This is a genomic window from Sporosarcina sp. Y838, assembly GCF_056786515.1.
On sequence record NZ_JBXCJD010000015.1, the window covers coordinates 1 to 57,671 of the forward strand.

Below are 57,671 nucleotides of genomic sequence, written 5' to 3' on the forward strand. Positions count from 1 at the left end.
CTTTGCGTCATCAATCTTAATTGAACCGCCGTATACCGAACGGTACGTACGGTGGTGTGAGAGGTCGGGAGTTAATCACTCCCTCCTACTCGATTGTCTCGAATTCAACCGCTCATATATCCTTATCGACCGTCCATAACCCGTGTTCGACCGCCCATAACTCGCGCCTGCTCGTCCTTAACCGGCGGCTGACCGCCCACAACTTGTGTCCGATCGACTAGATAGTGTATCAGTCAGATGACTGTCATGAATTTCTTGTTGAAATATCACTGAATAGACCCATTTTTTCGCATGCGCCTAACACACTTTTTTAGGCTGATACATACTATTTGAATGAAGAGGTGGTGACGTTGAAGAGAGATAATAAAGCTGTCCGATACGATCCGTTTGAAATCGAGCAGCGTGAATGGAGACAAAGGCAAACGAAAGAACGGTTGAAACAGATGTTGACGATTGCATCTCCATTGTTCCTGCTACTCATGTGGGAATTCTTGTCGAGGACTGGAATGATTGATATCCGTTTCTTCCCCCCTCCATCCGCAATTGTAAGTACCTTTTTAGGGATGATTTCCAGTGGTGAAATGTTAGGTCATATCGGCGTTTCATTATATAGGATTTTCGCGGGATTTTTAATGGGCGTCATACCAGGTGTCATCATTGGATTACTAATGGGGCTCTATTCGCCAATCAGGCATTTTGTCTCGCCGATTGTGATGGCCCTGATGCCGATTCCTACACTTGCCTTGCTTCCAATAATTATTATTCTTTTCGGAATTGGTGATTTATCAAAAGTAATAACAATAGCGGGCAGTGTTTTTTTTCCTGTTGTCATCAATACAGCTGCAGGTGTTATTAATATCGACTCTATTTATTTAGATGTAGCAAAAAATTACGGGGCAGGAAAATTGAACTTCTTTACGAAAATTGCTTTACCGGGCGCGATGCCCGTCATGTTGGAAGGAATTCAGATGGGGCAGGCGATAGCGCTACTAACGATTGTGGCAGCTGAAATGATGGGGGCAACATCCGGAATAGGATATCTAATTTGGGTATCGTACAAAGCATTTTTACTACAAGAAATGTATGTAGGGCTCATTCTCATTTCCTTTTTTGGTTATCTGTTCTCTCTATTGCTCCGAGGAATTCAAAAAAAGATGTTACCGTGGAGGTGAGCAGGTGAGCAGAAGAGCAAAAATCGTGATTCAGAATCTGACGAAAGCATTTTACAAGAAACAAGGTAGCGTAACAGCACTGGATGACATTAATCTTACAATCAAAGATGGGGAATTTGTCTGCCTCGTTGGACCGAGTGGATGCGGAAAGTCAACGTTACTGCGCATATTGGCAGGGCTCGAGAAACCGAGTATCGGTGAATTTACAATTGCTACAGATGGAGAAGGCCGTCCGCTACAGTCGATGGTGTTCCAGGAAAAGGGTATTATTCCGTGGCTTACTGTCGAAAAGAATGTGGCATTCGGTCTAGAAATGCGTCATTTACCGAAAAAACTCATAAAAGAACGCACCGCTTATTATTTGAAAAAAACTGGTCTGGAAAAGTTTTCATCCCTATATCCAAAAGAATTGTCAGGTGGAATGAAACAAAGAGTAAGTATTGCGCGTGCATTTGCTAACGATCCAGAAATATTGTTGATGGATGAACCATTTGCTGCACTGGATGAACAAAACAAGTTTATCTTACAAGAAGAGTTGCTGTCCATTTGGTCAGAAACAGGAAAAACAATTTTATTCATTACCCATAGTATTGACGAAGCGTTGTTATTAAGCGATCGCATCTTATTAATGAGTTCGCAGCCGGGTAAAATTATTCAAGAAATCAGTGTCGATATGCCACGTCCTCGAAAAATAGAAGACATACGAGAAAACCCTGTAATGGCCGGACAATTCGTAGAAATATGGAAACACCTGCAAGAAGAAGTACAAAGGTCAAGACGAGAAGTTGAATAGAGAGGGAGAGGTTCGATGGCAAAGTGGATGAAAAGTGGATGGTTGCTATCGTTATTAGCGTTAGCGCTCCTCGTTGGTGCTTGTTCTCCGAAAGAGACAGTAAAACCGGTAGTAGATGAACAAAAGCCTGAAGATACAGTTGATGTTAATCCTTCCGGTGATTTATCACCACTCGAAAAAAGAGCAAAAGTTATTATTGCGGAAGACGGGGCAGCCTCGGGGGCAGGTTTCTACATTGCGAAAGAGCGAGGGTATTTTGAAGACTATAACATCGAAGTGGAGTTTGCACAGTTTGCAAACAGCGATGACATGCTACCAGCACTAGCGGCGGGCGAAGTGGATATTGCGGGCGGTGTATCGACCGCATCTTTCTTTAATGCGATTGCGCAAGGCATTGACGTAAAAATTATTGCAGATAAAGGGCATAACGTACCAGGGAAGTCGTATTTCACGCTCGTTATTGGTAACCATATGGTTGACGTAATTAAAGAGTATAAAGACTTAAAAGGAAAAAAAGTAGGGGTATCTTCTCGCAACTCGATTGATGGATACATTTACGAGGAAATGGTTAAGCACGCAGGTTTGACTCAAGATGATGTCGAGTTCGTACTCATGGCCGATTTCGGAACGATGCTCGGTGCGATTGACAGCGGAACCATCGATGCCGCTATTAATATAGAACCGCTTATCGCACAAGGTGTAGATAAAGGGTTCCACGTTCGGTTCGGAGATGCGACCGATTATGCACCTGAATCCCAAATTGCGATGGTGTTAGGTTCTCCTCAGTTCATGGCCGAGGAGGAAGATATTTCCTTGCGATTCATGTCGGCCTATTTGAAAGGGGTGCGCGATTATAACGATGCATTTATCAAAGGGGAAGGCAAAGAAGAGATAGTAGATATTATGACGAAGCATACAGCGTTAAAAGATGCCGCTTTATGGGATAAAGTAAATGTAACTGGACTCGATCCTGACGGTAAGATGTTCATAGACGATATAAAAAAACAATATGACGCATACAAAGCAAACGGTGCCATTCGTGGTGAAATTGATTTTGATAAAGCGATTGATACTTCAATAACAGAAAAAGCGGTAGAAACAATTGGAGTATATGAGCGCTAATCGGCTGTATCAAAGGCATGACAGAGTTTTTGGTAATAAAATATGCACCTCAAAGAAATTGCCCACACCTTAATTGGTGATGGGCAGTTTCTTTTTTGCTAATGCTGTTTGGAAACTATGTAATGCCATTCCTACAATAATAACAGCGATTCCAATGAGAGAAAGTGTGCCGGGGAGTGCGATACCGAGTATCAGCATTTCGCCAAGCATGACAAAAATGAGTTGGGTGGACTGTGTTGCTTCCACGGCAGCGAGTTTACCCTGATCACCCCGTACACGGTCGGTAGCCATGAAAAATAACGTAGTAGCGATAACGCCCGAGCTGACACCGACTATGAAAGACTGACCAAGTTGGCTCAAGGAAGGAGGCCCAACAGTCCATAATGCATAGATGGAAAAAATAATCCAAACGGGAATCGTCATAAGTGTCATACCGAGCACGCGCTGAAAAGTGTCAAGCCTGCCCCCTAAAAGCGCCATCATTTTCCGGTTGCCAAGTGGGTAAGCAAATGCTGCAATGATGACGGGAATGATACCAAGCAAAAGCGTACGTAACTCGACATTCTGCGCATGCGGTATTTGAATCAGAACGACTCCTGCAAAAATGACGAGTGTAATTCCTAGTGATAGTAGTGGGATTCTTTGTCTAATTTTCATTTCGCCGTCTTTCGTTTTCACAATCAATGTGAACAACGGGGCCAACAAGACGCCAGCCACAATTGTCAATTGCCATGTGCCAGCAAGAAGCCATCCTGGACTGTAAGCAGCCGCGTAGGTAAGGGGGGCGTAGAACAGAACGAAAGCCGTTACACTCCAGATGAAGAATGGGGCAGGTTTTCGGATAAATTCCTTCTTCACATCTCCAAGCCCTTTTCGGTAAGCCACGATAGCTATTAAAAACGGAACCATAAAGAAATACCGCAGGGAAGCACTCCAAAGCCAACTTCCGCCCTCTAATTCCATCGATCTGTTCAAAATGAAAGTCACTGCGAAAAAAACAGAAGAGAGGACACCAATCCACATTTCTTTCAAAGGTCATCCCCCTCTATTTATGCACGTTCTTCAAATAGTTTTACGGTCTCTATAATAACTTGCGTTGCTTTTTCCATGTTATCTACTGAAATATATTCGTATTTCCCATGGTAGTTTTCTCCGCCGGTGAAAATATTGGGTGTCGGCATACCCATATAGGACAATTGAGACCCGTCTGTCCCGCCTCTTACGGGTACGATATTTGGAGTTATGCTGAGATTCTTGAATGCATCAGAGATAATATCGACAATCTCCATGACGGGTTCAATTTTTTCGCCCATATTGAAGTATTGATCTTCAATTTCGAGTGAAATCACATCTTCTCCATATTCCTTCTTTAGCTTGTCAGCTGTTTCAATCATTAACCCTTTTCTCGCTTCGAATGTTTCGCGGTCGAAATAGCGAACAATATACGAAAGCGTTGTTTCTTCCGTAGATCCGTTGACTTGCATTAGGTGGATAAATCCTTTGTAGCCATCCGTCTTTTCTGGGATTTCATCTACAGGCATTGCTGCTTGGAATTGATTGGCCAGTAAAATGGAATTGACCATTTTATCTTTCGCAGAACCTGGATGAACACTAACTCCGCGGAAAGTAACTCTAGCACTTGCTGCATTAAAGCTTTCGTATTGTAGCTCCCCAAGCGGTCCACCATCCATTGTATATGCATACTTCGCACCAAACTTGTTGACATCGAATTTATGCGGACCGCGTCCGATTTCTTCGTCGGGCGTGAAGGCGATACGCAATTTTCCGTGCTTTAAGTCAGGGTTTTCCTTGAAATACTCCATCGCAGTAACAATTTCGGCAATACCAGCTTTATTGTCCGCGCCGAGAAGTGTTGTTCCGTCTGTAGTAATAAGTGTGTGGCCAACATAGTTTTTTAGTTCAGGGAAATTGTCTACGGCCATTATGGTACTGTCATTCAGTTGTATATCGTCGCCGTCGTAGTTATCTATACGTTTTGGGTTAACATTCTTCCCTGTATAATCGGTTGCAGTATCAACATGCGCAAGGAAACCAATAACTGGTACATCGCGATCCGTATTGGCAGGTAGTGTTGCAAATAAATAACCGTGATCGTCAAGCGTAATGTCTTCTAGCCCGATGTCTGCAAGTTCTTTTTGCAATTCATGCAGAAGGTCCCATTGGCCAGGTGTTGAAGGTGTGGAAGTACTGGCTGCATCAGATTGTGTATCAATTTTTGCATAGCGTACAAGACGTTCAAATAATTTTTCTTTCATATTAAAATAAACCTCCTAATAAAGTTCTGATTCATCTATCCTAACAGATTGCTACGGTTTACAGAATACTTTACAATCCGACTACCGATACTGGCGGCTATAAGGGTTTGTGCTGCGTAATACGTCATCATAACGAATGCATCTCGATAAGGGATTTCAAAAACAAACCGATCAATTGCAAGAACTGAATCTGAGAACATGAATAGCAAAGCACCAATAATCGCAAGTTTTAATCTTGTGCGGATGGCCATCCATCCCATCGTTATAATAATACCAATATAAGCAATAATAGCGATACCCAGAACTGTCTGTCCGTTAGAAAACTGTGAACCAGCTATCCATACGGCCATGCAGCTACCATATAGAAGGAGCGGAACTGCTGCCCAGAATGGCATTGACTTGTATGCAACGTGACGGAATGCAAAAATATAAAAAATATGTCCTATGAAAAATGTGATAAGGCCGGGTAAAAACCAATAGATGACACCATCGGCAATCATACAGACGATTAGCCCAGCGATAATGATCTGTTTATATTTACGGGAAAATAGTAGTCTTGCCGTTACTGCAAACAGAATAATGAGTACCATTGGAATGAGTTTCATGAGAATCTTTAGACTGATAGGGTTAGTGGGGATAAAGAAAATATAAATGATTCCCATTACAACAATTGCGGTAAGTAAAAGAATTCGAAACATCAGGATAACCCCCTTTTCTATTACTTTTCGGGAGGTGACCAGTAAAATCCTTCTTTAATTGTCTAGTTGAAGTGGGCAAATAATCATGTGCTTAATACACGGAACAGATTTATTGGGAATTGTAATTTATAGAGAGAGTTGCTCTTCCAAGTGTGCATAGAAAAAAGGCATCACTCTTCAAGCAGATGCCTTTTTAGTCTTTATAGAAATAAAACAATCAATGGGAGATTAGGTAAATCCCCATTGATTGTTAGGTATGCTTTATTAAACGATTGAGTAATTCTTATGTGAAACAACAGTTAAGTTTGAAGCGGCACCAATAAGTTCGGCGTCCTTCGATGTAATTTCAACGATAACGGAGTTCTCAAGTATTTTAAAAATAGTACCATTCACTTCGTGTTCATTACGGACAAACGAAATTTCTTCATCGATTCTGCGCGCTGCGACAAAATCCGATACTTCTTTTTCCCTACGTGGAAAAGCCATTCGAATTCCCCCTATTATCCATTCTCATCTTGCCATCTATTTAATGAGTGCTTTTGGGAAACCCAAAGCAAAAAGTAAAAGTAGATGAAGATGGAAAACAACTAACCGTAAACTATATTTCATGTGTTGTCTACTAATAGTATACCATATTTTAACGAAATTTGCATTAAAGTAGATTTGATGGTCAAAAAGAGGAGTACATTTGAACAATTTTAACGTTTTTCTTAATGAAATATTGTTTAGATACCTTCTTATATAAAAGCATGTCCAATAGTGCTGTAGTTTATGATTACCAAGTAACGAACTTTCATACATTTTAGGGATAGAATACATTTCGTTATAGGAAAATTAGACATGCAGCCTATAGTGCGTCTTTCTTCAATGAAGATAGTATCAAATAGCAATCACATTATAATCTCATTCCATACATCTCAAAAATACAACTCCAGCGCAAGTGCGACAAGGGGTAGCAGAAGCCCTGAGACTAGATGCGAAGCCCGCCAATCCAGGCTCATGGAGAAAGGCATCTCCATAGCGCCAGGCGGTCTACAATCCAGACTCCGAATTACAACCCACTTAATAATCAACACCCTCGGCGTAGGTGTGGCAAAGGCTCAGGGATTTTAGAAATAGACAAAAAACATCCAGTATTGCTTTTATTAAAAGCGATACTGGATGTTTTTTTGTTAGCGAAGCGTTCTTGAAGAGGCTTGTACAATACCTTTCTTCAAATCTCCTATACCATTTTTCTTTCTGACAAAAATGAAGTAAGAAGCAACGGTCAAACCAGCTATGAGTAACGTAAGTACAGCTTGTACTCGCAATGATTCAATGATAAGCATTGCGATAAATATTCCCGCGATGACGACGATGGTTGCGTACGTTAAGTAAGGGAACAGCCACATTCTAATTTGAAGTGCCTCTGGGTCTTCCTTTTCCAGTCGTCTTCGCATCTGTAAATGTGAGAATGCGATGACCAGGTAGACCAGAAGTGCCACAGCCCCGGACGAGTTTATAAGAAATAAAAATAACTTGTCGGGCGAGATATAGCTAAAGATGACCGCGATATATGAAAAGATTGTACTGAATAAGATGGCCCGGATAGGGACGCCACTTTTACTTAATTTTAAAAAGGCTTTTGGTGCATCGCCTTTCTGTGCCATCCCGAACAACATCCGGGAATTCGCATATAGCGCTGAATTTAAGCAAGATAGAACGGCGGTTAAGACAACGAAGTTCATAATCTGTGCCGCGGCAGGAATACTAACATAACCAAGAAAATAGGAGGTTCTCAGTTTCTCTATGATTTATTGTAAGATACAACATGAAATTGATTTAAATAGATAAGACCAGGCATATCTATTATGAATACTTCCCTATAAATGGATACCGAATAGGAACGCTTCCATGAAGAATTTAAGTGGGAGCTAACAATTAGGGAAAACGGGTATTTTCTATGAAACAATTTAGCATGTTCTCGAATTTACTTCAAAAGTATTTTACCGATGTATAGCTACAGGAACTAATCGGTATACCCAAGATAAAATATTTAATTATACTGAATGACAAATGCACGTAAAAAAATATCTATTATGTCAACTTGTATTTGGTGACAGTAGATTCTATGTAATAAAACTAGTATTATTACTTTGATAATCAATATGTCTAAAAATTAAGACTAATCACTCACAATGTGTCTAATTCAATGAAAGCGAATACACAATATAATATTTGTATTGGCAAAACTTATTGTCACTTTATTCTCGTCGTGAATTCTATGTAAAAAAAGACAGGAGGGGTTGTATGAGATATATTAAGTTGTTAATTTTAGTTCCTTTTATTGGTTTTCTGGGTTTTTTACCATGGGCAAATCGCATTGAGCCGTACGTTTTGGGACTCCCATTTTTATTGTTTTGGCTTGTTTTATGGATGGTGCTTTCTCCTTTGATACTAACCATCCTTTATAAGTTGGATCCAGATAATAAGGAAGGTGAGACAGAGTGAATATATCATTAATAATAATCAGTCTATTCCTTCTATTGGCCTTGTCGATGGGAATTTTATCAACAAGAGGGAAAGAGATGAGCATGGAGCAATGGACGGTAGGAGGACGTGGATTTGGTACTCTATTTATCTTCTTTTTGATTGCGGGAGAAGTCTATACGACTTTCACGTTTCTTGGTGGCAGTGGATGGACCTTCACAAGAGGGGCAGCCGTTTACTACGTGCCGGCTTATATCTTCCTTGCCTATGTATTATCTTATTGGCTAGTGCCTAAGATTTGGAAGTATAGTAAAGAAAATAACGTTATTACACAACCGGATTACTTTGCTTCTAAATATAAGAGTGTAGCTTTGGGAATCTTGGTTGCTATCGTAGGTTGCGTAGCGCTTATTCCATACATCGTTATACAGTTTAAAGGACTTGGTATCATTGTTTCTCAAGCGTCGTACGGTACCGTATCCCCAGTTCTCGCCAGTTGTATCGGAGCGGCTGTTGTCGCTGTTTATGTAATGGTCTCAGGTATTCATGGTTCTGCTTGGACGGCAATCTTGAAGGACTTCATGATTTTAATCGTCGTTATTTTTCTTGGTTTATACATCCCTTTTCACTATTTTGGTGGAATCAAGCCGATGTTCCAAGCGGTTGAGATGGTAAATCCTGAATTATTGACATTGTCAACTGCCGGGTTTAGTAATTCGTGGTTTACATCAACGGTCATTTTTAACGCCATTGGATTTTATATTCTTCCAACCTCGTTTGTAGTTATCTTATCTGCAAGCAGTGCGAAAAGTTTGCGGAAAAACGCAATCACTTTGCCTTTATATACAATACTACTGCTCTTCATATTCTTTGTCGGGTTTGCAGCCATTACCGTTATACCTGAACTTGGTGCAGCGCAAGGTGATCTTGCTCTTCTTACATTGGCGATCAAGACGTTTGACCCTTGGATAATTGGAATTATTGGAGCGGCTGGTCTATTAACCGCTTTAGTCCCATGTTCAGTCATGCTTATGGCAAGTTCAGCAGGTCTTACACAAAACTTATATAAAGTTTTCGTCCCTAAAGCTTCTGATAAACATTTGTTGGCTATTTCTAAAGTTTTCATTATCATAATTTCACTTGTCGCTTTATATTTCACAATAACGGGTGGGGAAGCGATGGCTATTTTGAATATTATGTCCTACAGTCTAATCGTTCAATTAGCTCCAGCACTGTTTCTTAGTCTTGGGAAAAACAACATGGTTACAAAAGAAGGAGCATTTGTCGGCATTGTGACAGGTGTAATCGTAGTTTTTATTATGACTCTGAAAGGAATTGGAATTGGAGATTTGCTACCACTGGCACCTCAATGGGTGCAAGATATAAATGGGGCATTTGTTGCTTTAATTTCGAACGTATTGTTGATGTTTGTAGTGAGTTTAGCTTCAAGGGTATTATCTTCAATAAAACAACCCAGAGTTGAAGACGTAAGATAACTATTGACTATTACTATTCGTAAATCGAAAGGAAGAGACGCGAAAATGCTAACGATAAACGCTGAAAGAATAAATGGGAGATTAAAAGAACTGTCTAAAATCGGAAAGATTGGTGAAACAGGTGTTTCAAGACTTGCTCACTCGGTGAAAGATAAAGAAGCTGTTTTAACAGTGAAAGGTTGGATGGAAGATATCGGCCTTGTGGCTAGAATTGATAACTTTGGAAACTTAATCGGACGATTGTCAGGTGAAAACCCGGATGCGCCCGTGCTCATTCTGGGATCACATATCGATTCTCAACCTTATGGTGGTAGGTTTGATGGTGTTCTAGGTGTTCTCGGAGCGCTTGAAGTGATTCAAACATTACAGGAGCAAAAGATTATGCCTTCTATTTCTATTGAAGTAGCAGCATTTTCAGACGAAGAAGGATGTAGATTTAACAAAGGGTTATTTGGCGTAAGAGGGATACTAGGCAAGTTAGAAGAAGGAGAATTAGATCGACAGGACAAAGATGGAGTCACGAGAAAGGAAGCGTTGATTGAATTCGGTTGTGACCCTGATAAGTTCAAGGAATCTGAATATAATCTTTCTAAAATTGCCGCGTTTTTAGAACTTCACATTGAACAAGGACCTGTTTTGGAGGCTAAAGGCGAGGCAGTTGGAATTGTTACTGGGATTTCTGGACCGTTATGGCTGACAGTTGAATTGACGGGTCTTGCGGGCCATGCGGGATCAGTGCCAATGCCAATGCGCCAAGATGCTCTCGTCGGGGCGGCAAAAGTAATTGTTAAACTGAATGAACTGACAAGTAAAATTCCGGGCGCACCGACTGTAGGCACGGTTGGAAGTTTAAAAGTGTTCCCAGATTCACGCAATATCATTCCAGAACTAGTAACATTTACTGTGGATTTACGAGACATTGATGAAACTAGGAGGGATGAGATTGAGGTCGAATTGCGTCAAGCAATTAGCCAAATTGCGACTGAACATGGCTTAACTTATAAAATCACTGAAGACACGAAGAGTGAACCTCGTTTTTCTAACGATAAAATCATGGAGATTATGAGAGCGGGAAGTAAGGAAATGGGAATAAATGCTCCTGAGCTTATGAGTGGACCATTTCACGACTCACTTGCAATGTCCTATGTTTGTGATTATGCAATGATTTTCGTTCGATCAAAAGATGGAATCAGTCATAACCCGAAAGAATATTCAGCACCGGAAGATATTGCGCTTGGAACTGAATTACTGTATAGAACAGTTGTGAAACTGGTAAGCGATGATAGTGTGGGGACGGAAAGTACCGAAGTACCTGAAATAGCCTCAACCTAATTCAAAAAAGTTATTTTGACGGGAGGATGTTTCCATGACTAAAAAGTATTTATTTATTAACGGTGAAGTATTAACGATCAACAATGAAAATCAGATTACTGAAGCAGTTGCAGTGCAAGGAAGGTATATTATTGCTGTAGGTTCAACAGATGAAATCTTAAAACTTCAAGACGAGGACAGTGAAGTTGTTAATTTGGATGGACGCACGCTTCTTCCAGGAATTATCGACTCTCATCTTCATATTACTATGTATGGAACAAATGAACTTTCTATCTCTTGCAAGGATGAATCCATAAAATCGATAGATGATCTTTTACAAAAGTTAAAAGAGCGGGCAGTTAATACTCCAGCTGGGGAATGGATAAGAGCTTGGGGTTATCACGATCAAAAAATAAAAGATCAACGATTCCCTTCTAAAGAAGAGTTGGACGCTGTGTCAACGGAGCATCCAATCATCGTAATTAGAGCTTGTTCGCACCTTTCCGCGGTAAATACTAACGCACTCAACTTAGCGGCGATTGATAAAAATACACCAAATCCAGAGGGGGGTGTCATTGAACGGAATGCAGAAGGAGAAGCAACAGGATTACTAATCGAAAACGCACATATGCAAATGTTTCAACTTGCCGCGTTTTCAGATAAAGAAATTGGGCAAGCACATGCGATTGCTTCAAATCATTTCGCGAAAGCTGGAATCACATCGATTCATGACGCTTCTGGATATGGTACGTCAAATCTGCGTGCCCTTCAACAAGACACATTAAAAGGGGTTATTAAACAAAGGGTATATGCTATGGGTGGTGCATTGAGCGAATCCGAAAACATCGTAAAAGCACTACTAAATTCTGGGTTTGTAACTGGTCTAGGGAATGATCGATTTAAAATTGGACCTGTGAAGGTTTTTCTAGATGGAAGTAGTAGCGGCCCAACAATTTGGACAAGAGAGCCATATACAAGCGATCCAACCAACTTTGGAGTTCATTATTTTGAACAGGAACAGTTAGAAGATTTATTTATTCCTGCACATGAACAAGGTTGGCAAATTACTGCCCATGCACAGGGCGATGCGGCAATTGATATGTTATTAACTTGTATTGAAAATGCAAACCGTAAGTTCCCACGTGAAGATGCACGTCATCGAATTGAACATGCGGGAGTGGCTGCTCCTGATTTAATTGAAAGGATGAAAGTTCAAGGGGTCATCCCGACCCCGAATCCCTCTTTTTTATATGAATATGGAGATGGCTATTGTGAAAATTATGGAAAAAGGGTCGAGCAAATGTATCCGCTTGCAAGTTATTTAAAAGCGGGAGTTCCTGCTGCAATAGCTTCCGACTGTCCGGTTACTGATTTTAGCCCTATGCGAGGAATTCATACCGCACTCACAAGACTTTCACAGACCGGAAGAGTAATTGGAGAAAAAGAGAAGATATCATTAATGGATGCAATTTGCATGTATACAATTAATGGCGCGTATGCTTCGTTTAGTGAAAAAGAAACAGGGTCAATTGAGCCTGGTAAACTAGCCGACTTAATCATCTTAGATCAATCGATAATGCGGTCGAGTATAGCGGGTATTCCATCTATCCAGGTAGAGTTTACGATGATTGACGGTGCAGTTGTATATGAAAAACTGTCGCAAAGTGTAAATTCATGATAGGGGAGTGAAGTCTTGAAAACGATTGAATTACATGGAACATCTTTTGATATTGGATTGGAGCACGGTGTGCAAGGGAAGAAAGAAGTTCATCGTAGTTTGGAAACGTATGAGCAACTTTTTTGGGGTTATGCTTCACTGTCATGGCAAGGTGCAAAAGAAAAAGCGCTTATGCACTTAAATGCAATTGAAGCATACCGTCCTGAATATATAGAGGAAATGGAAGGTATTGCACGAGGTGCTGGTGTGGATTTTGAAGATGTACTGACGCTTAATGCAAGAAGTGAAATAGCACTTACAAACTCCCCTGATGGGTGTACTTCATTGGCTATTACAGAGCCACGAAGTTCGAAAACATGGTTAGCACAAAATTGGGACTGGAAAGGAGAACAAACGGATTCTCTTCTGTTTTTAAAAATCAATCAGCAAAATAAACCTAACATTGAAATGGTTACTGAAGGCGGTATTATTGGAAAGGTTGGTTGCAATGATGCTGGTGTGGGTGTTTGTTTAAATGCGTTGCTAACTCGTACTTGGGAACCAAAAGTCCCGATTCACCTAGGATTACGAGCAATTTTAGATTCTAACACATTTGATGAGGCAGTGTCTTCAGTTAATCAAAATCAAATGGCTTCTCCCGCTCACTTTTTAATCGCCTCAAGAGAGAAAAAGATGATTAGCATCGAGGTGTCACCAATCTTTACCGGACAAATAAAACCGGAAAACGGGGTGCTTATACACACGAATCATATTTGTGAACCTGCTATGAAAAAAGTGGTTATTGATAAACCTCATGATGATTCCTATCAACGCCTTAAAGTAATCGATAAACTTATGAGTTCTCTAAATAGTAAAGTGGATGCTGAAGATATCTTTTCCTTATTAGCTGATCATGATAATTATCCTGATTCTATTTGTAGACATGTAAATACAAATCAGTTCCAACATGAAAGAATGGAAACAGTTTTTAGTATCGTTATGGATTTAACAAGCAACAAGACTTCCTTGGTTTTGGGAAATCCCTGTCTAAAGAAAAAGCAAGGCTTATAATTCAATAACCCGTTCAGTTGAGTGGTATAAAACTTTAAATAACGCCGTAAATATCAATACAAATAACACTAAATTAAAGTACGAATTAGCATTGCTTTTAGCATTGCTTTTTTTATATGTTTATCGAGATATTCCAGTAATAAAAGGAAACTAATAATTACTGTTGTATTATTATCAAAAGATGAATATTTAAAATTCAAAATATTATTAGTAAGCTTTTATTCAACTAACGACGCAGTTTAGTTGTACTAATTGTCTGAAATTTATGGTGATATAAATTGAGAATAGAGTGTTCATAGGGGGGCATGAAACAAACAATTGCTTAGGGTACTTATTTTCTAATCGTAGCCACAGTCACCTATTAAACCATTTTCAATCTGTTCCAAAGAGTAGGAAAAAATATAGAAAAAGACTGGTGATTTGTAAAAAAAGGGAAAATGAAGAACAAATGGACTTTAAAATGACCAAAACACCCATATAACTTTTTTGAAAGGTGGATTATTATGTATATACCTAAACATTTTAAAATCGATGATAAAGAAGTAATTTATGATTTTATAGAAAAATACGGATTTGCAACCCTATTTTCTCAGCATGAAGGAGAACCCTATGCTACTCATCTTCCACTGATGTTGAATGAGTCTAAAGATTCGTTATATGGTCATTTTGCACGTCCGAACGAACAATGGAAGGATGCTGAAAACCAACAAGTCCTTGCGGTTTTCCAAGGTCCCCACTGTTATATTTCACCTACTTGGTACGAAACAACTAAAGCAGTACCTACTTGGAATTATGTGTCTATCCATTTATATGGAAAGATGGAGATTGTCGAAGATAGAAAAGTAATATTCGATACTTTAAATGACTCGGTAAATAAATATGAAAGCCCTAATAGTCCATATAATATAAATGATGTTGAACCTAGTTTTATCGTAGGAATGAGTAAAGGAATTGTAACGTTCAGAATAAAAATCACAAAAATTGAAGCAAAAGCTAAATTAAGCCAAAACCACCCTGTGAAACGACAAGAATTAATTATTAAGCATCTAGAAAACACTTCTCAACAAGATAATATACAAGTAGCATCTCTTATGAAGAAAAATCTATAAAAATGCAAGTAAAAGTCATACCTTATTGAACTCCCTGAAAATAAAAAAACTCATATTATTGATAATAGCGCATAACAAAAAAACTCAGAAAAAGTTTTTTTAAAAAAAGACTGAGCCTTGAGAAGGATAATGTTGAATTGAAAGGTAAATCAAGAATCAGCTCGATTCTTCAGAGAATATAGGTAAGGTTGGTGCAGTTACCAGATTAGGATTAATCCCCCATAAGTACTACCCGTATTGGGTGCGACAGTCTGTGATGCACCGTGGTCGTTGGAGTCAGACTAACGGATGGGCTCTATGGCACCATAGTTCATCGACCTTCTTCGCCAGCCGTAATATCCAATACCTGTTCTGCACACATTTTCATCTTCTGTGGTGTAGCGCTGATTTTGCGCTACATGTAAGGCTAACGGGTGCTTGTACGGCCGAGCCTAGGTCATATCATATAGCGGGTGGGATTCCCGTCGAGAAAGAACTAGCTATTCACTCGCAGCGAGTCTTGGAGGGCTACTGGTAACATTAGCCTTTAAGCGTAGACAGTTAGGTGGCGGGCCGAAAGCCAAATGGTTGAAGGGATAGAGCTCCATAATGTTAGTAAATCGAGAGGGCTGATGCCTTAAACACAGCAGAAAGCAACATTTTATTCATCGTTAAAGGCAAGAAGGATAAAATCTCTCTGGAGTCAGAGACCTTGGGACGTCACACATTGATATGATACGGCAACTCGGGAGACCCTACCGCTCTTTTCTTCTTATAGAAGAGTATGGTGTACAAGCGATAATAAGCAAGGAGGCCAAATGTCGTTGTAGGGAGTCGGATAGCAGCGTAGTACCAATGAGGTTGGGTAATGCCGATGGAGGAAAGGTTGCTGCCAAGTTATCACCCTTACTAGGGACACATTTACTACACGCAGAGGTAGGGATAATAAATGGAAACAAAACTAGTAACGATAGCAGAATTGGCGAAATCTGAGCGAAGGAGATTAGCTATATTTTGTGAATGGTGACTAGGATGAGCCGTGTGCGTAAATAGCGCAAGCACGCTTCTGTGAGGGGGGAGGAACACAATCTACCGCAAGGTAGAAAGGTTCCCTTCTACTCGACTAGTTGAAGAAGGAAGAAGAAAAAGTTAATTATAGAAACAAAAACGCTGAATTATTTCTAGTGTTTTTTTGTTGAATAAATACAATATCCTCCATCTCTAATACCCTTCAATTTGATTACTGGATTAGCAACGGTTTTAACACGATATTTTCACCTTACAATAATTATTGTAGGTCGTGTAATTCGTGTGCCGATTTGGTTATTGAAATAGTTGTGCTTTGTGTTTAAACATTGATGCTTAGGCATTTTAAAGACCGCTAATTTATATGCGAATTGGCGGTCTATTTTTGTGCTTTATCTTGTGTTTTGTACCACTCAACTGAACGGCTTAATAATTCAACTAATGACTTTGTTTTTTTCTGAATAGCGAACCGGCATTACTGCAATGAGAAAAGTCGACTTGTTATTTTATTATTAGTGGGCTTTCAATATAATACAAACTCATTTTGGAAATAAAACCGGTTTTCTCGATTTGAGTAGAACCGGTTTTACTCTCTGTAGATTAGTGTGCTTTCACCAGTTGATAGGCCATGATAGCGACTTCAAGCGCAAGGCGATTCGATGGTGCCATAAAATCTTCTCCTAGCAGTGTTTCCAACTTATCAAGCCGGTGGTAAAGCGTTTGTCTAACGATAAACAGGCGGTCGGCGGTGTCTTTTTTTGAACCATTGCATTCAAGATAGACGCGGAGCGTTTCAAAAAGATTGCTATCCATTTTCTGATCGTAGTTGAATATTTCTGACAAGTAATCCTGGACGTATGATTCAAGGTGGTCACTATTTTTTAAGAGAAGGAGAAGTCTATAAATACCTAGTTTTTCATAGAAGTTTGTTTCCACTATCTTAGATTCGTGTAGCGCAAGGACTTTCTTAGCTTCATGAAAGCCCTTATTTATATCTGCAAAATCTTTGTAAACCATGCTTACTCCGAATGTACACTTGGTCCCATCAATGAAATTTGTGTCTTTCATTTCAACGAAAAATTGGATAACTTGCAAAAAACGAGGGAAAGAAGCCATTAACGATTACGACATACTCTCTAGCTATGACGGTATTCTCGTCCACGACAGTTGGGCAAGATACTTTTTATCAGACTATTCGTTTGATTACGCCCTATGCGGATCCCATCTTCTTCGGGAGTGTCAAGGGATCATTGACTATGACGGACATCAGTAGGCAGTTGAAATGCAGACGCGACTACAAGAAACATAGACCAAGAAGACTAGCAAAGTAAATATCCCAGTAGAAGCACCGGGAATTTCTGAATGGGAAATGCGATGTGATACTATTTTGAGCTTAGATGAAAAGGGGTGGTTTACACCGCCTGATACCAACGCTCACATCAAACATGGACGAAAGAGCAAGAGCAAAGCCGAGAATCTAGACGTACGTTTTCGGCTCCATAAAACCGCCATTTTGTGGTTTATTCAAGATGTCCGTGTGCCTTTTTTATAATAGTTTGACAGAACGAGTTATTCGAATGATGAAAGTGAAACAAAAAAATCTCAGGATCTTCCCGTTCAGTCGGAGGTGCCGAGCAATTTGCGCGAATTCACGGCTTCGTTTCTACTCTCCGAAAACAGAACCGTGAAATCTTTCCTCCCTCAAATCAGTCCAATTCGGACGATTTTCCTATTATTAGGGTCTACCTGAGTAGTTACCTTGAAATATAGTACTACTTTTTTGCGCTAAATGAGCGTCTAGGTTCCGGACGCCAGCCGTACACAGCATGTGAGTTATATAGGCATTGTCGCAGAACACGGTGAATTTACTGTCGCCACGAATGAAAGTGGGAATCTAAATATTGATGAACTTTATAACGTTTCAGAGTGGGTCTGACAAAGTGAACTACTTTCCTTAATATGTGGATTAATCCTGCCCGAAGCTCTCGCTTGAGACGATTGACAGTCACGCCGTCAAAAAAACAGTATGTGATAGCTATTTCCCTAAAAGTGGAGGCGAGCAGACCCCTGTTGGTTACCGTAAGTAGATGCATTCGTAGAACCAAAGTCATGAACAACGTATGGAAGTGATGAACAGGTATAACCGATAAACAGTAATCTACGGGGGGAATAGAAGATTATTGCAGTAAATTGTGTTGGTGTATGAATGATGGAAAGGTTCATGGCTTTCAGAAAAAAACAAAAAACATCCAGTATTGCTTTTATTAAAAAGCGATACTGGATGTTTTTTTCTTTGTTAGGGAAGTGTCCTTGAAGATGCCTGTACAATGCCTTTCTCCAATTCTCCTATACCATTTTTCTTTCTGACAAAAATGAAGTAAGAAGCAACGGTCAAACCAGCTATAAGTAACGTAAGTACAGCTTGTACTCGCAATGATTCAATGATAAGCATTGCAATAAATATTCCCGCAATAACGACGATGGTTGCGTACGTTAAGTAAGGGAACAGCCACATTCTAATTTGAAGCGCTTCTGGTTTTTCCTTTTCAAGTCGTCTTCGCATTTTTAAATGTGAGAATGCGATGACCAGATAGACGAGCAGTGCCACAGCTCCAGACGAGTTTATTAGAAATAAAAATAACTTGTCGGGCGAGATATAACTGAAGATGACCGCGATATATGAAAAGATTGTACTGAATAAGATTGCCCGGATAGGGACGCCACTTTTACTTAATATTAAAAAGGCTTTTGGTGCATCGCCTTTCTGTGCCATCCCGAACAACATTCGAGAATTCGCATATAGTGCTGAATTTAAACAAGATAGAACTGCGGTTAAGACAACAAAATTCATAATCTGTGCCGCGGCAGGAATACCTACATAATCGAGAACAGCGACAAACGGACTGACAAGTAAGTTTGTGGAATTCCAAGGCAATAATGTGACTACAATCGCTATAGAACCGATGTAGAATATGAGAATCCTCCAAATAACGCTATTTGTCGCAATCCGAACCGCTTTTGCAGGGTGGTCAGACTCACCGGCTGCAATCGTAACAATTTCGGTACCCATGAATGAAAAGATGACTACTGTAATGCCTATTAAGACAGAACCAAATCCAGTTGGCATGAATCCACCTGCACCTAAAAGATTCAATGTACCGGGAGCCTCAACGCCAGGATACCATCCGAAAATAACACAAAGACCGAGAACGAGGAACAAACCGATACTTACGACTTTAATAAGGGAAAACCAATATTCAAATTCTCCAAAGGATTTTACTGAAAAAAGATTTGTCAGTGTTAGCAAGATAGTTAAAATTAATGCCATTAACCAAAGTGGAAAATCAGGAATCCAGTATTGCATAATAGCTGCACCGGCAATTGCTTCAATTGCTATAACGACTACCCAGAAAAACCAATATAACCATCCAATTGTAAAGCCTGCCCACGGTCCGATTGATTCGGATGCATAGGTGGAAAAGGATCCGCTTGTGGGATGGGCGGCTGCCATCTCACCGAGCATTCGCATGACTAAGACGACAATTGTTCCTGCAAATGCGTAGGATAGAATCGCGCCCGGCCCTGAAGCGTTAATAACCGCACCACTTCCGATAAACAGTCCAGCTCCGATGACACCTGCAATTGAAATCATACTGATGTGCCGGATTTTCAAATCTGGATTTAACTTACCTTGTTGATGAGACATCTACATTCCCCTTTGTAAAAGTGATTATTCTCTGAAAAAATGTCCATACTCTCAGTTAATTTACCTTAATCTGTCTGGAATGATTTTGTCAATCATGTTCATTTAGAATGAATGGCAGACCTCCTTTTCTATGTAAACGATTACAATATAATAGACTGAATATTCTTTCGAGACGTAAAATAAATCATACAGAAGTGAATTCGGAAATAGATTAGACATTTTGTAAGTGAATAAGATATTAAAATACACGAATTGTTAAATGGGCGCATAGTTAAGCCATTTTAAACACATTAGAACCCAATCGCTGGGTAAGTTCTATTTTACATCTGTTTTAAATGGTTTGGTAAATGTCCTTAACTATGGAAATAAAGCTTCTTGTCGCATGAGATGCTTGATTTGTAAAACCTAAACCAATAATTCGGTAAGCCTCTTCTTCAAATGAGAGGGCAGTGATGCCATCTGACACATTTTTTAAGACAAGTTCGGGACGGATATTAATCCCGATATTCGCTTGTACTAAGGCGATAATTGAATGATCGTCTGAAATTTGATAGTTAATAATCGGATTGATATTGTATTTGCTGAAAAAAGTTGTAACCTCACTATTCGGTTGCTTAGAAATGTAGTAGGGGTATGAATAGACTCATTTATTCATTAGGTAAAAATAGTCCGTTCTATTAGTGAGCGAAACTGGCTTTACTATTGTTGTCCTTCACCAGTTGATAGGCCATGATAGCAACTTCAAGCGCAAGGCGATTCGATGGTGCCATAAAATCTTCTCCTAGAAGTGTTTCCAACTTATCAAGCCGGTGGTACAGCGTTTGTCTAACTATAAACAGGCGGTCGGCGGTATCTTTTTTTGATCCGTTGCATTCAAGATAGACGCGGAGCGTTTCAAAAAGTTTGCTATCCATCTTCTGATCGTAGTTGAATATTACTGACAAGTAATCCTGGACGTATGTTTCAAGGTGGTCACTATTTTTTAAGAGAAGGAGAAGTCTATAAATGCCTAGTTTTTCATAGAAGTTTGTTTCCGCTATCTTAGATTCGTGTAGCGCAAGAACTTTCTTAGCTTCTTGAAAGCCCTTATTTATATCTGCAAAATCTTTGTAAACCATGCTTACTCCGAATGTACACTTGGTCCCATCAATGAAATTAGTGTCTTTCATTTCAACGACATGTTGGATAACTTGTAAAAAACGAGAGGTCTCATTTTTTAGGTGATCGGCGGCGATGAATGAAGCGATGATTGCAACCTTGTTTTTGCTGGATGAAACCGCGGGGAAAAAACCCATTCTTTTAAAAAGGGATCGGATCATCATCGACCTTTGTAGTTTGATTTCTTCCCAGTCTTCTTCGCCGTGGTTTGTTTCCTGTACATCCATCTGTAGTATAAAGATTCTAAAATGCAAATTACGACTCGCAGAGGGTAAATAACTTTGCAAATTCTCCTGTTCAAAATCCCTGCCGTTCAATAAATTTCGGACGAATTCATCTTCGTTATGCTGTTTCCGTTCTTCAATCGTGCGGTTACGCAACAAAATTTGTGCAACGGCAAGCGCAGCACGGTCCAATAGTAGGAAGGTAAATTCATCTGAGGTTGGTTGTTTCACTTGTAGGCACAGATAGCCCCAGGTTTGTCCAAGTCCCTTGACTGGAATGAGCGCAAATGTTTGTTCATCAAGTGTGAAAAATCTCTGTTCGGTACTGGTCGATGTGGAATTTACTAGATAATCCCGAATGGCTGTGTCCAAATCTTTAATTTCAGATGGGTAATAATATGGTTTTCCATCATCGGTGATGAATAGGACACTCTGCTGGAAAAATTGGTGCAGCTCTTGCAGGATTTTTAAAATGCCGTTAGGCGTAAGGGATAGAGCATTGAATTTCCTGGACAGCGTATCGAGTTGTGAAAGCATCTGATAGTGTTGATTGATAATAAATGTATGGAGATCCTGAGTGATATCAACAAATTTTACTGTATTCTCAAATACGATGATTGGAAAAGAGTGCTTGTTTGCCAGTTTGATAAGCTCAGACGGAATTTCCTTGAGGTAAGTTCCCAGCTCTATACAAATACACGCGACGTCTTTTTCTATGAGCTTCTTTACATACTTAAGTTGGGTAGGTAAATCGAGCTGTAGGCCACCTCCTGTTGTAAGAATCATTTCACTACCGTTTATTAATGACTCGAATTCATTTGCTTCCAGTACATGCGACCATTTCACTTGTCGCTCCAATCCAGCTTCTCCAGCAACGACTTTCGCACATTTGAACGAATCACGGGATAGAATATCGCCGACTGTCAATTTCAATTCATTCATCTAAAAAATGCCCCCCATAACGTTAAAATAGTAAGCTTATGATTTTACAATGTGTATAGTGACAATAGTCCAAAAAGTTTGTAAAGTATAATATGAAGTCTAACGAAAATAAGATTAACTAGCAAGACAAATAGAATTGGAGGAATAAAAATGACAATCACAGCAGTAGAGAAGAAAACGCTTACAAATTTCATCAATGGACAATGGGTAAAATCAACGACAGATAAATATGAAGAGGTACCGAATCCGGCGACGGGAGAAATCCTTGCGGAAGTTCCCATATCTACGCTTGAAGATTTAAATCTAGCGGTAGAGGCAGCGAAAACAGCATTTGCAAAATGGAAAAAGGTTGCTGTGCCACAACGCTCAAGAATCTTATTTAAATATCAGCAATTGCTAATAGAGAACTGGGACGCACTTGCAAGAATTATTACGATTGAAAACGGAAAAAACTATGCTGAAGCTTATGGTGAAGTGCTGCGCGGCATTGAGTGTGTCGAGTTTGCGGCAGGTGCGCCTACATTAATGATGGGTTATCAGCTTCCTGATATTGCAACGAACGTTGAATCGGGCATGTACCGCTATCCGATTGGGGTCATTGGAGGGATTACACCATTCAACTTTCCGATGATGGTGCCGTGCTGGATGTTCCCACTAGCCATTGCGAGCGGGAATACGTTTATCCTTAAGCCATCTGAGCGGACGCCACTCCTGGCAAACCGTCTTGGGGAATTGCTGCATGAAGCAGGTCTGCCGGATGGTGTATTCAATATCGTACACGGCGCACATGACGTCGTGAACGGTATTCTAAATCACCCAGATATTCCGGCAGTATCGTTTGTAGGTTCACAGCCAGTTGCTGAATACGTCTACAAAACGGGAACGTCGAATGGCAAACGTGTTCAAGCGTTAGCGGGCGCGAAAAACCATACAATCGTCATGCCGGATGCGGATATGGATGCGACGGTAACCAATATTATTAATGCCGCGTTTGGATCCGCAGGGGAGAGATGCATGGCTTGTGCTGTGGTTGTTGCAGTCGGCGATGTTGCGGATGAATTAGTCGGAAGATTAGTAGATGAATCTAATAAAATGACAATTGGTAATGGCTTGGAAGAAGGGATATTCCTTGGGCCGGTCATTAGGGATTCACATAAAAACAAGACACTTGATTACATCGAGTCAGGCGTTGAAGAGGGCGCGAAACTGTTACGTGATGGCCGCGATGATAAGTCCACTTCTGAAGGCGGTTACTTCGTCGGACCGACGATTTTCGACAATGTGACAACAGAAATGAAAATTTGGAAAGAAGAGATTTTTGCTCCTGTATTGTCAGTTGTTCGAGTGGATACATTAGAGGAAGCGATCGAGCTTGCAAATAAGTCGGATTTTGCAAACGGAGCTTGTTTGTTCACAGACAGCGCGAAAGCGATTCGCCAGTTCAGAGAAGAAATCGATGCGGGGATGCTTGGCATTAACCTTGGCGTTCCAGCTCCAATGGCATTCTTCCCGTTCTCTGGTTACAAGAAGTCGTTTTACGGTGATCTTCACGCGAATGGCCGTGATGGAATCGAATTTTACACACGGAAGAAAATGTTGACAGCACGCCACTAATCGTAACGGGGTCGTTCAAAATAGGGGATAAATGCTGAGGTTCTGCTGATGTAGGCTTCAGCTATAAAAAGGGAGTGGGGCAATTGACAACAGCTAAAGAAACGACAAAGTCATTAGTTCAAAAAGACCGTGAAAATGTGTGGCATCACATTTCCGCTTATAATGAAAAAAATCCGCCGATGATCGTAGAAAGTGGAGAAGGAGCATGGATCACAGATCATAACGGTGATCGTTATCTAGATGGAATGTCCGGGCTTTGGGCCGTGAATGTTGGGTATGGGCGTGAGGAACTTGCACAAGCCGCATATGAACAGCTGAAAAAACTGGCGTATGTACCGATGACGCAAAGTCACGAACCGGCAATTTTACTTGCTGAAAAGTTAAGTGAAATGCTTGGCGGCGATTATAAGATTTTTTATTCCAATAGTGGTTCTGATGCGAATGAAGTAGCATTTAAACTTGCGCGTCAATATCACCAACAGAATGGAGAACCGTCCCGTTTCAAATTCATCTCCCGTTACCGGGCCTACCATGGAAGTTCGATGGGTGCAATGGCAGCAACAGGGCAGGCATTACGGAAATACAAGTATGAACCGCTTGCGCCAGGATTCTTACATGTGGCGCCGCCAGATAATTATCGCAGACCAGCGGGGCAATCTATCGAAGAATATAATATTCAACGCGCCCAGGAGTTTGAAGAGAAAATTATTTGGGAGCAGAAAGAGACGATTGCTGGGATTATTATGGAGCCACTTATTACAGGAGGCGGCATCTTAATTCCACACCCAATCTATCTTGAAAAAGTTCAAGAAATCTGTAACCGTCACGGAGTCTTGCTTATTGTTGACGAAGTGATTTGCGGATTCGGTCGGACTGGGAAAGCGTTTGGCCATCAGCACTTTAATTTGAAGCCAGATATTATTACGATGGCGAAAGGACTAACGAGTGCTTACCTGCCACTATCTGTAACTGCAATCAGAAAAGATATCTACGAAAAATTTGATACAGGCGAAGAAAACAGTCATTTCCGTCATGTGAATACATTTGGTGGAAATCCTGCTGCTTGTGCAGTCGCATTAAAGAACCTAGAAATTATGGAAAGAGAAAATCTTTTTGATCGATCCGCTGAACTTGGTGAGCGACTGCTAAAAGAGCTAGCTAGCTTGAAAGACCATCCATTCGTTGGCGATATTCGTGGCCTCGGCTTCCTTCTTGGAATTGAGCTTGTTGAAGACAAAGAGACGAAAGAGCCTGCATCCAATGCCCGTGTCGCGAAAATTATCGGGGATTGCAAGGCAAATGGGCTTATCATTGGTAGAAATGGCGATACCGTCGCAGGCTTTAATAATATCCTGGCGCTGAGCCCGCCGTTGTCTTGTACCGATGAAGATTTTGATTTCATTGTTGCAGTTATGAAGAAAGTATTTAAGGAAAACGAAGCTTGATATAAGTAAATCAATTACGCCTCGGCGTAATTGCGTCCAGATTTTGAATCGAGCTTGCTCGATTGACTCCTTTCAAAATCTGTGACATCCGCCGGAGGCTTTATCTTTGTTCAGCGGGCGTTTGGACACCCGCTGAACAGGAAAACAAAACCGTATTATTCTCCCACCTATATAGGTGAGAGTCTTCTGCTGAATAAAGATAAGTTGGACATATGAATATAGCGTAGGCGAGCTTTACTCCGATATTACTGGAGTTAAGGCTCGCTATTTTTTTGATGTTGATTATGCGAACCCTAGACTGTGTACTGATTAATCTAGCGTAGGAGTCTTAAATGGGGAGGTTTCCTCTAGTGCAGCAGTCAAATATGTTGATTGGAGTAGGTGTTGTAAGGGAACTACATTCAATTTTGGACAAAATGTATAGTCAATGTGGCTTTGATTTTACAAAACGTAAAGCAGAAGTCGAAATTTCTATTAATATACTGATAAGGAAAAGCGGAATTCAGTTTAGCAATTTTAAATGCTCGAAAGGAATCGTGTTATCAATTTTTAAAAACGAAAACAGGGGGTTAATTAAATTATGAACAAGCTAGATCGTGTTGTAGGCGAAAATAAATCGGTGGACAAGCTATATCATTTTATTGGCGGGGTGAAATCGGAAGGGGCATCTGAACGTTATGGACCTATTTATAACCCGTCCACAGGAGAAAAAACTGCTGACTGCCCTTACGCAACAGCGATAGATGTGAACCAAGCCGTAGAGGCCGCAGATAAAGCTTTTAACACATGGAGGAAAACCCCCGTTGCAAAAAAGGTAGAAGTACTGTTCAACTTCCGGACGTTACTAATAGATGCAACTGATGAACTTGCTAGAACGATTGGGCGTGAAAACGGTAAAACAATTTCGGATGCAAAAGGAGAAATTAGCCGTGCAATTGAAGCGGTCGATTTTGCAATTAATGCACCGCATCTATTAAAAGGCGAGCATTCAACTGATGTAGGCGGAAACATTAACTCCTTCTCCATTAAACAGCCGCTTGGCGTTGTCACATGTATTTCACCCTTCAATTTCCCGGTAATGGTACCGGTTGCGATGACAACAATGGCACTTGTATGCGGAAACTCTGTTGTATTAAAACCATCTGAGCGCGTACCAAATTCTGCACTGTTCATATCGGAGCTTTGGGAAAAGGCTGGGCTTCCTGCTGGGGTATGGAGTGTGGTGAATGGTGATAAGGAAGCGGTGGATGCGTTAATCACACATCCAAAAGTGATGGCAGTCAGTTTCGTCGGTTCCACAAAAGTGGCGGAATATATTTATGAGGAAGCCAGTCGACATCATAAACGGGTAGCCGCATTCGGTGGTGGGAAAAACCATATGATCATCATGCCTGATGCTGATATCGATTTTGCAGTTGACTCTTTCCTTGGGGCTGCGTATGGAGCGGCTTCTCAGCGTTGTATGGCCCTGTCTGTCGCGATGCCAGTTGGTAAAAAGACGGCCGACATATTTGTCGAGAAGTTAATAAAGAAAGTAGAAGAGTTGAGAGTGGGTTCGTATGACGATGAACAAGCCGACTTTGGGCCGGTCATCACACAACAATCCAAAGAAGCAGTACTCAAATCGATTGAAGACAGCTTACTAGAAGGAGCAAAACTCTGTGTAGATGGCCGTAATCCCGACACAGGCCTAAATAGCAATGGGTACTATTTAGGCGCGACTTTATTGGACAACGTTACACCGGATATGGAGGTTTATCGGCAGGAAGTGTTTGGACCGGCAAGGATAGTAGTTCGTGTAAACAATCTGGGTGAAGCGATTGATTTGGTAAACGGCCATGAATTTGGAAATGGAGTCACGATCTTTACGCAGAATGGTCCTGCAGCCCGCGAATTCACGGAGAAGGTCGAAGTCGGCATGGTAGGTGTCAATGTACCAATTCCGATTCCAGTAGGCTATCACAACTTTGGAGGCTGGAAGCGTTCAAAATTTGGTGAAAGTCATATGTTCGGACCGGATACTGTTCGTTTCTTCACGAAAATTAAAACGGTGTCAGAAAGATGGCCAGAAACTACAGATATCAAAAAAGGTGTTGCATTCGATTTTCCAAGTAATCGGAATTGATTTGTTACTACTATTGATGGAGAAAGAGGGATTAGAAAATGACAAAAGTGATAAAGGATACATCGTCATTAGTTGAAAAGGATCGTCAAAATATATGGCATCACATTTCCGCCTACAATGAAAAGAATCCTCCGATGATCGTTGAAAGCGGAAAAGGGGCTTGGATCACCGATCATAAAGGTAATCGTTACTTGGATGGAATGTCTGGACTCTGGTGTGTGAACGTCGGATACGGGCGTGAGGAACTCGCGAAAGCTGCGTATGAACAGATGAAAAAACTGGCCTATGCACCTATGACCCAAAGCCATGAACCTGCCATTGAGCTTGCTGAAAAGTTGAATGAAATGCTAGGCGGAGATTATGTATTTTTTTATTCGAATAGCGGATCTGATGCCAACGAAGTGGCATTCAAGCTTGCACGCCAATACCATCAACAAAATGGGGAACCGTCACGCTACAAATTCATCTCACGTTACCGGGCTTACCATGGTAGTTCTATGGGTGCGCTCTCAGCCACTGGTCAAGCTCTACGGAAATATAAATATGAACAGCTCGTTCCAGGGTTTCTGCATATTGCACCACCTGATAATTACCGCAGGCCGGCAAATCAATCAGTTGAAGAATATAACATACAACGTGCGCTAGAGTTTGAAGAAAAAGTTATTTGGGAGCAGAAAGAAACAATTGCCGGGATTATTATGGAGCCTCTTATTACTGGTGGCGGAGTCTTGATCCCACATCCGATTTACTTGGAAAAAGTTCAAGAAATCTGTAATCGCCACGGTGTCCTTCTAATCATTGATGAGGTTATCTGTGGATTCGGACGAACCGGGAAAGCATTTGGCCATCAGCACTTTAACGTAAAGCCGGACATCATTACGATGGCGAAAGGGCTGACAAGCGCCTACTTACCGTTATCAGTTACAGCTGTGCGAAAAGATATTTACGAAAAGTTTGACACAGGTGAAGAGAATAGCCACTTCCGTCATATCAATACTTTTGGAGGGAATCCTGCAGCTTGTGCCGTGGCATTGAAGAATCTCGAAATTATTGAGAACGAAAGCCTTATTGCACGATCTGCCGAGCTTGGTGAACGTCTTCAAAAAGAGTTGGCAAGCCTAAAGCAGCACACGTTTGTTGGTGATATCCGCGGCCTCGGCTTCCTCTTAGGAATTGAACTAGTTGAAGACAAGATAACGAAAGAACCTGCTTCCAATGCACGTGTCGCCAAAATTATCGGGGAATGCAAGGCAAATGGACTTATTATCGGAAGAAATGGAGATACGGTAGCTGGTTTTAATAATATTTTAGCACTCAGTCCGCCATTGTCCTGCACTGACGAAGATGTAGATTTCATTATTGCTGTTGTAAAGAAAGTGTTTAAAGAAAACGAATGATACAAATGGGTAGAGGTGTGTATTCGCCTCTGTTTCCTAATTGTTGGAAAATCCTTAGTTTTTAGATGTTTTCTTTTTAAAAACTGTAGAAACCTGTTTCTCGCTACGGTTTTTCATCCGACGGAAGTTCTCGATATGTTTCCAAATTGCGATGCCGAATAATAATACTGCCGCTATAATGGGCCCGTATCCTTCTGCCCAAACTGCCATCGCGATGAGCGTCACGTACAGCATCAGCACGCCAAACACGAGAAAGTCTGTTACTAGCGCCACGATGACAAATAATGCAAAACCAACGAGTCCAACCTTCCAGTCGATGGCGAGCAGCACGCCAATAATCGTGGCGGTTCCTTTGCCGCCGTTGAACTTCATATAAAACGGGAAGTTGTGCCCAATCACGGTTGCAGTACCCGCGAGGAATAATAGTAAAGCTACAATTTCTCCTGGAAGTCCTGCATTCTCTGCGAAATATCTCACAAATAGGACAGCTACTGCACCTTTACCGATATCGATTGCAGCAACCAGTGCGCCGAATTTTTTCCCGAGAACGATTGTGGCATTCGAAGCACCGGCATTTTTCACCCCGGTTTCTTTTAGGTTAACGCCCGAAATTATCTGTGCGACAACCGATCCATGTAAGCAACCGATGGCATATCCCGAAACTAGTACACTTGTAATCCATAACCACATAACCATTCCTCCAAAACATTGGTAAATTAATTGTAACATTAGAGGTAAACGCAAGGTTCAGAAAAATTATTTAATAATCTCTTGACTTTGTCTCGCGCTATCTACTATACTATGTCACAAGATGGAAAACTGAATGATACAAACTCTTATCAAGAGCGGCGGAGGGAATAGGCCCTGCGATGCCCGGCAACCGACAAGCGACCAGCTTGTAAAGGTGCTACTTCCTACAGATCGGTTCGATGGATCTGAAAGATAAGGGGAGGAAAAAGCGAAAGCGTAACCCTCTTCTTAAGCGAAGGGGGTTATTTTTTATTTCCAAAATACCCCAGCGTCTCCGCAGATCACAATCAATTCCATCTAAAAAACTTTGGAGGTAATGACTTTGACAAAACTTAAACCCGAAACACTTCTTCTACATGGTGGACAAAAACCCGATCCTGTAACAGGTTCTCGTGCAGTTCCAATTCATAGAACTTCATCATTCGTATTTCGTGATACAGAACATGCTCAAAAATTGTTTGGACTGCAAGAAGCAGGCAACATCTATACGCGTATTACAAATCCAACCGTTGCTGTTTTTGAAGAACGTATTGCACTTCTTGAAGGAGGAACGGCGGCAGTTGCGTTATCTTCAGGAATGGCGGCTATTGCATTTTCAATCTTAAATGTCGCAGGCGCAGGTGATGAAATTGTCGCGGCAAGCAATTTGTATGGTGGTACGTATAATTTATTTGCCAATACGCTTCCGCGTTACGGCATCAATGTAAAATTTGTCGATGTAACGGATCCTGAAAACTTCCGCGCAGCGATTACAGATAAAACAAAAGCTTTATTTGCAGAAACAATTGGTAATCCAAGTTTACATGTGCTTGATATTGAAGCGGTTGCGGACATTGCACATGAAAACGGTCTACCACTTCTTATAGACAGTACATTTGCATCTCCATACGGTTCAAATCCAATCGAATTTGGTGCAGATGTCGTGATCCACTCTGCAACGAAATGGATTGGCGGACATGGTACAACAATCGGTGGAGTTGCTGTTGATGCGGGTACGTTTGATTGGACACAAGGACGGTTCCCAGGCTTTACTGAGCCGGATGAATCTTACCATGGCCTTCGTTATGGAATTGACACTGCAGGCGCGGCGTTTGCCACTAAGCTACGTGTGCAATTGTTGCGAGACTTTGGACCTTGCCTGGATCCGGATAGTGCCTTTAACTTCTTACAAGGACTTGAAACATTGCATCTGCGTGTGACAAGACATAATGAAAATGCTATCAAAGTGGCAGAATTCTTGAAACAGCATCCATCTGTTGAATGGGTAACGTATACTGGGAACGAAGATCACCCATCATATGACCTTGCGAAAAAGTACTTGAAAAACGGCTTCGGCTCCATTATCGTTTTCGGTATCAAAGGCGGGCGTGAGGCTGGTCGAAACGTAATTGACAACGTTAAAATCTGGTCGCACGTAGCTAACGTTGGCGATGCAAAATCCTTGATCATCCATCCTGCTTCAACGACGCACCAGCAGCTTGGCCCTGAAGATTTGAAAAAGTCAGGCGTTACCGAGGAACTAATTAGACTATCGGTCGGTCTTGAATCAGCAGAAGACATTATTGCAGATTTAGCGCAGGCTATTGAAGCAGCAGTAGCTGTAACAGTATAATTTTTGGAAGAAGGATGGCTATGACAATCCTCTTAGTTTGTTACGCCCTATAGCCATTTAAGAGAATTTGAAAAATGGGGACTTGTTATTAAGCAGTCCATGGAGGTGGCGAAATGCCGTCAATCAAGGTTGCTCTACTCGGCTTCGGCACTGTAGGTGAAGGGATTTACAGAATTTTGAATGAAAGAAAGAATGAGATTAAGCAACAAACAGGCTGTGAAATCGATATAGTTGCCATCCTTGTTCGCGATATAGCGAAAGTACGTCTAGCAACACCCGGGATAAAAGTGACGGGAGACATCCAGGACATACTGATGAACCCGGACATTGATTTCATCTTTGAGGCAATTGTTGGTGAGGAACCTGCTTATACGTATCTTTCAGATGCAATCGAAAAGGGCAAAAACATTATAACGGCAAATAAGAAAATGTTCGCGACACATGGTCCGGCATTATTGAAGCATGCGGAATTCCGGGGCGTTCAGGTCGGTTATGAAGCAACTACAGCGGGTGGAGTACCAATTATCCGTACAGTGAAAAACTTGTTACCTGCTGATCGAGTACGACGAATCAGAGGGATTTTAAATGGAACCTCAAATTTCATTTTGACAAAGATGCGGGAAGAGAAAGTTCCATTTGACACTGCACTTTTTGAAGCACAAGAGCTCGGTTATGCAGAAGCAGATCCGACTGACGATGTTAGTGGTAAAGATGCTTTTCGAAAACTGATGATTTTAAGTGCACTGTCATTTGGTACCCAGCCTGATTGGCGTGACATTCCGATAGTTGGAATCGATGGAGTTAAAACTGAAGATGTTGCGGAAGCATTAAAGGGGAAACTTCGTTATCGGCATATCGCGGAGATTTCAATCGATGAAAAGGGTGTCTTGCGAGGAAGTGTGGGTCCGGTACTAATTGGTACTGACAATCCGTTATATGGAGTCGACGGTGTTGATAATGCAATTATTGTTGAAACTGATTATCTAGGGTCCCTTACTCTTGTAGGCCCGGGAGCAGGCATGTATCCGACAGCGAGCGCATTGATCGGAGACTTCTTATATATGGTTGGACAACGTGAAAAGGTTCTTATCAAAAGTTAAGAAAAAGGCGATTCCATCTCAGGAATCGCCTTTCTTAACATTATTTCAAATTCATCAACTTTAATTCAGCTTTTAACGCTTTGAGCAACGCGACAACCATTAGCAGCATGACGAAAGAAAATGGCAGCGCAGCAATGATAATCGTATTTTGCAGTGCGGTGAGGCCGTTGACAGAAAGCAAAATCAGCGCAATTGTCGACTGGATAACACCCCAAATGAGCTTCACATTATTCGGCGGAGTCAACGAACCATTCGTTGATTGCATGCCAAGGACAAATGTCGCTGAATCCGCTGAGGTAACGAAGAAAGATACAATCAACAAAATTGCGAAGACTGATATGATGAACGACATAGGCATAACATTGAACATTTCAAAGATAGTTAGTTCTGTACTAGAAGCCGTCAAGTCGACAAGTCCTTTTTTCTGGATATCAATCGCTGTCGTACCAAATGCTGAGAACCAGAATGTAACCAGTAATGTAGGTGCAGCAAGCACGCCAATCATGAACTCCCTAATTGTTCGGCCTTTTGAAACGCGGGCGATGAACATACTGACAAACGGTGCCCAAGAAATCCACCATGCCCAGTAGAATATTGTCCAATCATCAAGCCATTTCCGGTCGGTAGAGTCCAATGGAGCTGTACCGAAACTCATTTGGATAAGGTTTGCAAAGTAACCGCCAAACGAATCAGTGAACATATTAAAAATGAGTAATGTTGGTCCGAGAACGACGATAAATCCAAGCAGTGCAAGGGTAAGAACAAGGTTTGTATTCGACAAGTATTTGATGCCCTTACTTAATCCAGACCATGCGGATGCAACGAACAGAACCGTTATGAATGCGATGATGACAAACTGTGAAAAGATATTAATTTCAATATCAAATAAATAGTTTAGGCCTGCATTAATTTGAACAGCGCCGAAGCCGAGTGATGTAGCGACACCGAATGCTGTTGCGAAAACGGCGAGTACATCGACGAGAGTACCCCATGGTCCAACCATTTTTTTACCGAATATCGGCTTCAATGTTGCTGAAATTAATCCCGGCTCCCCTTTACGGAACTGGAAGAAGGCTAACGATAGCGCAATGATCCCGTACATGGCCCATATATGAATCCCCCAGTGGAAGAAAGACTGACGTAAGGATTCTTTGAAAGCTTCATCCGTATTTGGATCTTCCGAGGCTGGACTGATAGCAAAGTGTGATAATGGTTCAGCGGCACCGTAAAAGACAAGGCCGATTCCCATTCCGGCGGAAAACAGCATGGCAATCCAAGTGACTGTAGAGAACTGCGGGCGATCCGTGTCTTTTCCAAGCCGTATTTTACCGAATGGACTAACGATGAAAAAGAAACTGAGCGCTAACATGAATGACATGAGCAGCATATAGTACCAACCGAATGACGACGCAACAAAGTTTCTGGCATTCGTTGTGACGGCTTCAAAACTTTCGGGTGCGAATGCACCATATCCAACGGTCAATATGATAAGACCAATTGTGATATAAAAAACGTTTGATATTTTCTTCATACTTCCCCCTCGTGTTACTGGTAATGTAGAAACAGTTTTTAACTATACTAGCAAAATGTAATGAAAGCAACTGTGCGGTTAAATAAGTATTCCCGTTAATAAGCCTTTCCATTCGTGTTCAGGGACAATGCGGAGTACTCTATTTAAATGAAAACAGCTGAAAATCCATAGATTTTCAGCCGGTTTCTCAATCTTCATCTTTAATGTCGCGATCGGGTGGAATGGGTTCGTTACGCCATTCGTCAATTTGGTGTTTTAATGTTTCGAGTTGTTCTAAATAAAGACCAAACTGATCTTTGTTCACTAGAAATTGTTCGCCGTCATGGACAGAACGAATCCGTCCTTCTCTTACATACTTCTGAATTTGTTCGACGGGCATGCTAAGATATTCTGCAGTTTCTTGAATGGAGATATACATCTAAGCCCTCCTTGGAAAATTCAGTTGAAGACAAAGTGGCGGGTGCTGTTTCGGTTAAATCAATTTCTTGAAGTTTAGCCGTTTATTCAAAGCCATCATAATCGGAATTCCAATTGCCATGACAACAAATTCACCGATTGCAACTGTTAACCATGTAAGTAGGAAAGGGAGCTCTAATGCTAGGTTTAACTCGAAAGCAATGATGAACATGGTAAAGGTGAAAACTAGTGTGTTGAAGACCATTCGCTTGAAAACTCCAGATATGAATTTAGCGGAAAATATCGTGATTGAAAGAGCTATAATTGATTGACTCACGCCGAAAAATAGATCATACATGCCAAGTGGAGAAAACAAGTTTGTGACGAATACTCCGAGCACAATACCAAAGAAGAACTTCTTATTAAACACTATAAGATGGTTGAACAGCTCGGAGATACGAAATTGGATTGCTGAATAAGCCAGTGGTGCTATTAATAGAGATACGGCTACATATAAAGCGGCAATGATCCCGCTTATGGCCATTGTTTTTATTTTCATTACTTATTTCCTCCTAGTTTTTTAGCGTGGGATGGTTACGAACCACGTGTGAACAATTAGTGATTATAGTACATAGTTACTAGTCGTGTCAAGTGAACTTGAAATGTTGGAACTCTCGAATTATATGGTATCTTCTATATATAAAGGGAAAAGGAGCAGTGGAATCATGTCGCAGCGAATTGCCTACACAGTCGTGTTGTTAGGTGCAATACTATGGGGAACAACGGGCACTGCACAAACGTTCCTCCCGCAAACCATCCATCCATTGACAGTTGGTGCATCACGGCTTGCGGTGGGTGGTTTTTCATTGCTGATTCTATTACTAATCATGCGTAAAATTGATTTCCGGAATTGGCCGTGGAAAGCTACGATTTACGCGGCTATTTCAATGGCCATTTTCCAGTATCTATTCTTTTCTTCTGTTAGATTAACCGGTGTCGCGATAGGGACGGTCGTTACCATCGGCAGTTCGCCTGTTTTTTCTGGAATCATCGAATGGTTCTTGTTAAAACGCCGTCCGACATTTATTTGGATTACAGCTACCGCTCTTGCGATTGCAGGGTGTGCACTGCTATTTTTAAATAAAGACGGTATCGTTGTTAATCCGGTAGGTGTTTCGATGTCGCTTGGTGCAGGGCTATTGTTTGCCTTTTACGCACTTGTAAATAAAGAAGTACTTGAAAAAGTGGATGCTGTACCTGCAGTTGCAGTCATCTTTTCCATTAGTGCAATGATGCTGATGCCATTTTTGCTTTTATTCGAAACGGAAAGTCTGATTTCCGCTCGGGGAATATCTGTGGTACTGTATCTTGGAATAATTACGACAAGTGTAGCGTACATCCTATTTTCAACCGGATTAAAAAGAATTCCATCGTCATCTGCCGTTACCCTATCACTTGCTGAACCGCTTACTGCAGCTGTTTTGAGTGTTATTGTGGTTGGTGAGCATCTCGACGTAACGTCTTGGACGGGCATTGCTATGTTGCTAGGCGGAATCCTCGTATTGACGCTCAGTGGTAGAAAAGTGAAGAAGTCTAGCTTGATAAATGAATAAACCCCTGGTATCCCTATCGGTATTTGGGAGGCCAGGGGTTTTTTGCCGATATATATGTTGAACAAATGAATACGGGAGGCCATTGAAAAAGTCACGAAACAAGTGAGTGAATTAGAATTTCTGCTAATACCGCTTCTGCGCTTTGTGGATGCCTCCCGCGATAAGCCGGAAAGGAGACCACTTTCAGTCTTATTGCTCCGGCTACCACGAAGTCGCGCCTTCGCTGGATGATCTATCTTAGAAAGCACATTTCATTGTCAGGGATAAGACCTGCAGCTCGCAGTGTGTCTTTCTTCAATGAAGTTAGTATCAAATAGTAATCACATCATAATCTCATTCTATATATCTCAAAATCACTTTCAATAATGGAACACTCCAGCGCAAGCGCGACAAGGGGTAGCCGAAGCCGTGAGACTGGATGCGAAGCGCTGATCCAGGCTCAGGGCCAGAGGCATCCCCAAAGCGCCAAGCGATCTAAAATGTACACTCTGAACTGAAACGCCATCATTAATGAACACTCCAGCGCAGGCGCGGTAAAGGGGTAGCCGAAGCCCTGAGACTGGATGCGAAGCGTTAATCCAGGCTCATGGCGAGAGGCATCCCCAAAGCGCCAAGCGGTCTATAATCCACACCCCGAATCACAACTCTCTCATTAAATAGATTCAACGGGATTCTTTAATTGAACATATATAATCTGTTCTTAAGACTTTCTTCATAATTACAGTTGGTGAATGTTAAGATTTGGCGGGTACAATTGGTATCATAGAGAAAAGCGAGGTGCGGAAGATGGCGAAATTCACAGTGCTTGTAGCGGATGACGATCAGGACATCCGTAACGGGATTGAAATATATTTGAAAAATGAAGGTTATGAGGTACTGAAGGCGGCGGACGGTATAGAGGCGCTTGAGCTACTGGAGTCGAATGATGTCCATCTTCTTATTCTCGATATTATGATGCCAAATATGGATGGTATTACTGCGACATTCAAAATTCGGGAAGCGCGCAATATCCCGATTATTATGCTGAGTGCGAAGGTGGAAGACTCTGATAAAATCCATGGACTATCCGTTGGCGCAGATGATTATGTGACGAAACCTTTCCATCCGATGGAGTTGATGGCTCGTGTGAAGTCGCAATTACGTCGCTATATCCAATTTGGGACATACGATGGTCAGAAAAAAGTAGAAATCGACGGGTTAGTTCTGGATGAAGAAGCAAAGGAAATCACTATTGATGGTGGCGTGGTAAAACTGACACCAATTGAATACAAAATTACAGAGTTGCTGATGAAGAATGCGGGGCGTGTATTTTCTATCAACGAAATCTACGAACGCGTTTGGAATGAAGCAGCGTACAATGCTGAAAATATCGTTGCGGTACATATACGTAAAATACGCGAAAAAATCGAAGCAGATCCGAAAAATCCGAGATATGTAAAGGTGGTGTGGGGCATTGGTTACAAAATCGAAAAATGACTGGGCTGTAGTTTGGTCAATCATCGCGATTGTCATTGCCGCTTTGAGTATCGGTTACTGTTTCTCCCACATCATTGACCTGGTCGGAAATGGAATGGAACGTTCCAGTAGGGCGATTGCTTACTTCACCCGGATAGTGAAAGGAAATGTGTGAATATGAAAAATAAACGAATGCCTCTTATTGTCTGGTCGATTCTTATCGCCTTGTTTTTAACTGCGCTTGTCTCTTTTATAAATACGGGTCCAAGGTTTATCGGGAATAGCTTTGTTGATACAGAGGATTTTAAATCTGAAATGGAGTATTTTTACGATAAAATTAGTACAACCGTTTTGAATCCGATTGATGTGGAAAAGGAGAAAAAACAAATCAAAGTATCAAAGGAGGAAATCGACGAACATCGTGAGCGTTACGGCACATTGGCTGAACAAATTTCCAATATTACAGCCCAATATCAAGACCGAATTGAAGAAGCGAAAGCGGCTGGCAATGAAGTGTTAAAAATAGAACTGATTAAAGAGCAAGAAGTGAAAATAGATGATATTCGAAAAAACTTCCAAGATGATAAACATGTAGAGGCAAAAGTCCGTGAAGAAAAAGGAGAAGCGCTTGAACAATATGTAAGTGAAAGATTCAATGGTGTGGACGATTATAACTTCCGGTGGGTTGCCTATGAGTTGAAAGATGTGGAAACGGGTGAAACGTTTGCGTCCGGTGATGTCAAAGCGCCCGCGGCCTACAAGAGAATGTACAATTCCAAGGAAGGGTACTTCAAGGCTAAGTCACTTCGAATAAAAAATGCTGATTTATACCAGTACACAAGAAACCATACCGGGGAATACATCGACAGTAACCGCTCAATAATCGGAAACCCAGATCGGACTTTCGAGGGTATTGTCGTCATTTCAAAAGGGATATCACAGGAAGGGTCTCATGGTCAACATGCAGCCTGGTTTAACAAATCAAAATATATTGCCTATAGCACTTGGGTTGTCGGGCTAATTGCATTAATCCTTCTGTTGACAAAGTTTCGTTTCAATAAGAACTGGGTGAAGGATAGAAGAGGGGCAGACTGGTATAATCGTTTAAAAATCGATGTAAAAGGAGCTCTGCTGGTTACAACATTGCTGATGCTCTATATTAATTTATTGTTTGTTGCAGACTATGCTTATTTTTATAGCCTCGAAAATTTGGTCATATATGCAATTTCTTTTGTTTTCCTTACACTCCTCGTATTTCTAACAGTGTTACAGCTGGTTAATTTCATGGAGCGAATAAAAGATGAAGTGGTGTTGAAACAAGAAATTAAGGATAGTTATAGTATGAGATTTATACTTGCATGGCAAGGGATGTTTTTGAATCGTTCAATTGGTGTTCAATCGTTCCTTCTATTAATTGGCTTTTTCCTAGCGGGCATCGGGTTTGCCGTCGTTCTCATGCAACCCATATTAATTATGATTTACATTCCACTTGTATTGTTTGCTGGGCTGCCATTCCTCTATATTTTCGTGAGAAGAACGGCGTATTTGAATCGTATTATTGTGGCTACTGAAGCGATGGCGAATGGACGTCTTCATGAGGAAATTAAAATCGAAGGAAAATCACCGCTTGCAGACCATGCGCGGAATCTCAATAACCTACGCGAAGGTGTCCGCAGTTCCATGACCGAACAAGCGAAGAGTGAACGCCTAAAAACGGAACTTATTACGAACGTTAGTCATGATCTTAGGACACCATTAACGTCCATTATTACGTACACGGATCTATTGAAAAAGGCAGATATCACAGCTGAAGATAGAACAAAATATATAGATATTTTAGATAGGAAATCACAGCGTTTAAAGACATTGATTGAGGATTTATTTGAAGTTTCGAAAATGGCAAGCGGTAACTTGGAGCTTCACAAACAACGTGTCGATTTGACACAATTGCTTCAACAAGCACTTGCAGAGCACGAAGAAGAAATTTCGAAATCGGGCCTTGATTTTAGGGTGAACTTACCAGAGTCTACGCTTGTTGCCTATGTCGACGGAAAAAGATGGTGGCGCGTACTGGATAATTTGATTGTCAATGCCATTAAATACACATTGCCGGGTACCCGTGTCTATATTACACTTCGAAAAGTGGGAGATAACGCAGAATTCGTCGTGAAAAATGTGACGAAGTATGAGCTTGGTGAAAACACCGACGAATTGTTTGAACGATTCAAAAGGGCTGATGCATCACGCCAAACGGACGGTTCTGGACTTGGCCTTGCGATAGCACAATCCATCGTCGATTTGCATAATGGGAATATGAAAATTGAAGTAGATGGAGATTTATTCAAAGTAACGGTCGTCGTGGCGGCGGTTTAATAAATGGACAATGATGTGAGCTGTACGCAATGCCTTTACTCAAGGGTATTGCGTACAGCTTCTTTCTATTTGCGGATTCATTACGATTGAAATGGGTTTACGGCTTTCCTTTGGCGGGAATGATTAGGTAAAGTACGCAAATTGATCATTCTTTCAATAGAAGTAAATAATATACACTCCAACAAGTAAAACACCGATATCTGCAAACATATGAACTGTCCAAGAGGGCAAAATGGTTCCACTTTTTTCATTGGCCAACTGAAAGATTACTCCTCCCAACCAAAGTCCTGCAACGGCAACTACGAGAAGTGCTGGACTGAACCAAGGTAGAAAAATTGCGATATGGTAAATTGCGAACAGGAAGGATGGAACAAGAAACCGGACTTTTGAATTGCTCATAATACTAGGCAACAGGCCGCGGAAGTAAAACTCCTCCAGTATCGAATTACCGAACAAGATATAGAATCCGATGAAAGGGAACACTGTAGCTGTTACACCAGCGTCTTCTAAATCGACAATAAGTTCATTGAGATTAATGAATGGCTTTAATAGGAGAAATGACATGATGATAACGGCCATTATTAAGATTCCCGAAGCGATTGCGATACCCATACTTTTAGAATCTGTACCGCGTAATCGTAAGAATGGAAATCCAAACTTCCTATATAAAATGAGTGGAATCAGTAGAAATAGAACAACCTTCGCCATCGTTTTCCATATGTATTCAACCTCAAGACTTTGTTCAATCCAGATAAGAATAGCGATGTTGATTAGCGGCATAGCAAAAAAAAGCGATTTCTCCAAAAAATCCCCCCTGTTTATTGTAAATAAGACGAAATAGTGGGATAATGGTTTCACAGGATTCTGAAAATAGGTTTGCGTCTCTTCAAGGTTATTTAGTGAATGAAGGGCATCATACGTTCAGAAATCCGTAATATATTAATCTTTTCAATGGGTTACTTGAATTACTACTAGCAATACTTGTGTTAACGCTTGGCTATTTTTGATAGCGAAAGTTAAAGCAACAAGACTCAAAATAAAAAAACGAGAACCGTGCGAGGGGACGGACGGAAAGCGTAATCGATGAGACCACTACAGGCAATGGTATATCCGCCTCGAATGTTCCTGATGGCTTTACAGCTCCACTTTTGGAAAGCGTATCCCGGTTCCCCGTACGAAGAGGGAGGATTTAAAGTAGATATGACAAAATCAGATGGCAATTATCCAAACAAAGACGATCTAGAACCAAATGTTAAAGGGATGTCTAAATCCGATGAGCTACCGCTTGCGGATCCTTCCGATTCAAATACATCGGAAGTTTTCAGAGAAAATGAACAGGAAGAGACGGGTGAGAACAAACCGTCTGCTTTCGCCGAAAATAAGATAAATAATACGAATACGGGTAATAATAAACCGGTATCGGGCGTAGGTTCTCCTAATGGCGAGGTAGATAAAGAAAAGAGCAGTTTTGACCAGCATACACACGACAAATGGAACAAAGAGAAACCGAATGAAGATCCTTTTAAACCATAATTAAGCAGCGGTCACCCCTACATGGAGTGACCGCTTTGATTTCCCCCGAGGGTACGATAGAGTAGAGGGGGAGAATTAAGAAAGGGATGATTATAATCGAAACATTGAATCAATTGAAATTCAGTCGTATTTACACGCTTGGCCGTGTAGCCAAAATAAGTGAAAAGGCATGGGACACACAACCTGCAGGATTCAGTAACACGATTCGCTGGAACGCGGGTCATATTTTTGTCTCTATGGAAACACTTATTCAAAAAGCGGTGGAGGGCTATGAGCTTGTTAATCCGGAATGGATTTCATTTTTTGTATCGGGCTCGACTCCAGAGAGCTGGGAGGGGAACATCCCTTCTATTGAAGAACTTCTCGTGGCGTTAGAGGAACAACCGGAGCGTATTATGAAAGCACTTGATGGGAAACTGAGCGATTCGTTACAAGAACCGATGTCAATTGGTCCTTTGCATACGATGGTAACAGTAGATGCGGTCGCTCAATTTGTAATTTGGCATGAAGGCGTTCACGCAGGCATTATTAACGCGTTGAGCCGCTTGGTGGGGGAATAATTATATAAGTAAGGTAGCCACTTAGGGACGGAGACTATCCGAATCTACGTGGCTGCCTTTTTTTATATGCCTGTCGCCTCTGGACAGGTTTACTGCGCTATTGATACGTCTAGCTCCGTGCGCCAGAGGCTCGGGTCATAAGTCGGTTTGGCTGTGCAGCAAAGGACGCTGCTTCGCCAACTCGCCTTATGCCTGTCGCCTCTGAACGGCGCCCTGCGCTTTTGATACGTCTAGCTCCGTGCGCCTAGAGGCTCGGGTCATAAGTCGATTTAGCTCTGCAGCAAAGGACGCTGCTCCGCCAACTCGTCATATGCCTGTCGCCTCTGAACAGGCGCTCTGCGCTTTTGATATGTCAATTGACTAGTTCGTGTGTGAATGCATAAATGACCGCTTGCGTCCGGTCTTGGACTTCCAGTTTAGAAAGCAGGTTGCTGACGTGCGTCTTCACTGTTTTTAGTGCAATAAATAAATCATCTGCGATTTCCTGATTCGTTTTTCCTTTCGCAAGATGCATTAAAATTTCAAGTTCACGTTCCGTTAAGTCTTCATGCGGCTGCCGGTCCTTACCAGCTCGCATTTTTTGCATCATCTTTGTAGTTACTTCAGGCTCCAACACCGTCTGTCCTTTCAAAGTTTCACGAATTGCTCCCGCGATTCGCTTGGCATTTGAGGTTTTTAATATATAGCTGAGGGCTCCGGCTTCTAGTGCGGGATACACTTTATCATCGTCTAAAAAACTTGTAACAATGACAATCTTCGCTTCAGGCCACTCTTTAATAATCTCCGCAGTTGCTTCTGCACCATTCATTTCAGGCATAACCATATCCATTAAAATAATATCGGGGCGTAGTGAGAGTGCTTTTTCTACTGCTTCTCTCCCGTTTTCTGCTTCACCGATAACTTCCATATCCGGTTGAATCTGCAAATAAGCTGACACACCAATCCGGACCATTTCATGATCATCCACTAATAAGATCTTGATCATTCGATTCATCTCCTCTTCGCGCAGGCAATTTCACTTCAACAATTGTACCTTGGGATGGTACAGAAACAATTTTGCATGATCCCCCGATTTCAATTGCCCGTTCTTTGACATTTTGGAGTCCATAGGATCCGCCTTTTCCATCACTATCCTTGAATCCAATCCCGTTATCTTGCACGCGGAAAATAGCAAGGCCATCCCGTTCTACAAATAGTACATCGACTTCTGTTGCTTGTGCGTGGCGAAGCGTATTGGATAACGTTTCCTGTGCAATTCGGAACAAATGATCTTCCGCCCCTTTTGAGAGATTTACTTCTTCTAAACGAAAACGGATATCGAATAGTACTTTCTCTCTTAGTTCAACGAGTAGCTCTTCAAGTCCTTCTGTAAGTGATTTATTATTCAAAGCTGCTGGTCGCAGATGAAGAAGTAAAGCCCGCATTTCTAGTTGCGCCTGCTGTACAACGCGTTCGATTTGGAGCAAAGGTTTTTGTGCTGATAAGTCGTCGTTGTTTTCCGTGATAGCAGATATTAGCATCGATGCAGCAAATAGTTGTTGGGAGACGGAATCATGCAGTTCGCGTGCAAGCCGCTGTCTTTCTTGAATGATGCGCTCTTGGATAATTTTGTCTTGTGCTTCTGCTCGTTCATCAATAATCCGCTGCAAACTTTTTCGTTGCGTTTGAATGACAGTTGACACTGAACCAATTGCTCGGTCCATGCGTGGAGAAAGTTTCTCTTTTAAAATGACATCTTTTTCAGCATCGATTAATCCAGTTAATCTCTGCTCGATTGCTTTCTCTTTTGAACTTCCTAAAGTACCACTCCATAGGGCTATTCCCCAAGCAAGCACAAAAATCGTATTTAAAACCCACCAACCAAGCGGAACCTCCGCAAATTGCAACTCGAAAAAGGCGAACCAACTTTCCTCCAATGGTAGGCCAAGGAGGAAGTAGACATACACCGCTGTAATGGCCAGAAGTAGTAGTGATAGCATAATACCGCGTCCGATGACTGCTTTCATTTTCTCGTCACCTCAACATCCCCGGCCCAAGTGGAAAGTGTAATGATGAGTTCAGGAGAATCAGGCATTTTGCCTTCATAACTGTCTTTCATATGAAGCGTTTCATTGATAAGTCGTTTTCGATGGATGCCAAAAATTCTGGCGTCACCAATTAATGTTGTGTAATGAATACGAACGGGAATTTCATAAGGTACCTCAATTTTAATTTTCCCAAATCCCTGTCTCACTGAAATTAAAGAGGTTCCTTTTGGTAGCACTGTATCCGTCACGTCGATGTGGATATCGCTGAAGAATCCCTGAACGTGAACATCTTCCCACTCATAGGACGAAAAAGGGGAGGATTGGACAGAAAATAACTTGTTTTTCCAAATGCCGTTCGGAGTTTCCTGTTGGAATTCTTTAAGTGGACGCATGATTTCTTCAGATGGTATGCCTTTCCATAACTTCACTAATATATAGACGAGACCCCCGAAAATAAGCAGTCGTAAGCTCCACAATGTAAATAACGCAATCGCGATGAAGAAAAACCCAATGAAAAAGAACGGTTTTGAGCGCTTCTTCGATCCGTAATAAATAAATCCGGCACCAAGAAGGGCGAACATGATATTCCCGTTATGAAAGAATGCTGATTCGACAAATATGAGCAGCAGAAAGGTTAATCCCCAAAATGTAATTTTGCTCGTATTCATTCGGTCCATTTTTTGCTCCTCCTTCTTGAGGTCGGATTTTTTGAAAAAAGGAAAAGGAAGGCGGTCAACTATTGCCATTTCCTGAAGACACCCTCCTCCTATAGTCTAGTTTACACAACTTCCGTCTCTATTGCGGAACTTTTCTCTAATGATTGAAGTCGGCGGTCCATTGAAGACGTTTCGAATTCACGTTCAATCTTCCCACCAAGGTTTTCAATATACTTTTTCATCTCACCGATTGTGCCCATGTTACTGTCTGCATTTTTCGGTGAAATAACTTCGTCCATACGGTGATGGGCGCGCGTTACGTTTTCTTTGCCCATCAATTGTAGCTGACGCACTTTCATATCTTTTACTTTATGTTTCATCTCTTCGAATTTACGCTCTAAAGAGATTAATTCGTAAGCTGTCTCCATAACACTTTCAGATAGTTCTGCAGCACGTGTATCGTACGCGGAAATTTCTTCTTCAGCGAATGCGATTAGGTCTTGTTCACCAGCAACTATTGCAAGTTCAAGCTGACTCCGACGTTTGTCCGCCATTTTTTCTGCTTCTGACAATTCTTTTTGTAATTCAGTTTGCAGTGTGCTTTGTCGTTCAAGTAATTTCCCGATTGAATCAGTCTGTTTTTCAGCCTCACGAATATATTGGTTCAACATTGCGATTGGGTTCTTCGTTTCCTTTTTGTCGAATAGAGTATGGAGATCTGCTTGTACCGAGTATTTAAATCTATTCCAAAGTGAGTTCATTAATAGTTCCTCCTCTTATTTTGTAATGTCATTCCATTGGCGTTCAAAGTTTACAAAGGGATCGTTTGAAACATTACTGATGACATTGTTGTTTTCTGAGCCTTTCCATTTACGCCAAGCATACCAAACACCGAGAATTGCGAGGATCCCAATGAACGCTGGTACATTCGCTATAGCGCTTAACAAGGCAAGAATGAGTACGCCTCCCCAGAAAAATTTCGAGATTGTAGAATTACTTTTTCTGAAATAATGGAACCCTGCATAAGCAATCAATGCAGAAAAGGCAAGTGCAAGAAGTGATCCAAGATTCACAAGGACGATGATTGCTGCCGTAATACCAAGTACTGCAAAACCAAGTTTCTTCATGTTTTGTTCCTCCTTTCGTTTGTAGCTTAATCTTATAACGATTTTACACTTGTCCAAACGGGCGCTGTACGGATTTGCAACTCGGTCTTAAGGCTGAGTTGATTTACTATAGCTATGGAAAATAGTAGGGATTTCATGTAAACTGTTGTTATGAGAATAATCTATGAATTTAGTAAACTGTCGAAATAACAGTTGCGTGTAGAAACTAAAAATGGAGTGTCATTGTAAAGTCGCTTATCTGAGAGGGGTGATTGGGGAATGAAAGAAGTTGTTATTATTGAAGGGGTACGGACCGCGATTGGTAGAAGAAAGGGAAGTTTTGAAAATTATAGACCAGATGACCTCGCAGCGATAGTGCTTGAGGAGCTTGTCAAGCGTGCCGGAATTGATAAAGGCGCAATTGAAGACGTTATTTTAGGATGTGTGACGCAGGCAGGAGAGCAGGGCGGTAACATTGCTAGAACTGCAGCACTTATCGCTGGATTTCCTGTTCATGTACCTGGAGTAACAATCGATCGACAATGCGGCTCAAGTCAGCAAGCTGTGCATTTTGCGTCACAAGCCATTCTTTCGGGAGATATGGATATTGTCATTGCGGGCGGCGTGGAAAGTATGACGCGCGCCCCCATGAAGTCCAACATGGGAGAATCAAAACCAAGTCCAAAACTCATAGAAAAACATGAAATTATTAATCAAGGACTATCGGCGGAACGAATCGCTAAAAAATGGAGTTTATCACGCGAGGAACTTGACCGCTTTTCATTCGAAAGCCACCAAAGAGCAATACGGGCAATCGATGGAGGGAAGTTTGAAGAAGAAATCGTCTCTGTCGAAATCACGAGAGATGATGGTACAACTGAAATGTTTTCTAAAGATGAAGGGCCTCGTCCCGAATCGACAACGAAAGTGCTGGCTGGGTTACGAACAGTCTTTGATGAAAATGGCGTAATCACTGCGGGTAATGCTAGTCAAATGAGTGACGGCGCATCGGCGGTACTTCTAATGTCACAGGAGAAAGCGAATGAGCTTGGACTCAAACCGATTGCCCGCATTGTTGCGCGTTCTGTTGTAGGGTCTGATCCCACGTTAATGCTGACAGGGCCTATAGAAGCGACCCGGATAGTATTAAAAAAAGCGGGTCTTTCAATAGAAGATATGGATACGTATGAAGTGAACGAGGCATTTGCACCAGTTCCACTAGCTTGGCTGAAAGAAACCGGGGGAAATCCTAAGAAATTGAATCCGAACGGCGGTGCCATTGCACTTGGCCATCCGCTTGGCGCGACTGGAACGAAATTGCTCATATCAATGATCCATGAACTAAAACGGACAGAAGGCCGATACGGATTGCTCGCGGTTTGCGAAGGAATGGGTATGGCCAACGCTACAATTATCGAACGCATTTAACAGGGAGGAATGAAGTTCAATTCAAAATCTTGACGCAATCACACCGAGGCGTGATTGAAAAGGGGGATTCAGGGATGGAAATGGAGCAGGTTGTCGCAATCGTAACGGGTGGAGCATCAGGTCTTGGGGAAGCCACTGTAAGAAGAATAATCGATACCGGCGGAAAAGCAGCTATTTTCGATATGAATGAAAAGCGTGGATTGGCACTTGCAAATGAGTTTGGGGAAAAAAATGTTGTATTCTTGAAAACGGATGTGGCAAGTGCGGAAGAAGTGGAGGCGAATGTAGCCTCCGTCAAAGGGACTTTCGGAAAGGTAACTGCCGTAGTCAATTGCGCAGGGATTGCGACACCAGGTAAAGTCGTATCGCGAGGTACTCCGATGGGGCTTGAACAATTTGAACAAGTGATACGGGTTAACTTGATAGGGACCTTTAACGTGATTCGTGTGGCAGCGGCTGCTATGCAAGAGAACGAACCAAACAAAGAAGGCGAGCGCGGAGTTATTGTAAATACAGCCTCCGTTGCTGCATTCGAAGGGCAAATTGGACAGAGTGCATACAGTGTATCAAAAGGCGGTGTCGTTGGGATGACATTACCGATTGCACGTGAATTTGCGGCATTCGGGATTCGTGTGATGACAATTGCGCCGGGTCTTGTAGAAACACCGCTGTTTGACGGATTACCTGAAGCTGCGCGTTTATCACTTGCTTCAATGGTGCCGTTTCCGAAACGACTTGGCCGGCCGAACGAATATGCAATGCTTGTTGAAAGTATTTTCACGAATACGATGCTAAACGGTGAAGTCATCCGGTTAGACGGTGCGATCCGGATGCAACCGAAGTGATTTGGAAGTCGAGAGTTAAAGATATATCATCGACGAGCGCTGATAGATAACATAAATCTTTTTGAAGCACATGGAAAAAAAGAGGGGGTTAACCAGTGGGGAAATACAGATTTGAAACAGATGAGCATGACATGTTTCGGGATTCGCTTCGAAAGTTTCTTCAGAAAGAAGTAGTTCCAAATTATGACTTATGGGAAAAAGAGAGGCTTATTCCGATTGCATTTTGGAAAAAACTTGGACAAATGGGCTTTCTTTGTCCGCAAGTTGAAGAACAGTACGGCGGGCTCGGACTTGATTTTAGCTACGGTGTCATCATCGGAGAAGAACTCGAACGCGTAGGAGGGGGTCTTACCGGAGTGGGTTTACACAATGACATCGTCGTTCCTTATATCGAATCGTTTGGTACGCCAGAGCAAAAAGCACGCTGGCTGCCGGGTTGTATAAGCGCTGACATTATTACGGCGATTGCCATGACTGAGCCAGGAACAGGATCAGACTTAGCCAATATTCAGACGACAGCCATAAAAGACGGTGATCACTATGTCGTCAACGGTCAAAAAACATTCATCACGAACGGTATTAATGGGAACCTCATACTTGTCGCTGTGAAAACTGACTTGAAAGCCGAGCCGAAATACCGGGGAGTTAGTTTACTTGTCATTGAAGAGGGAACACCTGGTTTCACGAGAGGACGTAAGCTTGATAAAGTCGGTTTGCATTCCCAAGATACAGCGGAGCTATTTTTTGAAGATTGCCGTGTACCTGTATCGAATTTAGTTGGTGAGGAAGGAAAAGGGTTCAGTTACATGATGGAAAAACTTCAGCAAGAGCGGCTTGTTGTCGCGATTGCTGCGCAAATTGCATCAGAGGACATGTTGGAAATGACATTAGACTATGTAAAGTCACGGAAAGCATTTGGCAAACCAATTGGATCATTTCAAAATACACAGTTTAAACTAGCAGAAATCGCAACGAAAGTGGAAATTGGCAAGTCTTTTGTCGAATCCCTAATCGAGGATCATCTTGTTGGTAAAGATGTCGTCACAAAAGTATCGATGGCCAAATATTGGCTTACCGATACAGCGCGTGAAATTTCGGCGGAATGCATGCAGCTGCACGGCGGATATGGCTATATGGAGGAATATAAAATTGCGAGGCGGTACCGGGACATCCCCGTCGCATCGATTTACGCAGGGACGAATGAAATCATGAAGGTCATCATCGCAAAAAATATGGGATTGTAGGAAATGAGTATGTTAAAAGGTATAAATGTGCTGGATGTCACATATTATCTTCCGGGGCCGTATGCCGCGATGCGTCTTGCACATATGGGAGCCCATGTCATTAAAGTAGAACCTCCGGGCGGCGATCCAGCGAAAAACATGAGTGGCGGCATCGTTCATCAAGCAAACAATATAGGGAAAGAATTCGTCACCCTTGATTTGAAAACCGTAGAAGGTAAAGCATCGTTGATAGAACTTATCAAAAAATCGGACGTGCTTTTGGAATCGTTCAGACCAGGTGTGATGAAACGTCTTGGATTTGATTATGACACTGTAAAAGCATTGAAACCGGATATTATTTATTGTTCGATGACGGGGTATGGTCAATCAGGGCTTCTAACTGAAGTAGGGAGTCATGATATTAATTATTTGGCGATGTCGGGAATTCTTTCCCAACTTACTAATCAAGAAGGAAATCCAATTCATCCTCAAAATACACTTGCAGATTATTGCGGTGCAGTTACAGTTTCAGAAGGTATTCTCGCGGCACTTGTACAGAAGTTTCGTACAGGAGAAGGTGCATTCGTCGACATTGCAATTACTGAGGTATTGGCTGATTTTCAAGGGACGCATCTGGCATACAATGAAAAAGGTATTTCAGATAGAGGTATTCCAGAGATCGATGGTACGTCCATTTGTTACGGATTGTATCAGACAAAAGATGGTCGTCACGTTGCGCTTGGGGCTCTTGAGCCAAAGTTTTGGGACAACTTCTGTGAATTTGCAAAACATCCTGAGTGGAAACACTATGCTTTCTATGCCACAGGTACTCTCGAACATTCTGAAGTAAGCGCTTACATCACGACGATGACATGGAGTGAATGGCTCGCTATTTCATTGCGAACTGATTTTTGTTTGACACCTGTAATGCGGGTCTCCGATTTATCCGAACATCCCTATTGGCAGGCAAAAGGGATAAGGCAAAAAAGTGAAAATCATTAATTCCAACTGAAAAGGAGATGGATGATTTATGATGCAAACACCACTTTTATTATCGTCATTTGTTAAACGGGCTGAACAGTATTTCCCAGACAAGTTAATCATTTCGCGGACAGCAGAAAATACAGTTCATCGGATACCATACAGAGATTTCGCAAAACGGTCACGTAAACTTGCGGATGCGCTTACGAAACTTGGGATGAAACATGGAACAAAAGTAGGTTCGTTCGGCTGGAACCATCATCGCCACCTAGAAGCTTACTTCGGGGTACCGTGTACAGGTGCGATTCTTCATATGATTAATATCCGTTTGTCTCCTGAACATATTGCGTATGTGATTAACCATGCGGAAGATGAAATATTGCTTGTCGATGATAATTTATTTCCGCACCTATCGCAACTTGCACCAATGTTAAAGACCGTGAAACATTACGTCATTATGGGGGATAGTAAAGAAATTCCAGAAACATCGCTTAAAAATGTGCATTCATACGAAGCTTTGCTTGAAGCTGCGTCAGATGACTACGTATTCCCAGAGGATCTTGATGAAAATACGCCGGCGGGCATGTGTTACACATCCGCAACAACTGGAAATCCAAAAGGGGTCGTTTATACACACCGTGGGCTTGTGCTGCACAGTTATGCACTGGGACTGGCTGATTCGATGGGTATAGGGGAACGGGATGTTGCTATGCCAATCGTTCCGATGTTCCACGCGAATGCTTGGGGAATGCCTTTTGCAGCTGTCTTCTTTGGCACTACACAAGTTTTAACCGGTCCTGGCTTCAATCCAGCGCTCATCCTTGATTTAATAGAGCAGGAAAAAATAACGCTTACTGCAGGTGTGCCAACAATTTGGCTGGCAGTATTGAAAGAACTTGAGCAAAATCCACGGGATATCTCGTCATTGCGTGCTATTGTCAGCGGCGGATCGGCTTCTCCAAAAGGTTTGATTCGTGCATTCGAAGAGAAACACGGTGTTCCATTTATTGTTGGCTATGGTTTAACAGAAACGACGCCGCTTGTTAGTTTGTCAGTTTTTACATCGAAAATGGATAATTTAACAATGGATGAGAGAATTGAAATGCGGGCACTCCAAGGGTTAACAATGCCGGGACTCGAGGTTCGGATTGTTAAAGAGGGTAAAGAAGTGGCTTGGGATGGCAAAACAATGGGCGAATTAACGATCAAAGGTCCTTGGGTTGCGAGTGAGTACTATAAAGATGGTGGAACTGCTATAGCCTTTCAAGACGGATGGTTCCATACTGGAGACATCGCAGTAATCACAGAAGACGGTTACCTCAAGTTGGTGGATCGCACGGCTGACTTGATTAAAAGTGGCGGTGAATGGATTTCATCCGTTGATCTTGAAAACGCGCTGATGACCCATGAAGCTGTATTCGAGGCGGCGGTGATTGCGGTGCCACACGAAAAATGGTTGGAGCGTCCGCTTGCTTGTGTTGTTCTACATGAGGGACAAAAAGCAGACAAAGAAATGAAGAAGCGATTACTAAGCTATCTTGAAAATCAATTTGCAAAGTGGTGGGTTCCGGACAACGTTATTTTCATGAATGAGATACCGAAAACATCTGTAGGTAAGTTCTTGAAAAGAGCTTTGCGTGATCAATTGACTGTGAATCTCGAAGAAGAATGAATGTGGGCCATCCGGTAAATATCGGATGGCTATATTTTTGTTGACATGATCAGTGTGGATAACTTTTTCCGAAAGTAAAGATTTAATCAAATAGTTCTGTGGATAAGAAGTAATTTTCTGAAATTATCAACAATTTCATTAAGTTATCCACTTCAAATGAGGATAACTTAATAAAAAACAAAGATATCCACATTTTAAAAGTATGTTTTTAAAATCAAGGCATAAAATAGGAGATATTCGAATTAGGGAGCAGTGACGTGTTTAAATCAGGAACTTTGGGCATTAGATGAAGAACTTCCGAAATTGAGTAGCGAAATTATTTCAATCAAACTATCTAGCAATGGTAAAAGAAAGTCCATAAAATAATTCGTTGATACCATTAAAATCGAATGCAGAAAAAATGAACTCATAATTGTACCTCTTCTTGCGTAAAATACATTACAGAAAACGAAACTTCTAGTCGTGCTGAATCGTCCTTTCTGCTGTCGAACTCTATTTGCATAGAGGGCCCATATTTAGTAAAGTAATAGATGGCGGTGGAGCAGCATGGAAAATTGGATTACTGAATTTATGAGCCAGTTTGGTTATTTTGGCGTGTTTTTATTAATTATGATTGAGAATATCTTCCCACCTATACCATCTGAAGTTATTTTAACGTTTGGTGGTTTCATGACGACGTATTCAGATATGACGCAGGTGGGTGTCATCATTACCGCGACAGCTGGATCGGTTGTCGGCGCGATGATTTTGTATAGTATCGGGTCATTTCTCGATGTGCCACGTCTTGAGAAGATTGTCGATCGATGGGGATCTATTTTGCGTCTTACTCGAAAAGACATTCACAGGGCGGACGCATGGTTCGACAAATACGGTCCTTGGACAGTACTGCTTTGTCGTCTTGTCCCACTGATCCGGAGCCTTATTTCGATTCCGGCAGGTATGTCGGGTATGAATTTTCCACTATTCATTCTGCTAACAACAATCGGCAGCTTGATTTGGAATGCAACACTCGTTTCCATCGGCGCGGCAGTCGGTGATAATTGGGAGTCAATCGTCCACTACATGGATATTTATTCGAACGTGGCGTATGTATTAATAGGAATTGGCGGTATAGCGGCATGTATTTGGTACATTCGCTACCGTAGAAAGAGAGTGTAACTAACCTATGGAATTATTTGATTTGATCAAAGCGTTAATACTTGGATTCGTTGAAGGGATGACGGAGTTTGCACCGGTGTCATCGACAGGTCACTTGATTATTGTCGATGATATGTGGCTGAAAACAACTGAGTTCTTGGGTGATCGTTCGGCATTCACATTTAAGATAGTTATTCAATTGGGTTCAATCTTAGCCGTTGTTATCGTTTTCTGGAAGCGCCTATTCAGCTTGGTGGGTCTCTATAAAATTGAAGGTCAAAAAATGAATTCTAGCTTCAACTTAGCACACGTCATTGTTGGCATGTTGCCAGCAGTTATTGTTGGATTTGCACTCAAAGATTATATAGATTTAAAGCTATCGGGTGTTGAAACGGTTATTTTTGCGCTAGTTGCCGGTTCAATTCTTATGATTGTCGCGGATAAGTTCGGACCGAAAAAACCGTGGGTGAACACATTGGATCAGATAACATACAAGCAGGCATTCACGGTTGGTCTTGTTCAGTGTCTGTCCCTATGGCCAGGATTTTCGCGCTCGGGCGCAACGATTTCGGGTGGCGTGTTGTTCGGCATGAACCATAAGACAGCAGCTGATTTTACATTCATCATGGCGGTTCCTATCATGATGGGCGCGAGTCTGGTGTCCATATTGAAAAACTGGGAGCATTTATCAGTTGATGATTTGTCGTTTTACATCGTTGGTTTCATCAGTGCATTTGTTTTCGCACTAATCTCGATTCGCTTCTTCTTGAAGCTTATCTCACGTGTTAAGCTAGTACCTTTCGCTATCTACCGACTTGTATTGGCGGCAGTGTTAGCATTTATTGTGTTTTTATAAGAAATTGAAACGACTCCTGCACATTATTGCGCAGGAGTCGTTTTGCGTTTTTGTTAACACTGTCTGCCTTAATCAGTTAAAATGGGATTAGATGTTATTAAGCAAATAGACTCCTTTAAAATTCCGAAAAGACTAATCGAAAACGGTAGTGTTGCTGCTGTTCCTGGAAGAACCTCATCGAATATGGAGAAGGATATATTCGAATTACTTATACCTACGTACTGCTTTTCCTTGAAACGAAACTGAATCTTACAGAGAGACTTTTATCATAACTGTACTATATTTCACTTATGGGAGGTTTTAGAATGGAACACCGTCTTTGGGATACACCTTCTACTCTTCGTGAGTTGTTGTGTGAACTCGTTAGCTGGGATAGCCGCACGTTAACAGAGGGAGAGACTACATTTGCTCCGAAGTTAGTGTCGAAATTAAATGAACTGGAGTACTTTCAAGATAATCCAGACAAGATAGCCCTTCACGATGCGGGCCTTGGTCGTCAAAATGTCACTGCTTTGTACAAACATCCAAAAGCGACTGAAACAATAGTTCTTCTAAGCCACTTCGATACCGTCTGGACGGAAGAATATGGTGTGTTGGAACCTTTTGCGATTTATCCCGAGATGCTGACAAAAATGCTATCAGAACCTAAGCATAATGCGGATTTACCGGAAGTTGCCCGCGATGATCTAAAGACCGGGAAATATCTATTCGGCCGCGGTACGATGGATATGAAAATGGGACTAGCGCTTCATATGCAGCTTATCGAAAAAGCGAGTGTAGAACAATGGCCAATCAATCTGTTAGTGGCGACTGTTGCTGATGAAGAAGTGAACTCAGCGGGCATGCGTTCCGCTGTCAAAGAACTTGTCCGCATTCGTGAGGAACAAGGCTTAACCTATAAACTGTTTTTAAACAGTGAACCATCATTCTCACAGAGTCCGACGGATATCGAAGAATATATTTACTCAGGAACAATCGGTAAAATTATGCCGGCTGCCTTATTTTATGGAAAAGAAACACATGTCGGAGAGCCACTAAAAGGGATAACCGCGAACTATATTGCATCATTTCTTACACAGCGCATGGAGTGGAACGAATTGTTCCGTGAAACGGATCTTGGAGAAACTACGCCGCTACCGGTTTCATTGCAACAAAAGGATTTGAAATTGCAATATTCAACGCAAACGCCTTATCGTGCAGTTGCGCTTTACAATGTCTTTTTGTTTAAGCGCACGGCCACTGAAGTAATGGAGTTGTTTGAGCAAGTGGCATCTGAAGCGATGGATGCTTGCAATGACGGATATAAGCTCATTTGTAATCGTGAACAAGTGACGGGTGTCGGGGAAGTGAAAGTGTTGCGCTACGAGCAGCTGCTGGAATACGCGGTTCAAAAGTTAGGGTTTGAAGAAATTGAACGCTTGAAGCAAGAGTCGCTCGATAACGCCGATTGGGATGATCGTGAAAAGTCACTGCGCATCGTCGATAATCTGATGATCCAATGTCAAGAACTTGCACCAGCTACTGTGCTTCTTTACGCACCGCCTTATTATCCGGCTGTAAACTCGTCGAATGATCCGCTTGTAAAACAATCAATTGAACTAATGAAAGAGACTGCTGGGAATTTGGGTAATAAAATTGGTCAAATGCATTACTTCAATGGTATCTGTGACTTGAGCTATGTCAACTACGATGACATAGCAAACGGCTGGAGTGCATTTGAAAGCAACACACCAGTATGGGGTGATACGTACAGCATTCCCTTTACTGAGATGGCTCAATTGAAAGCACCCGTGCTCAACGTAGGGCCATTCGGGAAAGATGCTCACCAACGTACTGAACGATTACATATAGACAGTGCTTTTGTCGAAATGCCTGTTATGTTAGAAACCCTTGTAAAGAGTATGTGTATCGTCAAAGACGAATTGGACGCTGTCTAATGAATATGGAAAACGGAGACACTCGGAATTGGCGAGAGTCTCCGCTTTTTGCGTAAGTCTGTTAAAATGAAAGGAAAACGGTAGGTGGGCTAAATGACTGAGCAGATTTTGATTATCGAGGACGAAGAAAACATCGCACGCGTCCTACAGTTGGAACTCGAGTTCGAAGGGTATGGGACAGGTATTGCGCATACAGGACCAGACGGGCTTATAAAGTACCGCGAACAACAGTGGGATCTTGTTCTACTAGACCTCATGTTACCTGGATTGAATGGACTTGACGTGTTACGGAGGATCCGCGCTACGGAGACAGACACGCCTGTCATATTGCTGACAGCGAAAAACGACGTTAAGGATAAGGTAGCGGGTCTTGACCTTGGCGCAAATGACTATGTGACGAAACCTTTCGAAATCGATGAATTGCTCGCAAGGATTCGGTCGGCGCTCAGATTCTCGAAACCTGCAGAACTCTTAGTGAAGGAAGACGAATACCTTCTAGAGTTCTCTGGTTTGTCACTTCACGAACAAACACGTGAAGTGAAACGAAACGGTCGTTCCATCGAATTGACACCACGGGAGTACGATCTTCTACTTCATCTCCTAAAGCACCCAAACCAAGTGCTGTCACGCGAACAGTTGCTGGATGCTGTTTGGGGATACGATTATTACGGTGAAACAAATGTCGTTGATGTCTATATTCGATATGTCCGAAAGAAAATTGAAATAGGAGAAAAAAGCACACTTATCCAAACGGTACGGGGTGTTGGTTATGTTTTAAAGGAGCAGGTCAATGAAGCTTAAAACGAAAATCCACCTTTTATCCACATTGCTAATGCTCGTCATCTTAACGTTGACAAACATAGGTGTTTATTTTGTGTATGAAAAAATGGCGTTTGACACGGAATATAGTCAGCTGAAGGCCCAATCTGTAGATCTTATTGGTTCTCTCAGCCTGATGACCGGACAAAATGATCCAGCTACGGTGCTCCATACCTACAGGCCGCCGAATGGTGCGGTCCGTATTTTGGATCCAGCGGGTAAGGTGAAAGTGGAGTCCTCATCGGCGGAAGGGATTAAGAGTTACCAACCTGAAATAAAGCCCGGCGAACGCTACTCAATCGGTGAATTTGATAATACACCGATACTTACAATGCGTGAGCCAGTCATTTGGACAGACGGAAAAGTGGTTGAACTGCAAATGATTCAACTGCTTAGCGATGTAAAATATAATTTAAGTCTGCTCAAGTTGATTCTCCTCGGAGTAACCTTTATCGCGATGATTCCGATTACGCTTTCGAGCGCTGCGCTTGGGCGTATTGTGATACAACCCATTGATAATCTTATTAAAACAATGTCGCAAAGCCGGCAAACAGGGACATATGAAAAAATTGAGGTATCGGCTGAAGGAAAAGACGAAATGGCACAGATGGGTCGCGAGTTTAATGACATGATGGAGCAGCTTGAGGGCAACTACAAAAAGCAGGAGCAATTCGTTTCCAACGCTTCGCATGAATTAAAAACGCCACTCACCGTTATAGAAAGCTATGCACGACTCCTATCACGCCGCGGGTTTGAAAACCGTTCGGTAGCAGAAGAGGCAGTTGGGGCAATCCTCAGCGAATCTATTCGGATGAAGGACATGATTGAGCAGATGCTTCAACTGGCAAGAAGCCATGAACAATCCGAATTTAACTTTGTGGAAACTGATATTCATGCGTTAGTCAACAAGACCTTGCAGCCAATGCGCCAAGCATATGCGAGGGATTTTATCATGGAAGGGAACGGTTCTTCGGTTGCAGTGACAGATGATGAAAAGCTCAGGCAGCTCTTATTCATTCTTCTGGATAACGCACGGAAATACAGTGAACGAGAAATCAAAACAACGATTACTGAAACAGAAACAGCTATTTCCATCACTGTCATTGATTATGGAAATGGCATTTCTGAGGAAGCGCTCCCGCATCTTTTCGATCGTTTCTATCGGGTTCATGAGGACCGAAACCGAAAAACTGGTGGAACCGGACTCGGACTGGCAATCGCCAAAGAACTTGCAGATGGTCTTGGTGCAGAACTGAAAGTCGAGAGCATCG

The 57,671-nt window shown here is 41.8% G+C and carries 49 protein-coding genes, 1 pseudogene and 2 riboswitches (1 of these 52 running past the window's edge); of the genes and pseudogenes, 32 read left to right on the top strand and 18 right to left on the bottom strand.

Going from position 1 to position 57,671, the window contains the following annotated elements; translation table 11 throughout:
• The first annotated feature begins 443 nt into the window (after window positions 1-443).
• From AC1TO4_RS15125 to AC1TO4_RS15135, 3 genes are read left to right on the top strand one after another with little or no spacing between them, the layout of a single operon-like run.
• Window positions 444-1,172, top strand: coding sequence for an ABC transporter permease (locus AC1TO4_RS15125; protein ID WP_482101411.1), 729 nt, complete (start codon window positions 444-446; stop codon window positions 1,170-1,172).
• 4 nt (window positions 1,173-1,176) lie between these two features.
• Window positions 1,177-1,965, top strand: coding sequence for an ABC transporter ATP-binding protein (locus tag AC1TO4_RS15130; protein ID WP_482106022.1), 789 nt, complete (start codon window positions 1,177-1,179; stop codon window positions 1,963-1,965).
• 27 nt (window positions 1,966-1,992) lie between these two features.
• The gene (locus AC1TO4_RS15135; protein ID WP_482106069.1) at window positions 1,993-3,087 is read left to right on the top strand and encodes an ABC transporter substrate-binding protein; all 1,095 of its coding nucleotides are present in this window, start codon (window positions 1,993-1,995) and stop codon (window positions 3,085-3,087) included.
• Window positions 3,088-3,156: 69 nt separating this feature from the next.
• On the opposite strand, the gene AC1TO4_RS15140 is transcribed toward AC1TO4_RS15135, so the two are convergent.
• The 5 genes and pseudogenes from AC1TO4_RS15140 to AC1TO4_RS15160 form a co-directional block, all read right to left on the bottom strand.
• Window positions 3,157-4,119 carry a DMT family transporter gene (locus tag AC1TO4_RS15140; RefSeq protein WP_482106023.1) on the bottom strand — a complete coding sequence of 321 codons (963 nt, stop codon included), beginning with the start codon at window positions 4,117-4,119 and terminating at the stop codon, window positions 3,157-3,159.
• Window positions 4,120-4,136: 17 nt separating this feature from the next.
• The gene (gene pepT / locus AC1TO4_RS15145) at window positions 4,137-5,363 is read right to left on the bottom strand and encodes a peptidase T (RefSeq protein WP_482106024.1); all 1,227 of its coding nucleotides are present in this window, start codon (window positions 5,361-5,363) and stop codon (window positions 4,137-4,139) included.
• A gap of 35 nt (window positions 5,364-5,398) precedes the next feature.
• Window positions 5,399-6,061, bottom strand: a complete 663-nt coding sequence (locus AC1TO4_RS15150; RefSeq protein ID WP_482106025.1) for a lysoplasmalogenase — start codon at window positions 6,059-6,061, stop codon at window positions 5,399-5,401.
• Between the two features lie 264 nt (window positions 6,062-6,325).
• The gene (locus AC1TO4_RS15155) at window positions 6,326-6,547 is read right to left on the bottom strand and encodes a DUF2187 family protein (RefSeq protein WP_482101311.1); all 222 of its coding nucleotides are present in this window, start codon (window positions 6,545-6,547) and stop codon (window positions 6,326-6,328) included.
• 686 nt (window positions 6,548-7,233) lie between these two features.
• Window positions 7,234-7,824, bottom strand: a pseudogene (locus AC1TO4_RS15160) (amino acid permease); the annotation flags it as partial.
• A 526-nt stretch (window positions 7,825-8,350) separates the two neighbouring features.
• On the opposite strand from AC1TO4_RS15160, the gene AC1TO4_RS15165 reads away from it, so the two are divergent.
• The 6 genes from AC1TO4_RS15165 (at window position 8,351) to AC1TO4_RS15190 (ending at window position 15,174) form a co-directional block, all read left to right on the top strand.
• Window positions 8,351-8,551: a DUF3311 domain-containing protein gene (locus AC1TO4_RS15165; protein ID WP_482106026.1), complete on the top strand. Its 201-nt coding sequence runs from the start codon at window positions 8,351-8,353 to the stop codon at window positions 8,549-8,551.
• Window positions 8,548-10,026: a sodium:solute symporter family protein gene (locus AC1TO4_RS15170; protein ID WP_482106027.1), complete on the top strand. Its 1,479-nt coding sequence runs from the start codon at window positions 8,548-8,550 to the stop codon at window positions 10,024-10,026. Before AC1TO4_RS15165 ends, AC1TO4_RS15170 begins: the two co-directional genes overlap by 4 nt.
• Window positions 10,027-10,071: 45 nt before the next feature.
• Window positions 10,072-11,358: a M20 family metallo-hydrolase gene (locus tag AC1TO4_RS15175; protein WP_482106028.1), complete on the top strand. Its 1,287-nt coding sequence runs from the start codon at window positions 10,072-10,074 to the stop codon at window positions 11,356-11,358.
• Between the two features lie 34 nt (window positions 11,359-11,392).
• Window positions 11,393-13,015: an amidohydrolase gene (locus tag AC1TO4_RS15180; protein ID WP_482106029.1), complete on the top strand. Its 1,623-nt coding sequence runs from the start codon at window positions 11,393-11,395 to the stop codon at window positions 13,013-13,015.
• A gap of 15 nt (window positions 13,016-13,030) precedes the next feature.
• Window positions 13,031-14,065 carry a C45 family autoproteolytic acyltransferase/hydolase gene (locus AC1TO4_RS15185; RefSeq protein ID WP_482106030.1) on the top strand — a complete coding sequence of 345 codons (1,035 nt, stop codon included), beginning with the start codon at window positions 13,031-13,033 and terminating at the stop codon, window positions 14,063-14,065.
• Window positions 14,066-14,568: 503 nt separating this feature from the next.
• The gene (locus AC1TO4_RS15190) at window positions 14,569-15,174 is read left to right on the top strand and encodes an FMN-binding negative transcriptional regulator (RefSeq protein WP_482106031.1); all 606 of its coding nucleotides are present in this window, start codon (window positions 14,569-14,571) and stop codon (window positions 15,172-15,174) included.
• 1,605 nt (window positions 15,175-16,779) lie between these two features.
• On the opposite strand, the gene AC1TO4_RS15195 is transcribed toward AC1TO4_RS15190, so the two are convergent.
• Window positions 16,780-17,196 (bottom strand): PucR family transcriptional regulator, encoded by a 417-nt coding sequence (locus AC1TO4_RS15195; RefSeq protein WP_482106032.1) that lies wholly within the window; start codon window positions 17,194-17,196, stop codon window positions 16,780-16,782.
• A gap of 31 nt (window positions 17,197-17,227) precedes the next feature.
• Between AC1TO4_RS15195 and AC1TO4_RS15200 the strand changes: the two genes are divergently transcribed.
• On the top strand, window positions 17,228-17,452 hold the full coding sequence (locus tag AC1TO4_RS15200; protein WP_482106033.1) for an IS66 family transposase: 225 nt from the start codon (window positions 17,228-17,230) through the stop codon (window positions 17,450-17,452).
• Window positions 17,453-18,475: 1,023 nt separating this feature from the next.
• Here the strand turns inward: AC1TO4_RS15200 and AC1TO4_RS15205 are convergent.
• Together AC1TO4_RS15205 and AC1TO4_RS15210 are read right to left on the bottom strand one after the other, a co-directional pair.
• On the bottom strand, window positions 18,476-19,885 hold the full coding sequence (locus AC1TO4_RS15205; RefSeq protein ID WP_482106034.1) for an amino acid permease: 1,410 nt from the start codon (window positions 19,883-19,885) through the stop codon (window positions 18,476-18,478).
• Between the two features lie 677 nt (window positions 19,886-20,562).
• Window positions 20,563-22,209 carry a PucR family transcriptional regulator ligand-binding domain-containing protein gene (locus AC1TO4_RS15210; protein WP_482106035.1) on the bottom strand — a complete coding sequence of 549 codons (1,647 nt, stop codon included), beginning with the start codon at window positions 22,207-22,209 and terminating at the stop codon, window positions 20,563-20,565.
• Between the two features lie 150 nt (window positions 22,210-22,359).
• Here AC1TO4_RS15210 and AC1TO4_RS15215 point away from each other — a divergent pair, with 150 nt between their 5' ends.
• The 4 genes from AC1TO4_RS15215 to AC1TO4_RS15230 all read left to right on the top strand — a co-directional run bounded on the left by AC1TO4_RS15215 (window position 22,360) and on the right by AC1TO4_RS15230 (window position 28,790).
• The gene (locus tag AC1TO4_RS15215) at window positions 22,360-23,823 is read left to right on the top strand and encodes a CoA-acylating methylmalonate-semialdehyde dehydrogenase (RefSeq protein ID WP_482101298.1); all 1,464 of its coding nucleotides are present in this window, start codon (window positions 22,360-22,362) and stop codon (window positions 23,821-23,823) included.
• Window positions 23,824-23,906: 83 nt separating this feature from the next.
• Entirely contained in the window at window positions 23,907-25,268 is a 1,362-nt protein-coding gene (locus tag AC1TO4_RS15220; protein WP_482101297.1) for an aminotransferase, read from the top strand.
• A gap of 580 nt (window positions 25,269-25,848) precedes the next feature.
• Window positions 25,849-27,393 (top strand): CoA-acylating methylmalonate-semialdehyde dehydrogenase, encoded by a 1,545-nt coding sequence (locus tag AC1TO4_RS15225; RefSeq protein WP_482106036.1) that lies wholly within the window; start codon window positions 25,849-25,851, stop codon window positions 27,391-27,393.
• A gap of 38 nt (window positions 27,394-27,431) precedes the next feature.
• Window positions 27,432-28,790, top strand: a complete 1,359-nt coding sequence (locus AC1TO4_RS15230) for an aminotransferase (RefSeq protein WP_482106037.1) — start codon at window positions 27,432-27,434, stop codon at window positions 28,788-28,790.
• A gap of 54 nt (window positions 28,791-28,844) precedes the next feature.
• On the opposite strand, the gene AC1TO4_RS15235 is transcribed toward AC1TO4_RS15230, so the two are convergent.
• A complete protein-coding gene (locus tag AC1TO4_RS15235; protein ID WP_482101294.1) occupies window positions 28,845-29,480 on the bottom strand; it encodes a glycerol-3-phosphate acyltransferase in 636 nt (211 codons plus the stop codon).
• A gap of 143 nt (window positions 29,481-29,623) precedes the next feature.
• A riboswitch (SAM riboswitch) is annotated at window positions 29,624-29,739 on the top strand.
• Window positions 29,740-29,862: 123 nt separating this feature from the next.
• Between AC1TO4_RS15235 and AC1TO4_RS15240 the strand changes: the two genes are divergently transcribed.
• Both AC1TO4_RS15240 and AC1TO4_RS15245 read left to right on the top strand, forming a co-directional pair.
• Window positions 29,863-31,152 carry an O-acetylhomoserine aminocarboxypropyltransferase/cysteine synthase family protein gene (locus AC1TO4_RS15240; RefSeq protein ID WP_482101293.1) on the top strand — a complete coding sequence of 430 codons (1,290 nt, stop codon included), beginning with the start codon at window positions 29,863-29,865 and terminating at the stop codon, window positions 31,150-31,152.
• A gap of 113 nt (window positions 31,153-31,265) precedes the next feature.
• Window positions 31,266-32,252 carry a homoserine dehydrogenase gene (locus AC1TO4_RS15245; protein ID WP_482106038.1) on the top strand — a complete coding sequence of 329 codons (987 nt, stop codon included), beginning with the start codon at window positions 31,266-31,268 and terminating at the stop codon, window positions 32,250-32,252.
• A gap of 40 nt (window positions 32,253-32,292) precedes the next feature.
• On the opposite strand, the gene AC1TO4_RS15250 is transcribed toward AC1TO4_RS15245, so the two are convergent.
• From AC1TO4_RS15250 to AC1TO4_RS15260, 3 genes are all read right to left on the bottom strand, one after another.
• Window positions 32,293-33,783 (bottom strand): BCCT family transporter, encoded by a 1,491-nt coding sequence (locus tag AC1TO4_RS15250; protein WP_482101291.1) that lies wholly within the window; start codon window positions 33,781-33,783, stop codon window positions 32,293-32,295.
• A 187-nt stretch (window positions 33,784-33,970) separates the two neighbouring features.
• Window positions 33,971-34,201, bottom strand: a complete 231-nt coding sequence (locus AC1TO4_RS15255; RefSeq protein WP_482106039.1) for an excisionase family DNA-binding protein — start codon at window positions 34,199-34,201, stop codon at window positions 33,971-33,973.
• A 54-nt stretch (window positions 34,202-34,255) separates the two neighbouring features.
• Window positions 34,256-34,738 carry a QueT transporter family protein gene (locus AC1TO4_RS15260; RefSeq protein WP_482106040.1) on the bottom strand — a complete coding sequence of 161 codons (483 nt, stop codon included), beginning with the start codon at window positions 34,736-34,738 and terminating at the stop codon, window positions 34,256-34,258.
• A gap of 7 nt (window positions 34,739-34,745) precedes the next feature.
• Window positions 34,746-34,790: riboswitch (PreQ1 riboswitch) on the bottom strand.
• Window positions 34,791-34,904: 114 nt separating this feature from the next.
• Here AC1TO4_RS15260 and AC1TO4_RS15265 point away from each other — a divergent pair.
• The 4 genes from AC1TO4_RS15265 to AC1TO4_RS15280 all read left to right on the top strand — a co-directional run bounded on the left by AC1TO4_RS15265 (window position 34,905) and on the right by AC1TO4_RS15280 (window position 39,620).
• Complete coding sequence (locus AC1TO4_RS15265) at window positions 34,905-35,792, top strand: DMT family transporter (RefSeq protein ID WP_482106041.1); 888 nt, start codon at window positions 34,905-34,907, stop codon at window positions 35,790-35,792.
• A gap of 786 nt (window positions 35,793-36,578) precedes the next feature.
• Window positions 36,579-37,268, top strand: coding sequence for a response regulator transcription factor (locus tag AC1TO4_RS15270; protein ID WP_482106042.1), 690 nt, complete (start codon window positions 36,579-36,581; stop codon window positions 37,266-37,268).
• On the top strand, window positions 37,246-37,422 hold the full coding sequence (locus AC1TO4_RS15275) for a hypothetical protein (protein ID WP_482101286.1): 177 nt from the start codon (window positions 37,246-37,248) through the stop codon (window positions 37,420-37,422). Before AC1TO4_RS15270 ends, AC1TO4_RS15275 begins: the two co-directional genes overlap by 23 nt.
• 2 nt (window positions 37,423-37,424) lie before the next feature.
• Window positions 37,425-39,620, top strand: coding sequence for a sensor histidine kinase (locus AC1TO4_RS15280; protein WP_482106043.1), 2,196 nt, complete (start codon window positions 37,425-37,427; stop codon window positions 39,618-39,620).
• A gap of 153 nt (window positions 39,621-39,773) precedes the next feature.
• Here the strand turns inward: AC1TO4_RS15280 and AC1TO4_RS15285 are convergent, their stop codons facing one another.
• Complete coding sequence (locus AC1TO4_RS15285) at window positions 39,774-40,424, bottom strand: CPBP family intramembrane glutamic endopeptidase (RefSeq protein WP_482106044.1); 651 nt, start codon at window positions 40,422-40,424, stop codon at window positions 39,774-39,776.
• 279 nt (window positions 40,425-40,703) lie between these two features.
• Here AC1TO4_RS15285 and AC1TO4_RS15290 point away from each other — a divergent pair, with 279 nt between their 5' ends.
• On the top strand, window positions 40,704-41,153 hold the full coding sequence (locus tag AC1TO4_RS15290) for a hypothetical protein (RefSeq protein WP_482106045.1): 450 nt from the start codon (window positions 40,704-40,706) through the stop codon (window positions 41,151-41,153).
• A gap of 86 nt (window positions 41,154-41,239) precedes the next feature.
• On the top strand, window positions 41,240-41,713 hold the full coding sequence (locus AC1TO4_RS15295; RefSeq protein WP_482106046.1) for a DinB family protein: 474 nt from the start codon (window positions 41,240-41,242) through the stop codon (window positions 41,711-41,713).
• Window positions 41,714-42,065: 352 nt separating this feature from the next.
• Here the strand turns inward: AC1TO4_RS15295 and AC1TO4_RS15300 are convergent, their stop codons facing one another.
• The 5 genes from AC1TO4_RS15300 to AC1TO4_RS15320 form a co-directional block, all read right to left on the bottom strand.
• The gene (locus tag AC1TO4_RS15300; RefSeq protein WP_482106047.1) at window positions 42,066-42,698 is read right to left on the bottom strand and encodes a response regulator transcription factor; all 633 of its coding nucleotides are present in this window, start codon (window positions 42,696-42,698) and stop codon (window positions 42,066-42,068) included.
• Complete coding sequence (locus AC1TO4_RS15305) at window positions 42,673-43,719, bottom strand: sensor histidine kinase (RefSeq protein ID WP_482106048.1); 1,047 nt, start codon at window positions 43,717-43,719, stop codon at window positions 42,673-42,675. The genes AC1TO4_RS15300 and AC1TO4_RS15305 overlap by 26 nt, the downstream gene beginning before the upstream one ends.
• A complete protein-coding gene (liaF, locus tag AC1TO4_RS15310) occupies window positions 43,716-44,417 on the bottom strand; it encodes a cell wall-active antibiotics response protein LiaF (protein ID WP_482106049.1) in 702 nt (233 codons plus the stop codon). Before liaF ends, AC1TO4_RS15305 begins: the two co-directional genes overlap by 4 nt.
• Window positions 44,418-44,518: 101 nt before the next feature.
• Entirely contained in the window at window positions 44,519-45,157 is a 639-nt protein-coding gene (locus tag AC1TO4_RS15315; protein WP_482106050.1) for a PspA/IM30 family protein, read from the bottom strand.
• 15 nt (window positions 45,158-45,172) lie between these two features.
• Window positions 45,173-45,523 (bottom strand): lmo0954 family membrane protein, encoded by a 351-nt coding sequence (locus AC1TO4_RS15320; RefSeq protein WP_482106051.1) that lies wholly within the window; start codon window positions 45,521-45,523, stop codon window positions 45,173-45,175.
• A gap of 258 nt (window positions 45,524-45,781) precedes the next feature.
• Here AC1TO4_RS15320 and AC1TO4_RS15325 point away from each other — a divergent pair, with 258 nt between their 5' ends.
• The 10 genes from AC1TO4_RS15325 to AC1TO4_RS15370 form a co-directional block, all read left to right on the top strand.
• On the top strand, window positions 45,782-46,930 hold the full coding sequence (locus tag AC1TO4_RS15325; RefSeq protein ID WP_482106052.1) for a thiolase family protein: 1,149 nt from the start codon (window positions 45,782-45,784) through the stop codon (window positions 46,928-46,930).
• Window positions 46,931-47,004: 74 nt separating this feature from the next.
• Window positions 47,005-47,775 (top strand): 3-hydroxyacyl-CoA dehydrogenase, encoded by a 771-nt coding sequence (locus tag AC1TO4_RS15330; RefSeq protein WP_482106053.1) that lies wholly within the window; start codon window positions 47,005-47,007, stop codon window positions 47,773-47,775.
• A gap of 95 nt (window positions 47,776-47,870) precedes the next feature.
• Window positions 47,871-49,019 (top strand): acyl-CoA dehydrogenase family protein, encoded by a 1,149-nt coding sequence (locus AC1TO4_RS15335; protein ID WP_482106054.1) that lies wholly within the window; start codon window positions 47,871-47,873, stop codon window positions 49,017-49,019.
• 3 nt (window positions 49,020-49,022) lie between these two features.
• Entirely contained in the window at window positions 49,023-50,000 is a 978-nt protein-coding gene (locus tag AC1TO4_RS15340) for a CaiB/BaiF CoA transferase family protein (protein WP_482106055.1), read from the top strand.
• Between the two features lie 28 nt (window positions 50,001-50,028).
• Entirely contained in the window at window positions 50,029-51,651 is a 1,623-nt protein-coding gene (locus AC1TO4_RS15345; RefSeq protein ID WP_482106056.1) for a long-chain fatty acid--CoA ligase, read from the top strand.
• Window positions 51,652-52,197: 546 nt separating this feature from the next.
• Window positions 52,198-52,809 (top strand): DedA family protein, encoded by a 612-nt coding sequence (locus AC1TO4_RS15350; protein ID WP_482106057.1) that lies wholly within the window; start codon window positions 52,198-52,200, stop codon window positions 52,807-52,809.
• Window positions 52,810-52,816: 7 nt separating this feature from the next.
• Entirely contained in the window at window positions 52,817-53,644 is an 828-nt protein-coding gene (locus AC1TO4_RS15355; protein WP_482101270.1) for an undecaprenyl-diphosphate phosphatase, read from the top strand.
• A 305-nt stretch (window positions 53,645-53,949) separates the two neighbouring features.
• Entirely contained in the window at window positions 53,950-55,581 is a 1,632-nt protein-coding gene (locus tag AC1TO4_RS15360; RefSeq protein ID WP_482106058.1) for a M20/M25/M40 family metallo-hydrolase, read from the top strand.
• Window positions 55,582-55,674: 93 nt separating this feature from the next.
• Window positions 55,675-56,382 carry a response regulator transcription factor gene (locus AC1TO4_RS15365; protein ID WP_482101268.1) on the top strand — a complete coding sequence of 236 codons (708 nt, stop codon included), beginning with the start codon at window positions 55,675-55,677 and terminating at the stop codon, window positions 56,380-56,382.
• On the top strand, window positions 56,372-57,671 hold the 5' portion of the coding sequence (locus AC1TO4_RS15370) for a sensor histidine kinase (RefSeq protein ID WP_482106059.1). Its footprint extends 62 nt past the window's final position; only the first 1,300 of its 1,362 coding nucleotides appear in the window; its start codon is at window positions 56,372-56,374; its stop codon lies beyond the right edge, outside the window. The genes AC1TO4_RS15365 and AC1TO4_RS15370 overlap by 11 nt, the downstream gene beginning before the upstream one ends.

Excerpts from the sequence above, each read along its gene's own strand:
- AC1TO4_RS15125 (WP_482101411.1), top strand. The coding sequence starts at position 444 with ATGTTGACGATTGCATCTCCATTGTTCCTGCTACTCATGTGGGAATTC.
- AC1TO4_RS15135 (WP_482106069.1), top strand. The coding sequence starts at position 1,993 with ATGAAAAGTGGATGGTTGCTATCGTTATTAGCGTTAGCGCTCCTCGTT.
- pepT (WP_482106024.1), bottom strand. The coding sequence starts at position 5,363 with ATGAAAGAAAAATTATTTGAACGTCTTGTACGCTATGCAAAAATTGAT.
- AC1TO4_RS15150 (WP_482106025.1), bottom strand. The coding sequence starts at position 6,061 with ATGTTTCGAATTCTTTTACTTACCGCAATTGTTGTAATGGGAATCATT.
- AC1TO4_RS15155 (WP_482101311.1), bottom strand. The coding sequence starts at position 6,547 with ATGGCTTTTCCACGTAGGGAAAAAGAAGTATCGGATTTTGTCGCAGCG.
- AC1TO4_RS15165 (WP_482106026.1), top strand. The coding sequence starts at position 8,351 with ATGAGATATATTAAGTTGTTAATTTTAGTTCCTTTTATTGGTTTTCTG.
- AC1TO4_RS15175 (WP_482106028.1), top strand. The coding sequence starts at position 10,072 with ATGCTAACGATAAACGCTGAAAGAATAAATGGGAGATTAAAAGAACTG.
- AC1TO4_RS15180 (WP_482106029.1), top strand. The coding sequence starts at position 11,393 with ATGACTAAAAAGTATTTATTTATTAACGGTGAAGTATTAACGATCAAC.
- AC1TO4_RS15190 (WP_482106031.1), top strand. The coding sequence starts at position 14,569 with ATGTATATACCTAAACATTTTAAAATCGATGATAAAGAAGTAATTTAT.
- AC1TO4_RS15195 (WP_482106032.1), bottom strand. The coding sequence starts at position 17,196 with ATGGTTTACAAAGATTTTGCAGATATAAATAAGGGCTTTCATGAAGCT.
- AC1TO4_RS15200 (WP_482106033.1), top strand. The coding sequence starts at position 17,228 with ATGAAATTTGTGTCTTTCATTTCAACGAAAAATTGGATAACTTGCAAA.
- AC1TO4_RS15205 (WP_482106034.1), bottom strand. The coding sequence starts at position 19,885 with ATGTCTCATCAACAAGGTAAGTTAAATCCAGATTTGAAAATCCGGCAC.
- AC1TO4_RS15210 (WP_482106035.1), bottom strand. The coding sequence starts at position 22,209 with ATGAATGAATTGAAATTGACAGTCGGCGATATTCTATCCCGTGATTCG.
- AC1TO4_RS15215 (WP_482101298.1), top strand. The coding sequence starts at position 22,360 with ATGACAATCACAGCAGTAGAGAAGAAAACGCTTACAAATTTCATCAAT.
- AC1TO4_RS15225 (WP_482106036.1), top strand. The coding sequence starts at position 25,849 with ATGAACAAGCTAGATCGTGTTGTAGGCGAAAATAAATCGGTGGACAAG.
- AC1TO4_RS15230 (WP_482106037.1), top strand. The coding sequence starts at position 27,432 with ATGACAAAAGTGATAAAGGATACATCGTCATTAGTTGAAAAGGATCGT.
- AC1TO4_RS15235 (WP_482101294.1), bottom strand. The coding sequence starts at position 29,480 with ATGTGGTTATGGATTACAAGTGTACTAGTTTCGGGATATGCCATCGGT.
- AC1TO4_RS15245 (WP_482106038.1), top strand. The coding sequence starts at position 31,266 with ATGCCGTCAATCAAGGTTGCTCTACTCGGCTTCGGCACTGTAGGTGAA.
- AC1TO4_RS15250 (WP_482101291.1), bottom strand. The coding sequence starts at position 33,783 with ATGAAGAAAATATCAAACGTTTTTTATATCACAATTGGTCTTATCATA.
- AC1TO4_RS15255 (WP_482106039.1), bottom strand. The coding sequence starts at position 34,201 with ATGTATATCTCCATTCAAGAAACTGCAGAATATCTTAGCATGCCCGTC.
- AC1TO4_RS15260 (WP_482106040.1), bottom strand. The coding sequence starts at position 34,738 with ATGAAAATAAAAACAATGGCCATAAGCGGGATCATTGCCGCTTTATAT.
- AC1TO4_RS15265 (WP_482106041.1), top strand. The coding sequence starts at position 34,905 with ATGTCGCAGCGAATTGCCTACACAGTCGTGTTGTTAGGTGCAATACTA.
- AC1TO4_RS15270 (WP_482106042.1), top strand. The coding sequence starts at position 36,579 with ATGGCGAAATTCACAGTGCTTGTAGCGGATGACGATCAGGACATCCGT.
- AC1TO4_RS15280 (WP_482106043.1), top strand. The coding sequence starts at position 37,425 with ATGAAAAATAAACGAATGCCTCTTATTGTCTGGTCGATTCTTATCGCC.
- AC1TO4_RS15290 (WP_482106045.1), top strand. The coding sequence starts at position 40,704 with ATGAGACCACTACAGGCAATGGTATATCCGCCTCGAATGTTCCTGATG.
- AC1TO4_RS15295 (WP_482106046.1), top strand. The coding sequence starts at position 41,240 with ATGATTATAATCGAAACATTGAATCAATTGAAATTCAGTCGTATTTAC.
- AC1TO4_RS15300 (WP_482106047.1), bottom strand. The coding sequence starts at position 42,698 with ATGATCAAGATCTTATTAGTGGATGATCATGAAATGGTCCGGATTGGT.
- AC1TO4_RS15305 (WP_482106048.1), bottom strand. The coding sequence starts at position 43,719 with ATGAAAGCAGTCATCGGACGCGGTATTATGCTATCACTACTACTTCTG.
- liaF (WP_482106049.1), bottom strand. The coding sequence starts at position 44,417 with ATGGACCGAATGAATACGAGCAAAATTACATTTTGGGGATTAACCTTT.
- AC1TO4_RS15315 (WP_482106050.1), bottom strand. The coding sequence starts at position 45,157 with ATGAACTCACTTTGGAATAGATTTAAATACTCGGTACAAGCAGATCTC.
- AC1TO4_RS15320 (WP_482106051.1), bottom strand. The coding sequence starts at position 45,523 with ATGAAGAAACTTGGTTTTGCAGTACTTGGTATTACGGCAGCAATCATC.
- AC1TO4_RS15325 (WP_482106052.1), top strand. The coding sequence starts at position 45,782 with ATGAAAGAAGTTGTTATTATTGAAGGGGTACGGACCGCGATTGGTAGA.
- AC1TO4_RS15330 (WP_482106053.1), top strand. The coding sequence starts at position 47,005 with ATGGAAATGGAGCAGGTTGTCGCAATCGTAACGGGTGGAGCATCAGGT.
- AC1TO4_RS15340 (WP_482106055.1), top strand. The coding sequence starts at position 49,023 with ATGAGTATGTTAAAAGGTATAAATGTGCTGGATGTCACATATTATCTT.
- AC1TO4_RS15345 (WP_482106056.1), top strand. The coding sequence starts at position 50,029 with ATGATGCAAACACCACTTTTATTATCGTCATTTGTTAAACGGGCTGAA.
- AC1TO4_RS15350 (WP_482106057.1), top strand. The coding sequence starts at position 52,198 with ATGGAAAATTGGATTACTGAATTTATGAGCCAGTTTGGTTATTTTGGC.
- AC1TO4_RS15355 (WP_482101270.1), top strand. The coding sequence starts at position 52,817 with ATGGAATTATTTGATTTGATCAAAGCGTTAATACTTGGATTCGTTGAA.
- AC1TO4_RS15360 (WP_482106058.1), top strand. The coding sequence starts at position 53,950 with ATGGAACACCGTCTTTGGGATACACCTTCTACTCTTCGTGAGTTGTTG.
- AC1TO4_RS15365 (WP_482101268.1), top strand. The coding sequence starts at position 55,675 with ATGACTGAGCAGATTTTGATTATCGAGGACGAAGAAAACATCGCACGC.